This window comes from uncultured Oceanisphaera sp., from assembly GCF_947495715.1.
GTDB classification, from domain to species: domain Bacteria; phylum Pseudomonadota; class Gammaproteobacteria; order Enterobacterales; family Aeromonadaceae; genus Oceanimonas; species Oceanimonas sediminis.
On record NZ_CANLZU010000013.1, the window covers coordinates 56,779 to 113,370 of the forward strand.

At 57.2% G+C, this 56,592-nt stretch carries 56 protein-coding genes (2 of these 56 cut by a window edge); 23 read left to right on the plus strand and 33 right to left on the minus strand.

The features are described 5' to 3' along the window. From dctP to Q0753_RS09660, 3 genes are all read left to right on the plus strand, one after another. Nucleotides 1-423, plus strand: the end of a protein-coding gene (gene dctP, locus Q0753_RS09650) for a TRAP transporter substrate-binding protein DctP (RefSeq protein ID WP_298719892.1). It extends 597 nt beyond the left edge of the window; only the last 423 of its 1,020 coding nucleotides appear in the window; its start codon lies off the left edge, out of view; its stop codon occupies nt 421-423. Nucleotides 424-525: 102 nt separating this feature from the next. Then, the gene (locus tag Q0753_RS09655; RefSeq protein WP_298719893.1) at nt 526-1,143 is read left to right on the plus strand and encodes a TRAP transporter small permease; all 618 of its coding nucleotides are present in this window, start codon (nt 526-528) and stop codon (nt 1,141-1,143) included. 53 nt (nt 1,144-1,196) lie between these two features. After that, nucleotides 1,197-2,483, plus strand: coding sequence for a TRAP transporter large permease (locus Q0753_RS09660; RefSeq protein WP_298719895.1), 1,287 nt, complete (start codon nt 1,197-1,199; stop codon nt 2,481-2,483). Between the two features lie 547 nt (nt 2,484-3,030). Here the strand turns inward: Q0753_RS09660 and Q0753_RS09665 are convergent. Both Q0753_RS09665 and norR read right to left on the minus strand, forming a co-directional pair. Continuing rightward, on the minus strand, nt 3,031-3,612 hold the full coding sequence (locus Q0753_RS09665; RefSeq protein WP_298719897.1) for a porin family protein: 582 nt from the start codon (nt 3,610-3,612) through the stop codon (nt 3,031-3,033). 88 nt (nt 3,613-3,700) lie between these two features. After that, a complete protein-coding gene (gene norR, locus Q0753_RS09670; protein WP_298719899.1) occupies nt 3,701-5,257 on the minus strand; it encodes a nitric oxide reductase transcriptional regulator NorR in 1,557 nt (518 codons plus the stop codon). Nucleotides 5,258-5,411: 154 nt separating this feature from the next. On the opposite strand from norR, the gene ytfE reads away from it, so the two are divergent. Together ytfE and Q0753_RS09680 are read left to right on the plus strand one after the other, a co-directional pair. Next, complete coding sequence (gene ytfE / locus Q0753_RS09675; protein ID WP_298719901.1) at nt 5,412-6,107, plus strand: iron-sulfur cluster repair protein YtfE; 696 nt, start codon at nt 5,412-5,414, stop codon at nt 6,105-6,107. Further along, nucleotides 6,100-8,376: a nitric-oxide reductase large subunit gene (locus Q0753_RS09680; protein ID WP_298719903.1), complete on the plus strand. Its 2,277-nt coding sequence runs from the start codon at nt 6,100-6,102 to the stop codon at nt 8,374-8,376. Before ytfE ends, Q0753_RS09680 begins: the two co-directional genes overlap by 8 nt. A gap of 110 nt (nt 8,377-8,486) precedes the next feature. On the opposite strand, the gene Q0753_RS09685 is transcribed toward Q0753_RS09680, so the two are convergent. Continuing rightward, nucleotides 8,487-9,257 (minus strand): EAL domain-containing protein, encoded by a 771-nt coding sequence (locus Q0753_RS09685; protein ID WP_298719905.1) that lies wholly within the window; start codon nt 9,255-9,257, stop codon nt 8,487-8,489. A gap of 324 nt (nt 9,258-9,581) precedes the next feature. On the opposite strand from Q0753_RS09685, the gene Q0753_RS09690 reads away from it, so the two are divergent. The 4 genes from Q0753_RS09690 (at nt 9,582) to Q0753_RS09705 (ending at nt 11,822) form a co-directional block, all read left to right on the plus strand. Further along, nucleotides 9,582-9,947: a thiol-disulfide oxidoreductase DCC family protein gene (locus Q0753_RS09690; RefSeq protein WP_298719908.1), complete on the plus strand. Its 366-nt coding sequence runs from the start codon at nt 9,582-9,584 to the stop codon at nt 9,945-9,947. Nucleotides 9,948-9,958: 11 nt separating this feature from the next. Further along, the gene (locus tag Q0753_RS09695) at nt 9,959-10,945 is read left to right on the plus strand and encodes an FAD-dependent oxidoreductase (RefSeq protein WP_298719910.1); all 987 of its coding nucleotides are present in this window, start codon (nt 9,959-9,961) and stop codon (nt 10,943-10,945) included. A gap of 113 nt (nt 10,946-11,058) precedes the next feature. Next, the gene (locus tag Q0753_RS09700; RefSeq protein WP_298719912.1) at nt 11,059-11,472 is read left to right on the plus strand and encodes an ArsR family transcriptional regulator; all 414 of its coding nucleotides are present in this window, start codon (nt 11,059-11,061) and stop codon (nt 11,470-11,472) included. Then, nucleotides 11,466-11,822 (plus strand): metalloregulator ArsR/SmtB family transcription factor, encoded by a 357-nt coding sequence (locus Q0753_RS09705; protein WP_298719914.1) that lies wholly within the window; start codon nt 11,466-11,468, stop codon nt 11,820-11,822. Before Q0753_RS09700 ends, Q0753_RS09705 begins: the two co-directional genes overlap by 7 nt. A gap of 2 nt (nt 11,823-11,824) precedes the next feature. Here the strand turns inward: Q0753_RS09705 and Q0753_RS09710 are convergent, their stop codons facing one another. The 10 genes from Q0753_RS09710 to Q0753_RS09755 all read right to left on the minus strand — a co-directional run bounded on the left by Q0753_RS09710 (nt 11,825) and on the right by Q0753_RS09755 (nt 19,050). Continuing rightward, nucleotides 11,825-12,724: a LysR family transcriptional regulator gene (locus Q0753_RS09710; protein ID WP_298719916.1), complete on the minus strand. Its 900-nt coding sequence runs from the start codon at nt 12,722-12,724 to the stop codon at nt 11,825-11,827. A gap of 381 nt (nt 12,725-13,105) precedes the next feature. After that, entirely contained in the window at nt 13,106-13,906 is an 801-nt protein-coding gene (locus Q0753_RS09715; RefSeq protein WP_298719918.1) for a hypothetical protein, read from the minus strand. Next, a complete protein-coding gene (locus Q0753_RS09720; RefSeq protein ID WP_367179499.1) occupies nt 13,903-14,781 on the minus strand; it encodes a metal ABC transporter permease in 879 nt (292 codons plus the stop codon). Before Q0753_RS09720 ends, Q0753_RS09715 begins: the two co-directional genes overlap by 4 nt. Next, nucleotides 14,781-15,476 (minus strand): metal ABC transporter ATP-binding protein, encoded by a 696-nt coding sequence (locus Q0753_RS09725; protein WP_298719920.1) that lies wholly within the window; start codon nt 15,474-15,476, stop codon nt 14,781-14,783. Before Q0753_RS09725 ends, Q0753_RS09720 begins: the two co-directional genes overlap by 1 nt. Continuing rightward, complete coding sequence (locus Q0753_RS09730) at nt 15,476-16,357, minus strand: zinc ABC transporter substrate-binding protein (RefSeq protein WP_298719921.1); 882 nt, start codon at nt 16,355-16,357, stop codon at nt 15,476-15,478. Before Q0753_RS09730 ends, Q0753_RS09725 begins: the two co-directional genes overlap by 1 nt. Next, nucleotides 16,354-16,824 carry a hypothetical protein gene (locus tag Q0753_RS09735; protein WP_298719923.1) on the minus strand — a complete coding sequence of 157 codons (471 nt, stop codon included), beginning with the start codon at nt 16,822-16,824 and terminating at the stop codon, nt 16,354-16,356. The genes Q0753_RS09730 and Q0753_RS09735 overlap by 4 nt, the downstream gene beginning before the upstream one ends. Then, entirely contained in the window at nt 16,811-17,110 is a 300-nt protein-coding gene (locus Q0753_RS09740) for a hypothetical protein (RefSeq protein ID WP_298719925.1), read from the minus strand. Before Q0753_RS09740 ends, Q0753_RS09735 begins: the two co-directional genes overlap by 14 nt. Before the next feature lie 11 nt (nt 17,111-17,121). Continuing rightward, entirely contained in the window at nt 17,122-17,931 is an 810-nt protein-coding gene (locus Q0753_RS09745) for a DUF4198 domain-containing protein (RefSeq protein WP_298719927.1), read from the minus strand. A gap of 1 nt (nt 17,932) precedes the next feature. Beyond that, a complete protein-coding gene (locus Q0753_RS09750; RefSeq protein ID WP_298719928.1) occupies nt 17,933-18,412 on the minus strand; it encodes a DUF2271 domain-containing protein in 480 nt (159 codons plus the stop codon). Nucleotides 18,413-18,429: 17 nt separating this feature from the next. After that, entirely contained in the window at nt 18,430-19,050 is a 621-nt protein-coding gene (locus Q0753_RS09755; RefSeq protein ID WP_298719930.1) for a PepSY-associated TM helix domain-containing protein, read from the minus strand. Between the two features lie 378 nt (nt 19,051-19,428). Between Q0753_RS09755 and Q0753_RS09760 the strand changes: the two genes are divergently transcribed. The 6 genes from Q0753_RS09760 (at nt 19,429) to Q0753_RS09785 (ending at nt 25,355) form a co-directional block, all read left to right on the plus strand. Continuing rightward, nucleotides 19,429-21,555: a TonB-dependent receptor gene (locus tag Q0753_RS09760; RefSeq protein WP_298719932.1), complete on the plus strand. Its 2,127-nt coding sequence runs from the start codon at nt 19,429-19,431 to the stop codon at nt 21,553-21,555. A 203-nt stretch (nt 21,556-21,758) separates the two neighbouring features. Then, nucleotides 21,759-22,046 carry a flagellar biosynthesis protein FlgE gene (locus tag Q0753_RS09765; RefSeq protein ID WP_298719934.1) on the plus strand — a complete coding sequence of 96 codons (288 nt, stop codon included), beginning with the start codon at nt 21,759-21,761 and terminating at the stop codon, nt 22,044-22,046. A gap of 1 nt (nt 22,047) precedes the next feature. Further along, a complete protein-coding gene (locus Q0753_RS09770; RefSeq protein ID WP_298719936.1) occupies nt 22,048-22,956 on the plus strand; it encodes a putative metalloprotease CJM1_0395 family protein in 909 nt (302 codons plus the stop codon). A 104-nt stretch (nt 22,957-23,060) separates the two neighbouring features. Beyond that, nucleotides 23,061-23,561 (plus strand): M48 family metallopeptidase, encoded by a 501-nt coding sequence (locus Q0753_RS09775; protein ID WP_298720018.1) that lies wholly within the window; start codon nt 23,061-23,063, stop codon nt 23,559-23,561. 109 nt (nt 23,562-23,670) lie between these two features. Further along, nucleotides 23,671-24,282: a c-type cytochrome gene (locus tag Q0753_RS09780; RefSeq protein WP_298719937.1), complete on the plus strand. Its 612-nt coding sequence runs from the start codon at nt 23,671-23,673 to the stop codon at nt 24,280-24,282. Continuing rightward, nucleotides 24,282-25,355: a c-type cytochrome gene (locus Q0753_RS09785; protein ID WP_298719938.1), complete on the plus strand. Its 1,074-nt coding sequence runs from the start codon at nt 24,282-24,284 to the stop codon at nt 25,353-25,355. Before Q0753_RS09780 ends, Q0753_RS09785 begins: the two co-directional genes overlap by 1 nt. 70 nt (nt 25,356-25,425) lie before the next feature. Here the strand turns inward: Q0753_RS09785 and Q0753_RS09790 are convergent, their stop codons facing one another. The 8 genes from Q0753_RS09790 to Q0753_RS09825 form a co-directional block, all read right to left on the minus strand. Continuing rightward, the gene (locus tag Q0753_RS09790) at nt 25,426-26,418 is read right to left on the minus strand and encodes a hypothetical protein (RefSeq protein ID WP_298719939.1); all 993 of its coding nucleotides are present in this window, start codon (nt 26,416-26,418) and stop codon (nt 25,426-25,428) included. 2 nt (nt 26,419-26,420) lie between these two features. Then, on the minus strand, nt 26,421-27,659 hold the full coding sequence (locus Q0753_RS09795) for a VpsR-related response regulator (RefSeq protein ID WP_298719940.1): 1,239 nt from the start codon (nt 27,657-27,659) through the stop codon (nt 26,421-26,423). Between the two features lie 164 nt (nt 27,660-27,823). Beyond that, complete coding sequence (locus tag Q0753_RS09800; RefSeq protein ID WP_298719941.1) at nt 27,824-28,279, minus strand: hypothetical protein; 456 nt, start codon at nt 28,277-28,279, stop codon at nt 27,824-27,826. A gap of 26 nt (nt 28,280-28,305) precedes the next feature. Further along, nucleotides 28,306-28,980 carry a C39 family peptidase gene (locus Q0753_RS09805; protein ID WP_298719942.1) on the minus strand — a complete coding sequence of 225 codons (675 nt, stop codon included), beginning with the start codon at nt 28,978-28,980 and terminating at the stop codon, nt 28,306-28,308. A 1-nt stretch (nt 28,981) separates the two neighbouring features. Next, entirely contained in the window at nt 28,982-29,305 is a 324-nt protein-coding gene (locus Q0753_RS09810; protein ID WP_298719943.1) for a hypothetical protein, read from the minus strand. Nucleotides 29,306-29,349: 44 nt separating this feature from the next. Beyond that, nucleotides 29,350-30,213 (minus strand): hypothetical protein, encoded by an 864-nt coding sequence (locus tag Q0753_RS09815; RefSeq protein WP_298719944.1) that lies wholly within the window; start codon nt 30,211-30,213, stop codon nt 29,350-29,352. Between the two features lie 492 nt (nt 30,214-30,705). Then, a complete protein-coding gene (locus Q0753_RS09820) occupies nt 30,706-32,007 on the minus strand; it encodes a mechanosensitive ion channel domain-containing protein (RefSeq protein WP_298719946.1) in 1,302 nt (433 codons plus the stop codon). A 58-nt stretch (nt 32,008-32,065) separates the two neighbouring features. Further along, nucleotides 32,066-32,749 carry a glutathione S-transferase gene (locus tag Q0753_RS09825; RefSeq protein ID WP_298719948.1) on the minus strand — a complete coding sequence of 228 codons (684 nt, stop codon included), beginning with the start codon at nt 32,747-32,749 and terminating at the stop codon, nt 32,066-32,068. Nucleotides 32,750-33,019: 270 nt separating this feature from the next. Between Q0753_RS09825 and Q0753_RS09830 the strand changes: the two genes are divergently transcribed. Next, nucleotides 33,020-34,483, plus strand: coding sequence for a DUF3360 family protein (locus Q0753_RS09830; RefSeq protein ID WP_298719950.1), 1,464 nt, complete (start codon nt 33,020-33,022; stop codon nt 34,481-34,483). A gap of 95 nt (nt 34,484-34,578) precedes the next feature. Here Q0753_RS09830 and sbcC read toward each other — a convergent pair whose 3' ends face one another. After that, a complete protein-coding gene (gene sbcC / locus Q0753_RS09835; RefSeq protein ID WP_298719952.1) occupies nt 34,579-37,989 on the minus strand; it encodes an exonuclease subunit SbcC in 3,411 nt (1,136 codons plus the stop codon). Further along, nucleotides 37,986-39,197, minus strand: coding sequence for an exonuclease subunit SbcD (sbcD, locus tag Q0753_RS09840; RefSeq protein WP_298719953.1), 1,212 nt, complete (start codon nt 39,195-39,197; stop codon nt 37,986-37,988). The genes sbcC and sbcD overlap by 4 nt, the downstream gene beginning before the upstream one ends. Nucleotides 39,198-39,322: 125 nt before the next feature. On the opposite strand from sbcD, the gene Q0753_RS09845 reads away from it, so the two are divergent. Next, a complete protein-coding gene (locus Q0753_RS09845) occupies nt 39,323-40,231 on the plus strand; it encodes a DMT family transporter (RefSeq protein WP_298719955.1) in 909 nt (302 codons plus the stop codon). Nucleotides 40,232-40,262: 31 nt separating this feature from the next. Here the strand turns inward: Q0753_RS09845 and Q0753_RS09850 are convergent, their stop codons facing one another. Further along, nucleotides 40,263-40,883, minus strand: a complete 621-nt coding sequence (locus Q0753_RS09850; RefSeq protein WP_298719957.1) for a glutathione binding-like protein — start codon at nt 40,881-40,883, stop codon at nt 40,263-40,265. A 184-nt stretch (nt 40,884-41,067) separates the two neighbouring features. Then, nucleotides 41,068-41,604 (minus strand): MarR family winged helix-turn-helix transcriptional regulator, encoded by a 537-nt coding sequence (locus Q0753_RS09855; RefSeq protein WP_298719959.1) that lies wholly within the window; start codon nt 41,602-41,604, stop codon nt 41,068-41,070. A 234-nt stretch (nt 41,605-41,838) separates the two neighbouring features. Between Q0753_RS09855 and Q0753_RS09860 the strand changes: the two genes are divergently transcribed. Next, nucleotides 41,839-42,273, plus strand: coding sequence for a c-type cytochrome (locus tag Q0753_RS09860; protein WP_298719961.1), 435 nt, complete (start codon nt 41,839-41,841; stop codon nt 42,271-42,273). Nucleotides 42,274-42,413: 140 nt separating this feature from the next. On the opposite strand, the gene rep is transcribed toward Q0753_RS09860, so the two are convergent. Then, nucleotides 42,414-44,432, minus strand: coding sequence for a DNA helicase Rep (gene rep, locus Q0753_RS09865; RefSeq protein WP_298719963.1), 2,019 nt, complete (start codon nt 44,430-44,432; stop codon nt 42,414-42,416). A gap of 144 nt (nt 44,433-44,576) precedes the next feature. On the opposite strand from rep, the gene Q0753_RS09870 reads away from it, so the two are divergent. Next, nucleotides 44,577-45,791 carry an aminotransferase class V-fold PLP-dependent enzyme gene (locus tag Q0753_RS09870; RefSeq protein ID WP_298719965.1) on the plus strand — a complete coding sequence of 405 codons (1,215 nt, stop codon included), beginning with the start codon at nt 44,577-44,579 and terminating at the stop codon, nt 45,789-45,791. Further along, complete coding sequence (locus tag Q0753_RS09875) at nt 45,791-46,210, plus strand: SufE family protein (protein ID WP_298719967.1); 420 nt, start codon at nt 45,791-45,793, stop codon at nt 46,208-46,210. Before Q0753_RS09870 ends, Q0753_RS09875 begins: the two co-directional genes overlap by 1 nt. A gap of 359 nt (nt 46,211-46,569) precedes the next feature. On the opposite strand, the gene tcdA is transcribed toward Q0753_RS09875, so the two are convergent. Further along, nucleotides 46,570-47,367, minus strand: a complete 798-nt coding sequence (tcdA, locus tag Q0753_RS09880; protein ID WP_298719969.1) for a tRNA cyclic N6-threonylcarbamoyladenosine(37) synthase TcdA — start codon at nt 47,365-47,367, stop codon at nt 46,570-46,572. A gap of 168 nt (nt 47,368-47,535) precedes the next feature. After that, nucleotides 47,536-49,023 (minus strand): ketol-acid reductoisomerase, encoded by a 1,488-nt coding sequence (ilvC, locus tag Q0753_RS09885; RefSeq protein ID WP_298719971.1) that lies wholly within the window; start codon nt 49,021-49,023, stop codon nt 47,536-47,538. Nucleotides 49,024-49,176: 153 nt separating this feature from the next. On the opposite strand from ilvC, the gene ilvY reads away from it, so the two are divergent. Beyond that, the gene (ilvY, locus tag Q0753_RS09890) at nt 49,177-50,061 is read left to right on the plus strand and encodes an HTH-type transcriptional activator IlvY (protein WP_298719973.1); all 885 of its coding nucleotides are present in this window, start codon (nt 49,177-49,179) and stop codon (nt 50,059-50,061) included. A 375-nt stretch (nt 50,062-50,436) separates the two neighbouring features. Here the strand turns inward: ilvY and Q0753_RS09895 are convergent, their stop codons facing one another. Beyond that, nucleotides 50,437-51,483, minus strand: coding sequence for a potassium channel family protein (locus Q0753_RS09895; protein ID WP_298719975.1), 1,047 nt, complete (start codon nt 51,481-51,483; stop codon nt 50,437-50,439). 119 nt (nt 51,484-51,602) lie between these two features. Here Q0753_RS09895 and Q0753_RS09900 point away from each other — a divergent pair, with 119 nt between their 5' ends. Next, nucleotides 51,603-51,869 carry an accessory factor UbiK family protein gene (locus tag Q0753_RS09900; RefSeq protein ID WP_298719976.1) on the plus strand — a complete coding sequence of 89 codons (267 nt, stop codon included), beginning with the start codon at nt 51,603-51,605 and terminating at the stop codon, nt 51,867-51,869. Nucleotides 51,870-51,938: 69 nt separating this feature from the next. On the opposite strand, the gene fre is transcribed toward Q0753_RS09900, so the two are convergent. From fre to trxA, 4 genes are all read right to left on the minus strand, one after another. Continuing rightward, a complete protein-coding gene (gene fre / locus Q0753_RS09905) occupies nt 51,939-52,637 on the minus strand; it encodes an NAD(P)H-flavin reductase (RefSeq protein ID WP_298719978.1) in 699 nt (232 codons plus the stop codon). 2 nt (nt 52,638-52,639) lie between these two features. Next, nucleotides 52,640-54,139: a 4-hydroxy-3-polyprenylbenzoate decarboxylase gene (ubiD, locus tag Q0753_RS09910; protein ID WP_298719980.1), complete on the minus strand. Its 1,500-nt coding sequence runs from the start codon at nt 54,137-54,139 to the stop codon at nt 52,640-52,642. Between the two features lie 112 nt (nt 54,140-54,251). Then, nucleotides 54,252-55,517 carry a transcription termination factor Rho gene (gene rho / locus Q0753_RS09915; RefSeq protein WP_298719982.1) on the minus strand — a complete coding sequence of 422 codons (1,266 nt, stop codon included), beginning with the start codon at nt 55,515-55,517 and terminating at the stop codon, nt 54,252-54,254. A gap of 186 nt (nt 55,518-55,703) precedes the next feature. Next, nucleotides 55,704-56,030, minus strand: coding sequence for a thioredoxin TrxA (gene trxA, locus Q0753_RS09920; protein ID WP_298719984.1), 327 nt, complete (start codon nt 56,028-56,030; stop codon nt 55,704-55,706). Between the two features lie 116 nt (nt 56,031-56,146). Between trxA and rhlB the strand changes: the two genes are divergently transcribed. Beyond that, a protein-coding gene (gene rhlB, locus Q0753_RS09925; RefSeq protein ID WP_298719986.1) for an ATP-dependent RNA helicase RhlB crosses the window boundary here: on the plus strand, nt 56,147-56,592 show its start. 853 nt of this gene lie beyond the right edge of the window; 446 of the gene's 1,299 nt are visible here — the first part of the coding sequence; it begins with the start codon at nt 56,147-56,149; the stop codon falls past the right edge of the window.

Sequence of the window (56,592 nt, forward strand, 5' to 3'; positions counted from 1 at the left end):
CTGCAAACCAACATGATTCAGGGGCAGGAAAACCCGATTTTCTGGATCGAGTCCGGCGGCCTCTATGAAGTGTCTCCCAACCTGATTTTCACCGGTCACGGCTGGTTTACCACCGCCATGATGGCCAATCAGGACTTCTACAACGGCCTGGCCGATGAGGACAAGGCACTGGTGCAGAAAGCGGCCGATCACGCCTTCGAGGAAATTATCGAGCACATCGATGGCCTCGCCGACCGCTCGCTGGAGAAAATTACCAGCAACAGTAAAAAGGTCACGGTAACTCGTCTGGATGACACCCAGATTGCGGCCTTCAAGGAGCGAGCTCCTCAGGTGGAAGACAAGTTTATCGATATGACCGGAGACAGCGGCAAGGCGCTGCTGAACCAGTTCAAACAGGATCTTGAAAACCTGCAAGCCAACTGACATTTGGCCACAGCCCCACTGCACCACGCCAGTGGGGCCTGACTTTAACCCCTACCCCCGACGTTTTGGCCAAGGGGGGCGAGACTGCTCCGGAGCATCATCATGTCTGAGCACACCCCTGAACTAGAAGATGACACCGCTTCCTATGACTCCGGTCTGCCCGGTGTTCTCGGCGTGATCGACGAGTGGATTGCCCGATTCGAGGCCGTCATGCTGGCATCCGGCGTACTGCTGATGGCCATCAACACCTGCGCCAATGTCATCGCCCGCTTCGTCTTTGGCGAGGGTTTCTTTTTTTCCGGCGAGATTAACCGGATTCTGATTATCTTCATCACCTTTGCCGGCCTCGGCTACGCCGCCCGTCACGGCCGTCATATTCGCATGTCGGCGCTGTACGACGCGCTGCCCGCCCGGGCGCGGAAGGTACTGATGATCTTCATCGCCATCGTGACCGCCCTGATCATGTTTTTTCTCAGCTATCACGCCTACGGTTACATCGAAACGCTACACAGCCGCGGCCGTATTCTGCCGGCCCTGGGCATCGAGATCTGGTGGATTTATCTGTGGGCTCCGGTGGGCTTCGCCGTTACCGGCATTCAATACCTGCTGACCGCCGTCAAGAACCTGACCAGCCCCCATGTCTACCTCTCCACCGGGGTGGTGGATGGCTACGGTGATAGCGAAACCCATACCGAAAACCATACCGAAACCAAAGTTTAATTCCGGGCGACAATCGAGCGCCTGGCGTCAATAACCATAAAAAGGCATAACGCATGGCAACGCTGTTAATGGCCATCATGATTGGGCTGCTGCTGTTGGGTTTTCCCATGATGATTCCGCTGATCACCGCCTCCGTAGTCGGCTTTGTGATGATGTTCGACGGCTTCGGCCAGATGGGTACCTTTATTCAGCAGATGATGGGCGGCATTCGTCCGGCCTCGCTGATTGCGGTGCCGATGTTTATTCTTGCCGCCGATATCATGACCCGCGGCCACTCTGCCGACCGACTGGTTAACATGGTCATGGCCTTTATCGGCCACATCAAGGGGGGCCTGGCCATCAGCACCGCCACCTCCTGCACCCTGTTCGGCGCCGTGTCCGGCTCCACCCAGGCCACTGTGGTGGCAATAGGCTCGCCGCTACGGCCGAAAATGCTCAAGGCCGGTTATTCCGACTCCTTTACCCTGGCGCTGATTATCAATGCCAGTGATATCGCCTTTTTGATCCCCCCCAGCATCGGCATGATCATCTACGGTGTTATTTCCGAAACTTCCATCGCCGAGCTGTTTATCGCGGGCATCGGACCCGGCCTGCTGATCCTGGTGATGTTTTCGTTCTATTGTCTGTATTACGCCCACAAGCACCAGGTACCCACAGAGCCGAAAGCCGGCTGGTCGGAACGTATGGTTGCGGTACGAGAAGCACTGTGGCCGCTGTTTTTTCCGGTGATTATCGTCGGCGGTATCTACGGCGGTATCTTCAGCCCTACCGAGGCGGCCGCGGTCTGCGTGCTTTATGCCTTTCTGCTGGAGTTTGTGGTGTTTCGCGCGCTCAAGCTCAAGGAAATCTATCGCATCGCCAAGTCCACCGGCCTGATCACCGCCGTGGTCTTTATTCTGGTGGCGGTTGGCAATGGCTTCTCCTGGATACTGTCGTTCGCCCAGATACCACAAGCCATTCTGGAGTCGGTGGGGGTTAACGAGGCTGGCCCGGTCGGGGTATTGATTGCCATCTGTGTGGCTTTCTTCATCGCCTGCATGTTTGTCGACCCCATCGTCGTCATTCTGGTGCTGACCCCCATCTTCGCCCCGGCGATTCAAGCCACCGGGCTGGATCCGGTTCTGGTGGGGGTACTCATTACCCTGCAGGTGGCCATCGGCTCGGCCACGCCGCCGTTCGGCTGCGATATCTTTACCGCCATCGCCATTTTCAAACGGCCCTATATGGAGGTGATCCGCGGCACGCCGCCCTTTATTTTCATGCTGGTGGCCGCCGCCGGGCTGATTATCGCCTTTCCGGATATCGCCCTGTTTTTACGAGATATGGCTTTTTCCGATTGATGGCAACCCCATGGAGTCTCTAATCAGATATTCGTTCGGAGCACCAGAGGCAACACAGTCGCCTCCCTCGACACGCCATGAACCCATCCATGGGGGCTCGGAAATTCCATCCCTGGCATTTCACGGTCGCGGGAGCCGCTCTCTGTTGCCTCTCTATTTAGCACCGAGTTGTCTGCAGGTCGATCCACAGGCGACTCCGCAGCATTAGGGAGGATGAAGGGTTCTACTCCAGCGACCATCACATGACAGGTCACCAAAGGCTCCTGCAATGCTGACACTCCCGCCATCCTTGGCGGTCGGACGTCATGTGCTGAGCGTCGCTGGGATGCGGTTCAGCGTGTCGGTGGAGTGAACCCTTCGTTCGACCTTTACCGTAAATCCAAGCAGATCAGTTGGTTTTCCAGATTGTTATGATATGACAGTCAAAAAGATCGAATGTAATCCAATGGTATGATGCACCAACCAGAGACTCGAGAAGATCAGCTGCCCGATGCAGGGGGATCAAAAAAGGGCCCTTGAGGCCCCTTGAGAGTAACGCGGTTATGGTTCAGAAATGCCAGCTCAGGCCCAGCATAAGACCGTTGATGTCATAGTCGCTGCGGTTGATCAGCTGAGCGTATTCCGCGAAGAAGGCCACACCACCGGGGCGACTCTTGTCCCGAAAACGTACCCCGACGCCATAGCTGAAGTCGTCTTCAGACTCGGAACCTTTCCATCGCGCCGAAGATACACTCGCTTCTGCCTTGGCTTTGGTCCAGCCCAGCAGGCCATAGACCGACATGAAGTCCTGAATGGGTATCTGCGGCAGCGCATAGACACCAAAATAGTGTTTCAGCTTGGTTTCTACCAGACCGTCAAAATGTTCATCGTTTCCTATGCCTTTACCATAACGGCCTTCAAACGCCAGATAGGGAGAAGGTTGAACCCCCAGATTGATACCCACCGTATTCCAATCAGCCGACTCTTCAAAGAAGTCGTCTTCGGCATCAAGACTGATCTGCGCGTAATTCAACCCCACGTAAAACTCGGGCTGTGCATAGACAAGAGGGGTACCCGAGGAATACTGCTGGGCCTGGGCGCCCGCCGTGGCCAGAAGACATGCTCCCGCAAGACATGCGTTCAGTTTCATATAGACCGTCCTTGTGATTATTATTGGTTGTTGTTGCACCACCGTGCCTGGAAAGCGTAGAACAACAACCCAACTAGCTCCATATGAATTACTTCAATCCCAGCCGTTTCGCCAGCTTGTGCAGGTTGCTGGCGTCGATGTCCAGCAACCGGGCGGCGGCGGCCCAGTTGTTTTGGCTGTGCGCGAGCGCCTGCTCGATGGCCCGGCGCTGGGCCTGGTGGATAACCAGTTGCAAGCTGGCCGGGGGTGGGCCGCCAGCCGTGGTTGTGCCGGTGGCCGCATCGGGGACGGCGCCGGTGTCGGCGGCTGCGCCTGCCGAGTCATGGGGAGCGCCGACCAGATCCAGCAGCTCCGGCTCCAGAGTGATAATGTCTTCCCGTGCCGCGCCGCGACTGAGGGCTTTTATTGCCGCCCGACTGATCACATGCTCCAGTTCGCGCACATTGCCGGGCCAGTCATACTGGCACAGGGCCTGTTCCGAAGCCGGCGACAAACGCAGGCTGCGCACCCCCAACCGTGTCCGGTTCAGCTCCAGAAAATGACCGGCCAGCACCAGCACGTCACCGCCCCGCTCGCGCAGGGGCGGTATCGGCACCGGATACACCGACAGCCGATGATAGAGATCGGCACGAAAATGACCATCACGCACGCTGTCGTGCAGTTGGCGGTTGGTGGCGGCAATCACCCGCACATTGACCTTGCGCGGCTGGTCTTCCCCCAATCGCTGGATTTCACCGTTCTGCAATGTCCGCAGCAACTTGGCCTGAATACCGAGCGGTAACTCGCCCACCTCGTCCAGAAACAGGGTGCCGCCGTCGGCGGCTTCGAAGCGCCCGGGCCGGGCGCTGTCGGCACCGGAAAAGGCCCCCTTTACATGACCGAACAGCTCGCTCTCGGCCAGGGATTCGGGCAGGGCGGCGCAGTTGACCTGCACCAGGGACTGGTTGCGGCGGGGAGAGCACTGGTGCAGGCGACGGGCGAACAGATCCTTGCCCACGCCGGTTTCTCCGGTCAGCAGCACCGGCAGCTCCGAGTCGGCCACCACATCCAGCTCGTGCAGCAGCCGCTTGAGCTGGGGGCTCTGACCCAGTATTTCGCCTTCCAGCCGTTCGCCGAGCGGCGCCGGCGCTCCCTGCCGGGCCAGCCGAAGCGCCCGCATATCCTGCTCCAGCCGGGTCATGCGCACCGCGGCGGCGGCGGTAAGGGCCAGGCGCTGCAACTGCTCCCGGGCATCCCGATCAAAAGTACCCGCCGTCAGCGCGTCCAGCGTCAGCGCCCCCCACAGCTCACCGTCCAGATACAGGCTGATCCCCATGCAGTCATGCACCGGCAACGCCTCGCCAACGTGGTGCTCGAGCAGGCCATCGTAAGGGTCGGGCAGCGGTGAGTCGGGAGCAAAGGCAACGGTGCTGCGGCTGGCCAGAATGGCCGCCAGCCGGGGATGCTGAGTCACCACGAAGCGGCGGCCCAGGGCTTCTCGCACCAGGCCGTCTACCGCCACCGGGCTCAGCACCTCACCATGCAGCCTGAGCAAACAGACGGCCCCGCAACGAAAGTGCTCGCGCAACAGGCGCACCAGACTTTGCAGCCGCACCGCACTGGGCAGCTCGGTAGCCAGATCCGCCAGCAGAATCTCATAAAGCATAGGGTATTAATCACCATCAAAGGGTTTTAAATACCCTACACGGACAGGGTGAAAATAACCACAAAAACAAAAATGCTATTTATATCAATAATTTAAAAAGTGGCATACTGATTGCAATTTATCAGATAGATTACCACCGCCAAGGAGCAACATCATGAGCCTGCTTAATCACTCCCTCGGCTCGCTGGCCAGGGACATTCCGGGCGCCACCCGATTATTTCATCATTATCAGCTGAATTATTGCTGCGGCGGCAAGGCCTTGCTGAGCGAAGCACTGGCCGAGCGCGGCCTGGACACCGCCGAGGTCATTGCCCGGCTGGAGTTGCTGGCGGCTCGCCATCAGGACGACACCAACTGGGCCGAGGTCGGTATCGACCCGCTTATCGACCATATTCTTGAGCGATATCATGCGGTTCATCGGGAGCAGTTGCCGGTGTTGCTGCAATTGGCCCGCCGGGTGGAGACGGTACACGAAGCGCATTCTCTTTGCCCGTCCGGTCTTGCGGATCATCTCGACGCCATGCGCCAGGAGCTGGAAAGTCATATGCAAAAGGAGGAACAGATCCTGTTTCCCATGCTGCGCCGAGGCCTGTTCACACCGGCCCGGGCGCCCATCGAGGTGATGCGCATGGAACATGACGACCACGGTCAGGCGCTGAACCGGCTGCTGGAACTGACCCACCAACTCGCCCTGCCCGGCGATGCCTGCACCAGTTGGCAGACGCTGTATGCCGGTATTACCGAGCTGAAAAACGATTTAATGCAACACATTCACCTGGAAAACAACCTGCTGTTCCAGGCGGACTCTCTTAACCCTTCCTCTCGGCACCAGGAGGTGCACCATGGCTAATTATCGTCGCCTGTGGACGATACTACTCGTCGTTCTCGGCCTTACCTTTTCCGTACTCGGCTATTTTGGCCGGGAAGTCTATCGCGAGGCGCCGCCCATACCCGCTCAAGTCGTGACCGAAAGCGGCACCCTGCTCACCACCAAAGACGGCATTCTCGACGGTCAGACCGCCTGGCAGTCGGTTGGCGGCATGCAGCTGGGCTCGGTGTGGGGCCATGGCGCCTATCAGGCGCCGGACTGGACCGCCGACTGGCTGCATCGGGAACTGATGGCCTGGCTGGATCTGGCTGCCGTTGATGACTTCGGCACCCACTACGCCGAGCTGAACGACGAACAGCAGGCCCTGCTGCAACATCGGCTGAAAAAAGAGTATCGTACCAATGGCTATAACGCCGCCGACGATGTGCTGGTGATCTCAGAACGCCGCGCCCGGGCCATGGCCGATACCGCCGACTATTACAGCCGCCTGTTCGGTAACGACGCGGACTATCAGGCTACGCGCCAGAGCTATGCCATGAAGGAGAACACGCTGCCGAGCGCCGAACGTCGCGCGGATCTGACCCACTTCTTCTTCTGGACCGCCTGGGCCGCGGGCACCGAACGTACCGCCGGTGAGGCCACCTACACCAACAACTGGCCGCATGAGCCGCTGATCGACAACCAACCCACCGCCGAGAATATCGTCTGGTCCATCGTCAGTGTGGTGCTGCTGATTGCCGGTGTCGGCGGCCTGATCTGGGCCTGGGCCTTCCTGCGCAAGGAAGACGAGAAAGAGCCGCAGGCCCCGGCCAAAGATCCGCTGACCAGCTTCAAGCTGACCCCCTCGCAAAAGGCGCTGGGCAAGTACCTGTTTCTGGTGGTCGCCCTGTTTACCTTCCAGGTGATGATGGGCGGCGTGACGGCTCACTACACGGTGGAAGGGCAGCATTTTTACGGCATTGAACTGTCCAAGTGGCTCCCCTACACCCTGACGCGAACCTGGCACCTGCAAAGCGCGCTGTTCTGGATCGCCACCGGTTTCCTGGCCGCCGGCCTGTTCCTCGCTCCCATGATCAACGGTGGCAAGGATCCCAGGTTCCAGAAACTGGGCGTGGATGTGTTGTTCTGGGCCCTGGTCGCCGTGGTGGTCGGCAGCTTCGCCGGCAACTACCTGGCCATTGCGCAGATCATGCCTGCCAACCTCAACTTCTGGCTGGGCCATCAGGGCTATGAATATGTCGACCTGGGCCGCCTGTGGCAGATTGGCAAGTTCACCGGCATAGTGCTGTGGCTGGTGTTGATGCTGCGCGGCATAGTGCCGGCCCTGCGTCAGCCCGGCGACAAACATCTGCTGGCCCTGCTGACCGCCTCCTGTGCCGCCATCGGCCTGTTCTACGGTGCCGGTTTCTTCTACGGCGAGCGCACCCATATCTCGGTAATGGAATACTGGCGCTGGTGGATAGTGCACCTGTGGGTAGAAGGCTTCTTCGAGGTGTTCGCCGCCACCGCCCTGGCCTTTATCTTCTGCAGCATGGGCCTGGTGTCCAAGCGCATGGCCACCACCGCCAGCCTGGCCTCCGCCTCGCTGTTCATGCTGGGCGGCATTCCGGGCACCTTCCACCATCTGTACTTTTCCGGCACCACCACGCCGGTGATGGCGGTGGGTGCCACCTTCAGCGCGCTGGAAGTGGTGCCGCTGGTGGTACTGGGTTATGAAGCCTGGGAAAACTGGCGCCTGAAACACCGCGCTCCCTGGATGGAAAGCGTGAGATGGCCGCTGATGTTCTTCGTGGCCGTGGCCTTCTGGAACATGCTGGGCGCCGGGGTGCTGGGCTTCATGATCAATCCGCCGGTCGCGCTCTACTATATTCAGGGGCTGAACACCACGGCCACCCATGCGCACGCGGCCCTGTTCGGTGTTTATGGCTTCCTTGCGTTGGGCTTCACCCTGCTGGTGCTGCGCTACATTCGCCCCAATCTGGTGTTTAACGAGTCATTGATGAAAACCGCCTTCTGGTGGCTCAACGGTGGCCTGGTGCTGATGCTGTTCACCAGCGTGCTGCCGGTGGGGGTTATCCAGTTTGTGGCCAGCGCCAGCGAAGGTCTCTGGTATGCCCGCAGCGAGAGTTTCATGCAGCAAGGGCTGCTGCAAACCCTGCGCTGGGTGCGCACCTTCGGTGACGTGGTATTTATCATCGGCGCCCTGGCCGTGACCTGGCAGGTGGTGATTGGCCTCTGGCCTCGCGGCCGCCAGGCAGAAGAAGGGGTAGCCGAGCTGGCGTCCAAATAACGAATAAACCGGCCGGCTTCACCGTGAAGCCCCGGCTCACCGATAAGATAAAGAGGACCGCCGTGGCGGTCCTTTTTATCTTCGCTTACTGGATTGCATGCCTGGGCCGGTTACGCCCAGCCCTGAATCTGTTCGACGGTCAGCAGCTGCTCCAGCGCCGGTTTGGCAAACAGGTAGCCCTGCAGATAACGCACCCCGGCATTGACCAGAAAGTCCCGCTCTTCCACCGTTTCAATGCCTTCGGCCAGTATCACCACCCCCAACTCGGCACAGGCCCGCTGAATGTCGGCCAGACGCTGTTGAGATGCTGGCACCTGGTGAATATTGCGGATCAGGCTCATGTCCAGCTTCAGAATATTGGGCCGCAGGCTGTGCAGCCAGTCCAGGCTGGCAAAGCCGGCGCCAAAGTCATCGATGGCGGTACGAAAGCCATGACGGGCATAAGATTCGAAAATACGTTTGAGCTTGTTTTGACTCACAATCTGCTCACCCTCGATCACCTCGAAGATGATTTTTTCAAGATCAAACTGATACAGGGTCGCCGCCTCTATGGTGGCCCGAATACAGGTGTCCGGGTTATAAATGGCGTTGGGCATAAAATTGATACTGAGCAGGGTGTCACACCCCAGCCGGGCCGCCGTTTCTATCGCCTTCACCCGGCAGGACTGATCGAAGTAATATTTATTGTCATCGTTGATACGCTCGAAGACCCAACCCGCCCCCTGCCCTTCGGCGCCGCGTACCAGCGCCTCGTAGGCAAATATTTCCTGTTGCTGCCAGTCGATGATTGGCTGAAAGGCCATCTTGATTTCAAACCCCAGCGACTGACCACTCAGGCAATCCATGCAACTGTGTTGCTTTATCTGTGTCGGAATATCCATTGCCCTGCCTTTTGCGTCGATAAGCTATTCATTTGTAGCCGATTTTTTCGGCGTGGAACAAGGAACTACGCCGCCATCTGACAACATGGCGGCGACAGATCACGAAAATCACGGTCTCGCGTAATTCCAAAATAAAATTATCTTTTTAATGAAAGGCTTGCGTAACAAGCTCGGTCTAACCGCAAGCCCGCTGATGATTTCCGCCGTCTGGTGACCCAGGTATCGCGGTCAATGGCCATCAAGGCCTCGCAGAGCCTGGACAAATGAAACCACAGACTGCCTTACTCCCGCCACCATCTTTGGGGCGGGTAACGGAGAAAATCGATGTTGACCGTATTTTATGATGGCCGCTGCGGCCTGTGCGACCGGGAAATTGCCTTTTATCGTCGCCACAGCCGCCCCGGATCGGTTCGCTGGCTGGATATCTGGCAGCACGAGCAGGCGCTGGCAACGGCTAACCTGACTCCCGCCCAGTGCCTGCAACAACTGCACCTGCTGGATGAACATCAACGGCTGCATACCGGAGTAGCGGCTTTTGTCCTGATGTGGCGCGCCGTGCCCCGACTGAACTGGCTGGCGACACTGGCACGGCTGGCCCCGGTACGCTGGCTGCTGAGCCTGGGCTATCGGATTTTTCTGTACTGGTATCGACGCCAGCCTCATGTACAGCAATGCAAACTCGGAAAATGACAAGGAACAAGATGAAACCAAACATTGCCATTATCGGTGCCGGCCTGGCCGGTTTGACCCTGGCCCGCGAGCTGGCCGAACACGCACACATCACCCTGTTCGAAAAGGCCCGCGGCCTGGGCGGACGCATGTCGACCCGCCGTAACGACAGCCACCAGTGGGATCATGGTGCCCAGTTTTTTACCGCGCGCACCCCCGCGTTTCAGGCCATGCTGGCGCCCTTTATCGATAACGGCACCGTGGTCGAGTGGCAGCCCAACATCACCACCCTGAGCCCGGATAAGGCGCCGTTCAAGCGCCCCTGGTTCGAACCCCACTATGTCGCCAGCCCGGCCATGAACCGACTGCTCAAGGGCATGGCCGAAGGTCTGGATGTTCGCCTGCAAACCCGGGTGGCGGCCCTGGTGCAACAGCAGGAACAATGGCAACTGCTGGATGAAAATGAACAACTGCTGGGTGAATATGACTGGGTAATAAGCTCGGCTCCTCTGCCCCAGACCCGGGAACTGCTGCCCGCCGAATTACTGGGTAACTGCCTCGACGCTTACCGGATGCTGCCTTGTTATGCCCTGTTGCTGGCGGTGGACGATGCCGCGCTGCCGGTGTGGGATGCAGCCAGTGTCAACGACTCGCCGGTTCGCTGGATTGCCTTCAACCACCGCTTGCCGGGTCGTAACCGTCAGGCCGGAGCCGTGGTGGTACACACCACACCGGAGTGGTCCACCACCCACCTGGAAGACGATCAGGAACAGGTAACGCAGCGGTTGATCGACACCTTCTGTACCTTAACCGGAGTCAGTGCCGACGCCATTACCCAGGCCCAGCTGCACCGCTGGCGTTATGCACTCAGTGCCGAAGTGGAAGCGCCGGAGGCCGGTTTTGTGCTTAACCCTCACCACCGACTGGCCGCCTGCGGTGACTGGTGCCTGGGGGGCCGGGTAGAAGCGGCCTTTACCAGCGCCAGACAACTGGCCGATGCGCTGCAACGCCAGCTGTAACCGTTCGACTAACGCAACAAGATGACAACATGATGACGTGGTGACGCTGATGTCGTTGACATACGAAGGTCCATATATATGATGTGCCCATCATTCAGGATTCAGATTCCGTCATGACTCGTGTGCTTTTTGTCTGCCACAGCAACGCCGTCTGCTCTCCTATTGCCGAGGCGCTGCTGAAACATCTTGCCGCCGACCGCTATCAGGTAATGAGCGCCGGCATTCAGCCAACCGAGATCGAGCCCAGGGCCCTGGACGCCTTGCAACGTCTCGGTGTTGGTACCGAGGGGCTGTTCAGCAAGGGGCTGGATGCCGTTGAAGAGCAGTATTTCGACATCGTGATCAGCCTGTGCGAACAGGCTGAACAGGTTGCCAGAACCATACCCGCCAGCCAGTTGATGGCCTGGCACTTCGACGGCGCCTGTTGCGACTCTCCCCAACTGGCGGCCAAGGTGGTGCACGAAATCTTCGAGCGCATCAAGCTGCTGGTACTGGTACAGGACCGCCAGGTCAAATCGCTGTGGTAACCGACAGCCACCCGCTCGGCCTGTTCAAGGCCCTGTCCGACGACACCCGGCTGCAGCTGATGCTGCTGATCATGGCCGAGCAGGAAATGTGTGTCTGCGAAATGACCCATGCCCTGAATGAGAGCCAGCCCAAAATATCCCGCCACCTGGCCTTGTTGCGCCAACACGAACTGCTGCTCGACCGCCGCGAGGGCCAGTGGGTCTATTACCGGCTGTCTACCACTCTGGATGCCGGCGTACAGGCGATTCTGCAACATACCCTGCGTCATTATCGCCACTATATTCAGTCCGCTCAGGAACGACTGACCACCATGGGCAATCGCCCCGAGCGCCAGCGACTGTGCTGTTGAAGCTAGCGCCAGTCCTCGGGCAACGAGCTACGAATGTGCGCTAGCAAAGCCGTCACTTTTTTAGGCTGGCGACCAAAAGAATAAAGCAGCCCCACCGGCCTGGAGGCCAGCTGCCAGTCGGACAGAACGCTCTGCAATCGTCCCGGGTGCGCCTGCTGATAACCTTCGGCAAAACGCACCGGTAACATTCCGATGCCCACGCCGCGGGTAATGGCATCCAGCTGCAGCGTCTGATTGTCGACCATAAACCGTGATGGCGGAGGTTGAAAACTGTATTCGCCTTCGGTCGCATAACGCAGTACCACACCTTCACCTGCCTCGCATAGCCAGTCTACCCAGTCATGAGCCAGCAAGTCCTCTGGATGCTCGGGGGCTTCCTGCCGGGACAGATAGTCCGGGCTGGCATAGAGCCCGCAGGGCCAGTGACAAAGCACCTCGTGGCGCAGCCCGCACTCCGGATCTCGCCCCTGCCACAGCCAGATTTCGCCCTGACCCTCGCCAGGAGCGGGAGGCCTGGTTTCGGTATGAAAGCGAATACGCAGTCCCGGATAAGCATCGAGAAAACTTTCCAGCGCACGGGGAAACCAGCCCCGCGCACAACTGTTGTGTGCCCGAACCACCAGTTCGCCGCTCACTTCTCCCCGCAGATCATCCATTGCCTGCCGGCTCTGCTCGGCCAGCCGCAGTATCTGCCTGCCATAGCGCTCAAGCAGCAGCCCGGCTTCGGTTGCCTGCAACCGGTTCCCCTGACGATGCAATAACGGCTGGCCCAGCCGGGCCTCCAACTGGCTCAACCGCCGGCTCAGGGTCGATTTGGGCAAGCCCAGACAACGTGCAGCCCCGGTCAGACTGCCACAGCGTATGACGGTGGCAAAGCCTTCCAGCTCCAGTAAATCCTGCATCAAGACACCATGAAACGGAATAGTAAGTGGGATATATAAATAATAATAACAATCACAACTAAAAATATTTATTTTATACATCAAGGGTAGCGAGATAGTTCCCAAATTCGGACATCAACATGGCTCCTTGATAAATAATGAATTTCCATTTAACGGTTGAAACAGCCTTGCTGACTCATCAACTGCGAAAAAAACAAGTAATAATGATTATCATTAATTTATAAAATCCAATTGCAGGGATATGTCGTTGCAAAAAACGGAACAGATTGAAGAAAGAAAAACGGGGTTTTGATACAGATAAAAACACGTCAGCGACGCGATGTAGAGCAACCGGTCATGGCTCCCGCACGGGAGCCATGAAAGCAGAGATAAGGTTGTTGCTTACCGCCTTGCCAGCGCCTGCTTCAGCCCCCTGCTCTGGGCATTCAGCCAGGCGACGAGATCCCCCTGAGCCGGGCGGGCAAGCGGGTTAAGTTGCCAGACTCGGCCCTGCCCCTTGTCGGCACTGAGCAGCAAATCCGCCTCGTCGGCATGCACCAGCGGTAGCGCCAGTCCCATGGCCAACGGCATCAGTCGCTCATCGTCCGTGGCCAGGGTACCGATATCGGCGTTCAGCAGCAGCTCGTCGATATCGATGGCATGCTGCTGAATCTGCCGCTGCAATAACCGCCGGTTGTCCTCTATCCGTTCGGCCTGATCCGGCCACAACCGACTCACATCCCGGGCCGCCACATTGGTCATCAGCAGCAGGTTGTTGAAGTCGAGCCAGAAGTAACCGGGCGTATCCAGATCCGGTCTCAGAGTGACCTGGGCTCCGCCCGGTGCCAACTCTCGGGCCACATCCACCGGCACCACCCGAATATCGGCCTTGCGCAGCAACGGATACAGGCCGAGATCCGGCCATACCGACTCAATGGTCAGCAACGCAGCCGCCGATGGCAGCTTGCCGGCATCGGCCTTGCTCAACCAGCCGGGAATGCGGTTTACCGGCAGTCGCCGGGGCGGCAGATACACAGCTTCGATACCGGTGCCTTTCAACAGTGACAGGCCGAGAGCATGCAGCACGGGCACGGCACTGACCAGCCTGACAGCAGCGGATGCCTGCGGCCGCTCAAGCGCATGGTCGGCGGCCTGAGCGACCGGTGGCAGACACAACAGCAGCAGAATAAAGAGTCGTTTCATTCCATTTTTCTCCAGCGGCGCACTCCCAGTGCCAGCACAAAGCCGGCGGAGGCGATAATGACGATGGCCGCACCAGAGGGTATCGGCAGAGTCCCGGCCATCGGCAGCAGAATACCGAACAGACAGCTCAGGGTAGAAAACAGCACCGACAGCCAGAAGAACTGGCGTCCGTTACGGCTGATCATGCGGGCAGTAGTGGCGGGAATAAGCAGCAGCGCGCCGACCAGGATGGCCCCCACCACCTTCACCGAGGCCACCGTTACCAGTGTGATCAGCATAATGAACAGGTAGTCGTACAGCCGCACCCTTATACCCCGGGTGCGCGCCAGTTCCGGCGATAAACTGGCCAGCAGCGCCCGGTTGGCGCCTCTTGCCAGCAGTACCAGCGCCAGCACGGTAATGATCGCCAGTATCAGAATATCGACGTCTTTCACCGTCAGAATCGAGCCGAACAACACATTTTCCAGAATGTGTACATTCACCCGCTTGGCCACATACAGCAGCAGTGCGGCGCCCAGCGCGATGGCGAAAGAGAGAAACACCCCAACCAATGCGTCATAGGGCACCTGGGTACGACTCTTTACCCAATGCAGCAACAGGGCAAAAATCATGCAGAAGCAGAACAGTCCCACCAGTGGCTGCGTGGCCGGTTCACCCAGCAGAATGCCGATGGCCACACCGGTGAGCGCACCGTGCCCCACCGCCTCGGAGAAAAAGGCCAGTCGCTTGACCACCACCAGCGGCCCCAGCGCCCCCAGCAGCGGCCCTATCAGCAGCGCCGCCACCAGGGCGTTGGTGAGAAAGGCATACTGAAACATCTCGGGCAGCCAGCCATCCTGATAGAGCGCAAATACGCCCTGGCGCAGAGTTTCCATCAGGCACAGGCCTCCAGTTTGGGTGGCGCGTATTCCTGCAGCAACTGGTCCGGCCGACCGTGAGCCTTGAGGCCGCCATCGATCAGCCAGACTTCATCGGCAAAGCGACGCACCCAGTTCATGTCGTGGTGGATCACCAGCAGGGTGGTGCCGAGGCCTTTCAAGCGGGCGATTTCGCCGTTGATCAGCGACTCGGCATCATGATCCAGTCCGGTCATCGGTTCATCCAGAAACCAGAGACTGCTTTCCCGCTCCAGCGCCTGTGCAAACAGCAGACGCTGACGCTCGCCCCCCGACAGCTGGCCCAGCCGCAGTTGCAGTTTGTCTTCCAGCCCGACCCGCGCCAGCAACTGCACAATACGCTCTCGGCAACGCCGACGACTGAAACCGAACAAGGGCCGCCGACTCAGGGTCGAGAGCATGAATTCTTCGATGGTAATCGGCAGTGACGGCTCAAACTGGGCCTGCTGGGGCACATAGGCCACGGGGCCGGCCCGCTCCGGCCAGTTGCGCACTATGTCTCCCTGGTGCGGTAACAGCCCCAGCAGGCATTTCATCAGTGACGACTTGCCGGCGCCGTTGGGCCCGATAATGGCATGCAGTCGCCCGCCGTCCATGTTGGCCGACAGCGGTGCCAGTATGTCGATTCGGTTCAGGCTCAGCGCCAGCCGGTTCAGGGTGATGCCGGGTCCCATCAGGCTGCTCCGCTGGCAAAGCGCAATGCCTGTACCAGCGTCTGCAGGTTGTGTTCCATCTCGCGACTGACCAGTTGCGGGTCATAGTCGCCAAAGGTCATGTGCGAAAAGTGGTAAATGCGAATGCCGGTGGCCTGCTCTATGGTCTCGACGTAGCGGTTGGCCATGTCCAGCTCGGTGAACAGCACATGAATGTTGGCATCCCTGATGCGCTCTATGGTCTTTTGCAGCTGACTGGCACTGGGCTCAACCCCGTGGGCCGGCTCGATCACCGTATCGATACCGATGCCGAATTCCTGCAACAGATATCCGTAGGCGTTGTGGGTGCTGGCAATACGGATACCGGACAAGTCCAGCTCCAGCAGCTGGCGCCGATAGCGGTTCTTGAGTGCTCTCAGCTCCCGGCCATAGGCCAGCGCATTGGCCTGAAAATAATCGGCGTTGTCCGGATCCAGCTTGCCCAGCTCGCGGGCGATGGTATACAGCTGTCGAATGGCGGCATCGATCGAGACAAAGGTATGCGGGTTGTAGTTGTTGTCGCCATGGCCGCTGGTCAACAACGGCAGATCCTGGTTGGCCGGGATCAGGGTGAGATTGGGCAGCTCGAGTCCCTGCAGAGCATGCATGGCAAACTCGTCATGGCCGATGCCGTTCAGCACCAGCGCATCCATTTCCAGCAGCCGCTGCAGATCGGACGGCTGCAGTTCATAGCTGTGCGGGTTGAAACCGCTTTCAATCAGCGGCAGCACTTCGCCCCTGTCGCCCAGCACCTTGCTGACATAACTGTAGTAAGGATGCAGGGTAATACCCACCATCAGCGGTTTGGCCGAGGCATTAAAGGCCAACAGCAGGCCGGTACAGAGCAGTAGCCAGTTTTTCATCGGGATTTATCCATTCGTGTCCAGTGAGCCAGGTCGTGACAGTGGTGCGGCGGTTTGCCGTCGGGGTGATAAAACAGCCCTCCTTCCGGCGCCAGCCAGAGCGCAAAAGCCGCCCCGGTGGTGGGCTCGGTGGTGGCATAACAGGCCGCCTCCGGCTGTTGCCAGCGCAACCCGGCGCGGTCGAAAGGCGGCACACCGGCACCGGTCAGCTGTGCCGGTGTGGGCCAGGGCTTTCCATCGGGAGTCATGAAGCGGATCTCCTCGCCGGCGATGGCCAGCTCGGTAAGCAGCCGACTGTCTTGTGTATTAAGGCCGGTGTGAGGCGGGGCCGCCGGTGCGGCCTGCTGGCGCCAGAGCAGGCCGAAGACGCCGGTCAGCAACACCAGCACCAGAGTCAGCATGACCCAGCGGGTTTCTTCCCGACCGTTGTCGGGCAATACCCGTTCACAGGATTCAGAGCTCGACATAATCGAATTCCGCCGGTTGCTCATGGCCGACGTCGAACTGAATGTAGAACTCCAGCTCGCTCCAGGGGAAGCGCACTTCGGAGCGGGCGTCGGCCTTGGCCCGGGCGATTTCCTCATCGTCGTAGCTGTACATCACCACCTCGGCGCCGGTGCCCAGGGTGCCGTCGCTGTAGCCGACCCGGCAGTCCACACTCTCGCCGTCACGACTGCAGTCCATTACCGGGTAGTGCGCCAACGCCGGGGCTGACAGCCCCAGCCCCGCACACAACAGCAGAGCTCGCAACATGGGTTTTCTCCTTATTCGGGCATGGCTTCAAAGGTAAGCAGATAGCTGACCCTGGCCTGATCGGCCAGCGGGCTGTCGATGGGCCGGCTCAGGCTGGTGCTCAGCAGATGTGGTCCGCCCTCTGCGGGGGTAAAGTGCACTTCACCGTTTTCGTCGGTCACCAGCTCGGTCTGCTGGCGGGAGTCACGATATGCGGTGCCACTGGGAACGACCTCTACCTTGAGATCCGCCACCGGCTTACCGTCGAAGGTGAAACGAAACGCGGCTTCTTCTCCGGCAACGATGTCACTGGGATGAGTCAGGGCATCCAGCTCGAAGCCTTTGCCGGTCGCGGTCAGCACCTCGCGGGTGGGTGCCTGCTTGGTCACGTAAAAGGCGCTGATGCGCTGCGTGGCGTAGGTGGTCACCTCACGGGCAGCCGCAGGCAGTTGATCCTGCACTTCGCTCTTGCTGCCGAAGATGCGCCGCTGAGTGTTGCGCTTACCCACCACATAGTGGGTGACATAGCGCTCGGGGGTACGCAGCTCCACCTTGTAGGTGCCGCTGCCGGTCAGCTCCAGATCGAACACGCTGCGGCGGTGCCCCTTGAAGTAGGCACCAAGGCGTCCGGGTTCGTTGGCCGGGTTGTAAATGGTGACTTCATCGAGTCCTACGGGCTTGTCGAAGCTGAACACGCCATGGGAGGCGGTGGCATCCACGGTGATCCACTTGGCGTCTTCGGTAGACAGGCTGAATTCGCTGGGCAACATCCACAACGGATGGGCAACGGCGTTACCGGCCAGCATGGCCAGCCCGGCAAGAGAGGAAGTCCAGATTTTCACGTTATGGTGCTCCTGTGCTGATAATGATGTCGCCCAGTTCTTCGGTGGGCTTGAGGTGATAGCGGGCGGCTTTCGCCCCCAGCTGAATACGCTGACGAACCAGACTGCGGCTGCCGTGCTCGCGAGACGCTTCCACATTAATGATGTATATGCCCGGCGCCACCGGCTGTCCGCTCTGATCGGTACCATCCCAGCTCAGCTGATATTGTCCCGGTTTGCGGGTGGCCGAGGTCACTGCATCCAGCTCGCCGCCGTCATAACGGCCGGCTTTGCGCCACCAGCGACGCATGTCTTTCAGCCAGTCGTCTTCCTTACTCCACACCGCCAGGGTGTTAACGGACTTTTGTCGGGCGTCTTCCACCCACACCGCCACATAGGGACGGTATTGGGTACCGCCGGGCAGCGTGAGCGTGATGTCGACTTCCCGGGCTTGCGCCTGGGTGCAACCCAGCAGCAACAATGCCAGCAATGATTTTTTCATCCGTGCTTCTCCTGCACTTAAAACACCATCCAGACATAGATACCGGCCATCAGCACGGCTCCCAGTCCGGTTAACGACAGCATGCGACCCCGTCGGCGCCGCATGGGCAGTACCAGCCAGAAGCCGGTCAGGGTAAACAGCAGCATCACGACCGCCGAAGCATCGATAAACCAGCTCCATCCCGCGCCGCTATTACGCCCCATATGCAAATCGTTGAGCGCCGCCATCCAGCCGTAATGCTGCTCTTCGATAAGCACCGTTTCATCTTCCAGACTAACCTCCACCAGGCTGTAGCCCCCCGGACGCTTGATATCAATCAGCAGCAGCGCCTCGTCGGCAGACCAGTCGAAACGCACTTCCCCACCGGCCAGCTGTTGTTCTTGCTGCAACCACTGCCAGACCTGGGCGGCGGCGAGTAGCGAGTCCTGCTGCCACAGTGCTGTGGTGGCGAGTGGCTCGGGCAAAATCACTTCAATGCTCTTTTCCGGTGTCGGTACCGGCAGCCACTGCCGGTTATTCAGCGTCAGTCCGGTCAGGGTGAAAAACAGCATGATGGCCAGCATCAGCATAGAGCTGTAGGTATGCACCGGGCGCACCCAGCGCGGCACCGGCCCGGGCCGAGAAGATTTGATCGACATAAAACAGGGCAGCTCCGTACCGCTGGCAAGATAAAAACGCCGAGATAGTGATGAAAATGATAATCGTTGTCAACTGCATTTAAGTGTCCATATCTTGTTCTTCATCCCGATCGCAATGCGGCTGAAAATCAAAAAAAGCACACACAAATAGACTAAAAAACTGATTAATAATGTTTTTTTGGATTTGTTTTTCATGAAAGCTGCTGCTTCCCGCCTTCCGGATCGGCATTCCGACCCACTGTTCCACTTTATGGAACAGTGGGTTCCATAAACTTCTCTCCCGATTTGATACAGATAGCCTTAGAATATCGCCCCTCATGATAATGGATGTCATTTGTCTTTGTATTATCAGCCTATATCCCTACTCGGAGAGTTGAAATGTCCCTGCCCAAGACCACCCACCTTGCCAGCGCCATATCCATGGTCTTGTTGAATGCCGCTCTGGTGGCGCCGGCACAGTCACAAACACATGCACTCGATACCGTGGTGGTCAGTGCCGCCGGTTTTGAGCAAGACATGAAAGATGCACCGGCCAGCATTACGGTGGTGACGCGAAAGCAGCTGGAAAGCAAGCGGGTATCCAATATCGCCGAGGCGCTGAAGGATGTTGAAGGCGTTGATGTGGGCGGTCAGGTTGGTAAAACAGGCGGCATGAATATCAGCATGCGTGGCATGCCCAGTACCTACACCCTGATTCTGATTGATGGTCGTCGTCAAAATACTGCGGGTAACGTTACTCCTAACGGCTTTGGCGACACCGCCACTAGTTTCATTCCACCGGTGTCGGCCATCGAGCGCATCGAGGTCATCCGTGGCCCCATGTCTACCCTGTACGGTTCGGACGCCATGGGCGGAGTCATCAACATCATTACCCGCAAGGTAGGCCAGGAGTGGAACGGCTCCCTGACTCTGGAAAGTACACTGCAGCAAGATGATGAATTTGGTAACAGCAATGCCACCAGCCTGTATGCGAGCGGCCCCTTGATTGAAGACCGGCTCGGCCTGCAGGTACGCGGCAAGCTGTTTAACCGCAACGCCTCCGACCTCACCTTCAAGGACACCAACGGCGATACCATGGAAGTCAGCAAGCGAGGTCCAAGCCCGGTTGAAGGCGAAAACTATAATATCGGTTCTCGACTTACCCTGACCCCGAATGATGACCACGAACTCTGGCTGGATGGAGAGATAAGCCGCCAGCGTTACAACAATGACGAGGCCCAGTTGGGCACCCTTGATATTCCAGGCGGCACGGCGCGGGGTTATTCCGATGAACTGCGCTTTGAACGGGAGCAAATTGCGCTCGGTCACAAGGGACGCTTCAACATCGGCACCCTGGAATCCAGCCTGATGCAGAACTCCACCGAAACGCTGGGCCGTACCATCCCCGGTAATCAGGCGGGGCAGTCTTTTCCCGGCTTTCCCGACATGATTGTCGGCAGCGCCCGCGAACTGAACACCACCAACTGGGTACTGGACAGCAAACTGGTCTCGGAATTGGGTGACAGCCATATAGTGACCCTGGGCGGTCAGTATTGGGATGCGGAAATGACCGACGGACTGGCCGGCGAAACCTTCGAGCAAACCACCTGGGCATTGTTCACCGAAGACGAGTGGATGTTACGAGACGACCTGTTTCTCACCCTGGGCGCACGCTACGACCGGCACGATGCCTTCGGCGGTCATGTCAGCCCGCGGGCCTACCTGGTGTGGAACACGACCGATAACTGGACTCTAAAGGGCGGCATCAGCCGTGGCTATAAAACCCCCGAGCTCAACCAGTTACATGACGGCATCAATGGTATTACCGGCCAGGGAACCGTGATCACCATCGGCAACCCCGATCTGCAGCCGGAGACCAGTACCAGCACCGAAATTGCGGCCCACTACGACAACCTGGCCGGCTTTACTGCGGGCATTACCCTGTTTTATAACCAGTTTGAAGACAAACTCGCGGACGGACCGGATATAGCCGTTAGCGGCCATGACAGTATTCCCGATGGCATCTACGCCCAGACCGTCAATATCGACGAAGCCATCACCCGGGGGGTGGAGCTGGCTGCCCGGCTGCCCCTGGCCACCGACTGGAATCTGAAAACCAGCTATACCTTTACCGACAGCGAACAAAAAAGCGGTAGCGAGCAGGGGCAACCGCTTACCGACACGCCAAAACACATGCTCAATGCCACCCTTAACTGGCAGGCAACGGAACAGTTCAATGCCTGGTTGTCCGGCGAATACCGCAGCGAACGTTTTCGCGCCCGTGAACGCTCGCGGGGGGAGGCTTCTTTCGATGATTTAGGCGACTTCAAGGCATATACCTTGTTCAACCTCGGCGGCAACTATCAGGTATCGGACAGGGTTGCGCTCAACGCCACTATCTATAACCTGCTCGACAAGGATTTTATCGATTACCGCCCCTTCGATAACGGCAGCAGCTACGGTAATACCTACGCCAACATAGAAGAAGGTCGTCGGCTCTGGTTATCAACCAACATCAGTTTCTGATTATTATCTTTTCCGGCGGCCTGCTCAGGCCGCCTTTTGGTTTATGCGGAGGTATGCCGCCGCTCTCGCCGACCTTTCTTCCGCATCGCCGACCCCGTTAGCTGAAGGCCGGGTCAACAGTCTAAACGGCCAAGGTCGCTTTCAATTATGGTCGTTATGGTGAATAATTAAACGTCCTGAATGAAGCCTATCCGCGAGGTTCGATGAACATTCAATCTGCCTACTCTACCGGTTTGCAAGGCTATCAGCGCGCCGCCGACAGCGTGACCGAAGCCTCGGTCAATATCAGCCGGCAAAATATCAATCAGCTGAACAATGCATCCCGGGTTAATCCCGAGGTCAATCCGGATCAGTTCGTGGATGCCAGCAAGCCGTCCGGCACCGACCATCTCGTTCAGCTACAGCAGGCCGAGCTTCACGCCCAGGCCAACGTCAACAGCATCAAGAGTGCCGATGAAATGCTCGGCACCCTGATCGATATTCGGGTGTAACATGCAGCTTGGTACTTCACTCCCCGAGTTTTCGGCCTTTGCCGCGCCGCCTCTCCTGCGCCAGGTTGAACAGGCTAACGACCGGCGCGCGCCCATTGCTCCCGCCGAAGCCACGGATAGCTTTACCTCATCGGATCGTCGGCAGCAGGATACCTCGCCCGAACTGTACGATCGCTTTGGCCGTTCCCGCAGTGATGACGCGGCACAAGCCGGTCAAGAGCCGAAAATGACCACTGGCGAGCAGCCCGCCAATGGCGAAACCCAGGCCTTGGCCGGAGCAGAGGCACAGGCCGAAGCCGACACCACCAAGGAAACGGCGGAAGAACAGGCCGAGAAGGCCGCCGCCGAACAAGACGATGAGGGGCTGTCGCCCGAGCAGGAAGAACAATTGCGCGCGCTGCAGCTGAGGGATCGGGAAGTACGGTTGCACGAGCAGCAGCACGCCGGAGTCGGTGGCCAGCATGCGGGCGCGCCCAGCTATGAATACGAAACCGGCCCGGATGGCAAACAATATGCCGTAGAGGGCGAGGTGCAGATAGACCTGTCCCCCGTCGCCGACGATCCGCGTGCCACCATCGACAAGATGCAACAGATAAAGGCGGCAGCACTGGCGCCCGCCGAGCCCTCGCAAGCCGACAAGAACGCCGCCGCCCGTGCCGATCAGTACATCCGCGAAGCTCAGGCCGAATTGCAGCAGCCAGCATCAACAGAGGCCAAAACCAATGCCGCCGGTCGCCATACCGAAGCGTCCAGGCACGCTCAGAGTGCCGACTCGGCATCGGCAACAGCCTTGCCACCGGCGCAAGTCACGGCAACGGCAGATCCGATGGTGGTCAGAAATCAGGTGATTGCCGGCGTGTACGGCAAGGCCGCACAAGCCGAATCCCGCAGCCTGCTCAACCTGGCCTGAAGCTTGTTGAACTCCCCTTGATCGCTTTACCGCCTCGGGAGGGGCGGACAAACCGCCACCGGCATTTTATAATGAGCCTCGATTTATACGACGCGAGGCTCGGCGTGCACTCCCTGAAATACCTGACCGGTTACCCGGAATCCATTCAACGCCAGGCTGGTGAGCTGGTCGACAGCGGTCGGCTCGGAGCTTATCTTGAACGCAAGTATCCCTCCCGGCATGCCATTCAGAATGACAAGACGCTGTATGGCTATATCAATGAACTGAAAAATCAGTATCTACGCAAAAGCCCGCCACTCAGCCAGGTGCGCTACGACAGCAAGCTAAATGTACTCAAACAAGCCCTTGGCATGCACAGCTACCAATCACGGGTACAGGGCAGCAAGCTCAAGGCGCATAACAGCATCACGGTGGCTGCACTATTCAAGGAGGCACCGCCGGAGTTTCTGCGCATGATAGTGGTACATGAGCTGGCGCACTTTAAGGAAAAAGAGCACAACAAGGCGTTCTACCAACTATGCTGCCATATGGAACCTGACTATCACCAGCTGGAGCTGGATACCCGGCTGTGGTTGCAGTGGCGGGAGCAGCAGCGAGAACCTTAAGTTCTTCTGTTAAAAGATAAATCCATCATGGTTATGTGGAATATACGTATATCTCCCCACGCGGCTCACTCCTAGAATATGTATCAAGCATAACCTCGGGATTACCACCATGAAAAAATCGCTATTGCTGGCCAGCGCACTGGCCATGAATATGTTACCCGCCGTCGCCGACATGCCGCCTCAGGCGGCGGTATGTGTCAGCTGTCACCAGGCCAGCGGGCTCGGCATGCCGAACCTCGCCCCCTCCATTGCCGGCATGCCGGCGCCCTATCTGGCTGCGCAGTTGCAGCATTTCAAAGCCGGTGAGCGCCAGAATCCACTGATGCAACCGATGGCCATGATGCTGGACGATGCCGGTATCAAAGCCACCAGCGAATGGTTTGCCAGCCTGCCGCTTGAATTGCCCGAGGAGCCCGCTTTTCGCGGCCAGAAGTCACCTCAAGACATGACCGGCGGAGAGAAGCTGGCTTATCAGGGTGACTGGCAGCGCGATTTACCCAGCTGTGTGGCTTGCCACGGCCCGGAAGGCGTTGGCGTGGGTGACAGCTTTCCCCGTCTGGCCGGTCAGCATGCCGATTATATCGAGAGCCAGCTCAAGGCCTGGCAGACCGGTACTCGCAGTGGCGACACCCACGGCCTGATGGGGTCGGTGGCCAATAAACTGACGACGGAAGAAATTACCGCCGTTGCCAGCTATTTCGCCGGCGTGGGAGCAAAATAATGATGAAACTCTCTTCTTCCCTGTTACTCGGCCTGTCGCTGGCATCCATCGGCTCGGCTCAGGCAGTCGGCTCTGCCCAGGCCGCCCACCCCGGCAAACTGGCCGTTCAGGATGAACTGCCGGTCGGCAAGGCCGCCAGCGAGCACCCGCTTCCTCCCGACTGGGACAAGCTGCCGGCCGGTGAATTGGGTGAAAAAATCATTCGCGGCTATCGGTATTTCGTCGATAGCCAATCTCTGAGCCCCCGGTTCGTGGGCAACGGCCTCAACTGCATCAACTGCCATATGGATGCCGGTAAAAAAGAGAACGCCGCTCCTCTGTGGGCCGCCTATATGAGCTATCCGGCGTTCCGCAAGAAAAACAACAAGATCAACGACTATCAGGAACGGCTCCAGGGCTGCTTCATGTATTCCATGAACGGCACCCCGCCCGCACTCGGCGACTCGGTCTTGGTAGACTTGTCCGCCTACGCCTATTGGCTGGCGCAGGGCACTCTGACCGGTGAAAGCTTCGATCCGTCCGCCATGGTCATTCCGAACGATGCGGACCTGCTCAAGGGCGGCAAACGCGACGATTTTCCCTTCATGCAGTCCTACCTCGACGCCGGTGGCAGCAAAGAGCCGGCGTTGCCCGGTCGCGGTTATCCCAAGATAGATGAACCGGAGCAGGCTCCGGACATCGCCCGCGGCAAGGCGGTTTATGAGCAGGAATGTTCTGTGTGCCACGGCGCCAATGGCGAAGGCCAGCAGGTAAACGATCGTTATGTGTTCCCGCCGCTGTGGGGCCCGCACACCTATAACTGGGGTGCCGGCATGCAGCGCGTTAACACCGCCGCCTACTTCATCAAGCGCAACATGCCGCTGGGCCAGCCCGGCAAACTGACCGATCAGCAGGCCTGGGACGTGGCCATGTATCTGGATACCCGGGAACGTCCGCAGGACCCTCGTAATCACGGCGATCTGGAAAAGACCCGCGAACAATACCACGGTGGCAACAGCTACTACGGCACCGAAGTGGAAGGACGGATACTGGGTACCGAAAGTTACCCCAACCATCCGAACAAGCCCCGGTAATACGAGCAGCTAAATGAAAAGGGCCGACGGCCCTTTTCTTATTTGTTCACTATTCTTTTTAAGATTCATATCAAAACATAATAGGCATACCAAAATTCAGCTGCACATCTGGTGCATCTTCCGTTAGGCCGGCCTGTAAACTCATGTTCACTGATGTCTTATCATTGATCGCCAAAGAAAAACCAGTAGTCAAACTATCCAGCTGCAGTACCTCACCCGACTTGTTGCCGTTTACCGATGATTCAAAAACGGTTCTGTGGTTAAAGCCAAGGCTGAAGGAGAGGCGATTATTGACGGCAAAGCCCATCCCCATCCCCAGGAAGAAGCTGTCACCTAGATCATACTTATCATTACCACCTTCACCATTACTGGAATCAATATCCACGCCCGCATCCGCTTCCATATTCCAGGTATATCCCCCCGTAGCAAACAGTACGGCCGGATCAAGCGGATATATCATGGTAAGACTGGGCTCAAGCGCCCATGCCCCTGAACCAGTCGCCGGCTCTTCATAAATACCATTCGCATCGAGCGTTTGATCAAATGGCGACTCACCAGTATCAGACTTGATTCTTAGACCACCAATCCAGAAAGGGGCTGATTCCAGGTTAAATTGATACCGTATGGCCGCTTCAATATCTCCTAAACCGCCGCCATCAGGGGTGAAAGTTCTGGTTTCATCTCCATTATTTCCAGCCCCAGGGATTCGCTTGGTAATAGAGTCATGACGATAAACGAAAGGCGCTCTTAGCTCCAGCTCGATTCGATTGGTCAGTCCATAACGTGCAGCCAGAGCCCAGGTAAAGGTCGTCAGGTCCGCATCTTCAGCCTCTATAATACCTACAAGAAGAGCAGGTACTTGAGTGAAGCCTAGAATAGAAATTCGATTAGATGTATTTTGTGAGTAACTAAAAGAGGGTTCAATTTCAAAACTGCCTTTAGGCGTCATCAATCCCTGAGTTTCAAGGGCGCTGGCCACGGTATCAACAACCTGTCTGTCCTGCGCCTCAGCTGTAACCGCCATGGAAAGCAGCAAGCCGGCAGATAGTATCCTTTTTTTCATTTTTATCTCCTGATTCCATATCTTGCTATCAATCGATGCAATGACGCCCTGGAAATACAGAGCAGCTCGGCAGCTCTTCCTGGTCTACCCGACACCAGATTAAGCACCCTCTTTATAGCCAGTGACTCCGCTTCCTCCCTTGCCTGCTTCAGGCTAAAATTGCTATGATCTTCAAGAGAAACATCTCTTTTCAAATCCATCATTTCTGAATTTAGGTAACCCTCCTCACAACGCGACACTCCTGCGGCTACTTTTTCCATCAATTCAGTAACATTACCAGGCCAGTCATAGTCAAATATAGCCATTTCAGCATCACTGGAAAAACCTAAAATTCTTTTCCCCTGTTCCCTGCTGAACTTATAAAGATAATGTTTTGCCAACAAAACCTTGTCATGCCCTCTACTTCTTAAGGGTGGTACATTTATCCATTTATTTTTTAACAGCAGAGAAAAATCGGAAACAAACAACTCGGCATCGACCACTTCATCACGACTCAACCCGCAACCGAAAATAATTTCGCTACTACTCACCTCATTTTTTAGAAAACTGCAGACTTTAAGTTGAAGGTGTTGTGGCAACTCTTCGATATGACCAACATATAGACACACAGTTTTCAACTCACATATTGAAGCAAGGCTATCAAACATTGACATATAATCATTGTGTTCGGTACGACTTTTATCCAGCTCTACAAATTGTAGCCCTTTCAACTGTGCCCACCTTTCAGCAATCAGTCGCTTTCCTGTACCCTCTTCACCGGAAAGTGTTATATCACCACTTGCACAACCATGCATTTCTTGTAAGGCATGTTGAAAACTATCATGGCGCCCTATAATTTCCCCCCGTTGAAATGACAGGCTCAAATTACTTTTAAGCTTTGTCATTCCATAAGCTCGCCCGATGGTAATAAATAATTTCTCTTCAGATATAGGAGTCGTGTGATAGTCATAACAGTGAGCAGCCACAAAAAGCTGCCATTCCTTTCTAAACAACTGTTTTTTTGAAATTACTGCTATCCAGGACACCCCCTTGTAGCTATTCAACCAACATTCCAACTTGTAATCGGGTTTCTCTGCACCATTACAGTCGATAATTCCAATTGGTACTTCAGAGCTTTCAAGATACAAGCCTGCCGCTTCCAGATTTTTATATCTTATTAAAGACCAGTCAGAGTGCTGATTACCCAACACTCTTAAGCCAGAAGAATACTGAAGAACCAAGATCTCCCTTTCTGAGGTCATCTTGCACCACCACCTTCATCATCCAATGATGCTTATAACTGTAGAACAGAATCCGGCATCGACAACAAAGACAACAATGAATAATTATAAGTACATGAAAAATATAAAAAATAAAAACGACGAGTAGTATAACCTTCTCGTCGTTTTTACATGATGTTTTAACGTCAATACCCTGCCTGCCTTACGGCATCACGAACTCGGCTTGATATTCTCTGACTTTCTCTATATGTATTGATATTTACAGGCGTGACGACATCTATACGTAAATTAACATCAGTTCTGATAGAATCACCTGCGTTTTCCACTATGTAACCCAACTTACCATTTCCGAGCAAAGGTGTAATCTTCAAACCATCAGCACCAGGAATATTACTTATTACGGAAGGATACAAACTATTTCTATCCATGTTAAACATGTTACTAAAAAAAACATGTTTACCATTCACCAATGCCTCCATCTTCAACCCTATTGAATAGTTTGCACCAGGTAAGGAAAAGCCACCCCGCTGTTGCTCTAACACGCTTTCCGACAAGACTGGCGTATTATCAAGAGAAACGTCATAACTTTTCGAAAAGGCTATAGCAGGAAAGATCAACACGGTTACTATCAGCCATTTCATAACACTACCTCGCTAGAGAATAAAATTCAGTAATCATACTCAGACGGCAACATTAAATCCGTCAAATGTGGAAGCCTCTGTATCAGTGCCATTCTCGATGGTGCACTTGGTGCTGAATGCTCCCAATCTTCTCTTTGATTAAAGCTGGCCTTTGCAAGTTCAGTCTTATCCCTGATGAAAAGAAAGATACCATTACTGCTTTTATCGAAGTCCTTTCCTTCCATTATATGTAACCCCATAGAAGGATCACCTACAAGAACCTTATTATCCTTCATACCTTTAACCACTACAAAGTGGTTATATCCATTGTAATTAACCAAAGCTATAGAGGGTATCCCCAACTTTGCTATATCATCTCTTTTTAATCTATACCCGTCGGCCTTCACTCCTCGTCTGGCTAGAAAATTTTTCATATCCAGCATGGAAAAGCCTTTTGTTTCTATTTTTTCCTCATCCCCAAACTTGAACATCTCCTCGAAAATAGCAGCTTCAGTATACGGCATATTATAATGATGAGTAAGTAAAGAAGCCAAGGCTGCAGAACCGCAGCTAAAATCATATTTCTGCTTAACAACCTCACCAAATTTAATTTCACCAAAACTCTTGACCGGCACCCTAAGGTGCCCCCCTCCCGCTCCAGGCAAGTTCAATGCAAAACTTATCACTGGAAAGAACAATAAAAGTAATAATGATTTTTTCATATCATTTAGCCGACATTATGTTAACGGATGTACTCATATTGGTAATGTTATTATTACCTGACGACAGGTTAATCATAATAATACCATTGGAACCAGACAAGGCTCCGGTTGATACATTATTAGCGCCTGTCAGTACTATAGCCCCAGACATATCATTCCCTGCGATAAGTCCTCCCTGTCCCGTTATATTGTCTTGATCAACCAGATTAGCCATACCTCTGCTATCATCCAGCAGTGCATTGTCGGCAACAGGTAGCATATCCAAGTCTTGACCGGCAAAGATAGAAACACTAAAAAAAGCCGATAACAATATCACCCTTTTCATATTCCCTCCTGGAAATAAGCCAGCCCGAAGGCTGGCATAAAAGGTTAGAACTGCATGCTAGCATTTACGTTAACACTCTGCTGTCCCATGGCACTATGACCGGAAATACCCTGGTATGTAGTAATACCATGGGTTGCCGCACTATTACCCACAGTATTATTACCGGACCTGATTTGAGAAACAGAGTAAACAGCCACATTCGCATTAGCCGTAGCTGCCTGATCCAAATCCTGGTCTGGCATCAAACCTGCCATACCAAGACCTGAGCCGGCACCAGCACCAGCACCAGCACCCTGGCCAACACCCAAGCCATCGCCATCGTTAGAGCCATGACCAAAACTCAGGCCCAACCAGCTCAGTCCCAGCCCATTGCCACCATCACCGCCTTCACCATTACCAAAACCTACACCAACACCCAAACCTAAGCCCAAGCCTAAGCCCGCACCAAGGTTGGCACTTTTCTGGCCTGCATGGGCCATATTGTCATTGTAGGCATCAGCATAGGCAGATACATATGATTTGGACTTGGTGTCACCGGTATAACCCATTTGATAAGTTGTATTGTATTGCTTGTTTATTTTATACTCTTTATTTATTTTATAATAATTTGTATATGTTTTGGTGTAATCCAAATCATAAGTCATGGTACTGGAATAGCTATCGTAATCCAGTACAGTACTACGATCGTTTGCCTGATTTCCTTTACCGTTGCTGTTGTGACTACCATCGTCAGTGTGTGTAGTTACGGTACTGGGATCACTGCCATAACCGTCATCATAACCACCGCCATGACCACCGCCATAACCGCCGCCATAACCGCCGCCACCCCAGCCATTAGCCGCTGCACCAAACGAAGCACCTACCGACAGAGCCACCAATACCGCCAATGTTTTCTTTTGCATAGACATAATAAATTCCCTCTTCTTTCATCTTTGTGCATTTAATTATTCCGCCATCCATATAATAAATCCTGGGCGGGTTCAGGGTTTCGTCTTAACCCTGAGTTAAAGGTTAGCCGAGGCAAACAGATGAGATGTATCAAAAATAAATTATGACAAACCTCTTTGATATATATCTCATTTAAAAAACAAAAATAATGAATATCATGTCTCAAATTTAAGACGCGACACCAAAATTTAGAGGGAGTGGATTCATAGGAAACTATTTAAGTATAGAGACATTAAAAGGACAAAATTAAAATATTGATAAATATAACTTTTTCAACTTTCAAGGTACTTACGTTACATCATAAGGAATCAATCGAACCTTATACGGCTAGCGTCAGCTGTCGAATTTTATGACTAATTTGAAATAAAGAAAGGCGAAATACTTTATCTTGTTTATACTCAGGATGACATAAAAAAAGGGCTAATTGGCCCTTTTTTATTTGTTGCCAAGTTTCATCCTGCCTGGCGAATACCTTTCTGCTCGGCTTCTACTGCTGGTTCACGCCCCAAGGATCGCATGTCGTACCCTGTGGGTACCTGGTGCGCCCGCAAATCGAATTCCTGCAACACTGCAAAGACATGATCGAAGATATCACTTTGAATACCCTCGTATTTAACCCAGCTGGTGGTGTTGGTAAAGGCGTAGATTTCCATCGGTATGCCGTTAGCCGTTGGTTCGAGCTGGCGCACCATCAGCGTCATCTGCTGATGGATGTCGGGGTGATGTTTCAGAAACACATCGAGGTAGGCACGAAAGGTACCCAGGTTGGTCAGCCGCCGGCCATTGACCGGTGACGACAGATCCAGTTGCTGCTCGCTGTTATAGCGACTGACTTCCTGTATCTTCAGATCCAGATAAGGAGCCAGCAAATGCGCGCGTTGCAGACGGCGTACATCTTCTTCATCCAGAAAACGCACACTGCTGCTGTCTATAAGCAGGCTGCGCTTGATACGCCGTCCGCCCGACTCACTCATGCCACGCCAGTTCTTGAAAGAGTCGGAGATCAACGCATAGGTAGGAATGGTGGTAATGGTGTTGTCCCAGTTTTGTACCTTGACCGTGGTCAGCCCAATGTCGATCACTGCGCCATCGGCGCCATATTTGGACATCTCCAGCCAGTCCCCCACCGACAGCATGTCGTTGGCCGACAGCTGAATACCGGCCACCAGGCCCAGAATCGGGTCCTTGAACACCAGCATCAATACCGCCGTCATGGCGCCCAGCCCACTGAGCAGGATCAGCGGTGACTTGCCGATCATAGTCGAGATGATCAGCAGGCCGATAAAGATACTGGCGATCAGCTTCACGCTCTGAAAAATCCCCCGAAACGGAAAGTTCCGCATGGCCGGTTTCTGCTTGAATATGTCCAGCAGTGCATCGAGCAACGAAAACAGCGACAGCAGGCCGTAGAGCAGGATCCACAGATTGGTCATCGTCTGCAGAACCGGTAACAGTACCGAACTGCTGCTCAGCCAGAGTCCGGCCTGAATATAAATGATGATCCCCTGCAGGGTCAGCGCCAGCCGGTTGAACAGCTTGCGCTCAAAAAACGCCTGCCGCCAAACCTGGCGGGCAATTCTGGCCCGGCTGCCCACCCAGGTCAGTACAACCCGATGCAGAATGAAATGAATCGCTACCGATATAATACCAATCAACAACAGCACGGCCGCGGTATAGGCCAGCGCCGAGTATTCCGGAATATAGGCTTTAAGCCAGGGCATGATCAGCCCCTTCAGATCCTTTACCTCATCCATCCTGGTTTCCCGTTCACTAACAGTCAGGCCGACATGCTAAAGGCTAATAGCAGCACTATCAAACCTCCGCTTTGGGCCCGTAAAGATAGGGCCCACCCGCCTCGAGCGCCTTCAGGTAGGCAGGCCGGGCCTGCAAGGCAGAGACATAAGCCCGTAGTCGGGGATAGCTGTCGGCCAGTTCGCTCCGGTGCATGGCGGCTTCCAGCGGAAAGCTCATCTGAATATCGGCCGCACCGAAAGCATCACCGGCAAACCAGTCATGACAGGCCAGGTGATCGGCCACAAAGTTCAGGTGGGTTTTTATTTGCTTGTGCAGAAACGCCTTGTCCACTCCCGCCACAATTTTATTGACGATGGGCCGAACAAAAAACGGCACCGGCGCCTGCTGCACCTTGTCGAACACATGACGCATCAGCAGCGGCGGCATCAAGGATCCTTCCGCGTAGTGCAGCCAGTACACATAATCCCACCAGTCGGGAGTATTCATGGCCGGTAACAGGGTCTGCCGGCCATAGGTCTGCGCCAGATAATCGATAATGGCGCCGGACTCGGCCAGGGTAATGTCGCCGTCGGTCAGTACCGGCGCCTTGCCGAGCGGATGCACCCGCCGCAGGCTGTCGGGTGCCAGCTGCGAGTCGGCGTCGCGCTGGTAATGCTTGATCTCGTAGTCCTGGCCCAGCTCTTCCAGCATCCAGAGGATGCGCTGGGAACGGGAATTGTTCAGATGATGCAGCTGTATCACGTCATGTCTCCCTTGAAATAATTCATTCTCGCAGAGCCGCAGAACGAATGAGCAAAACGATAACACAGGGGGATGTCGGCTGGCTTTTCCGCATTCTTGACCGGTCTGGCATAGCGACTACCCGCGATGAATCACACGGCGTCATGCTCCTGACCACTCTCATCCGGCACGGGATATTAAGACTTATGTCGAATATAACAAAGTGATAACAAGTCATATGATGAACCCCGCAATGACACCATTGAGATGGTTACCATCAAGGAGACGCCCGTGTCACAACCCAACAACCCGAGTTATCGCGATCAGCGCAAGCCGCGTCGCGACTTTGACAGCCGTGCCGCCTATCTGGAGCACGAACTAACGATCATGGCGCCCAAGCGCTGGCGTATCAACCTGCCGTTTAAAGACTACAGCTTCGAGCTGGAAGATCTGGTGCCGGCCCTCGCCGCCACCATCGGTAAAATCGTGATGGTCGCCGCCGTGGTGGCCGCCTTCGCCGGTCCCCTGGGGCTGTCCGATGCCTTCGTGGTGGAAAACGTCCGCTTCGAAATGCTGATTGCCGCCATTTTGTTCGTTATTCTGTTTTCCGGATTTATCAACCCGACCGCCAACCTGGCCGGCACACACGGCCCCATGATTCCGCTTATCCCGCTGATCGTTGCCTCCGGTGGTCACCCGCTGGCGCTGGGGCTCCTGGTCGGGCTGTTCGGTTTGCTGCTCAGTATTACCAAAGGCGGCAGTAAGCTGATGGCACTGACCAGTGACGGGGTGCGTGGTGGCCTGCTGATTTATCTCGGCGCCGTGGGGCTTCTCAGCCAGATCAAGGCACTCACCGCCTGGGCCAATGGTATCGATATGGGCTATGTGGCGTTTGTGGTCATCCTCAGCACCATTATCATGTATGCGCTGCTGGCCCGACTGGAAATGCGCTGGCTGTCCATTCCACTCGGCTCCGGCATCGCCTTTATCATTGCCATCGCCCTGGGTGCGCCGTTCGAGTTTGTGACCGAGCCCGGCATGCCGCACCTGAGCCCTTCTTACTGGTGGGGTGAAAATACCGGCTGGCAGATGGGTTGGCCCGAGTTTCATCACTTCATCAGCGTGGCTCCCTTCGCCGTACTGGCTGTCGCCATGTGGTCACCCGATTTCATGGGTCACCGGGTATTTCAGGAACTGAACTACCCGAAAAAGGCCACCAAGGTACTGATGAACGTGGATGACACCATGGGTATCGCCTCGGTTCGTCAGGCCGTCGGTAGCGTACTTGGTGGGGGTAATCTGGCGTCTTCTTGGGGTACTTACATGATTCCCGCCGCCATCGCCAAGCGCCCCATTCCGGCCGGTGCCGTGCTGACCGGTATCATGTGTATCATCGCCGCCCTCTGGGGTTACCCGATGGATCTGGCGGTATGGGCACCGGTACTGCGCGTGGCACTGATTGTGGGTGTATTCATGCCGCTGCTGGAAGCCGGCATGCAGATGACCCGCAACACCACCAGCAGCCAGTCTGCCGGTATCGTGGTGTTCGCCTCTGCCTTCGTTAACCCGGTGTTCGGCTGGTCCATGACCATGCTGCTCGACAACCTGGGCCTGATTGGTGACAAGGAACGCGGCAAGACACTGCGCCGCACCGATCGCTGGGTGATCCCCGGTATCACCTTCGTCATTCTGCTGGGCATCATGGCCGCGGTAGGCATGCTGCCGGGGATTCCGGCGCTGATCACCGCAGAATAACTCCCTGTAAGGGGTGAAGGGTAAGGCGTGAGGAGACGCCTCACTCTTTACTCCTCACCCCTCACCCCTTACCCCTTCCCCCTTATCCTTACTCTTTACCCCTCACTGTTAAAAGCAAATTCCGGCGCCAGCCGGCTCAGCCCCAGGCCCTGGCTCTTGCTCAGCTTGATCTGCACCGGCACCCGTTCCTTCAGCGCCTCGATATGACTGATGATCCCGATCATCTTGCCACTGGCATTGAGCGCATCCAGCGCATCCAGCGCCACCTCCAGCGTCTCGGCATCCAGGGTGCCGAAGCCCTCGTCCAGAAACAGCGAGTCGATGCGGGTCTTGCTGCTGACCAGATCCGATAGCGCCAACGCCAGCGCCAGACTGACCAGAAAGCTCTCGCCGCCGGACAGGGTCTGGGTATCGCGCGCCACGTCGGCCTGCCAGGTGTCGATCACCGACAGCTCGAGCTCCCCCCCAGTCTTGCGCCCCAGCCGGTAGCGACCGTGCAGTCGCACCAGCCGCTGATTGGCCAGCTGCACCAGATGGTCCAGGGTCAAGCCCTGGGCGAAACGGCGATACTTGGCGCCGTCCGCCGAGCCGATCAGGCTGTTAAGCTGTTCCCAAAGCTGCAGTTGCTGCCGTTGTGCCGCTATATCGGCAAACAGCGCCCGCTGCTGCTCCCTTTGCTGTCGATCCCGGTCCAGCCGCTCTCCGAGTCCGCCCAAACGTTGCAGCAAATCGCTCTCTGCCTGCTGCAGCTCGGTAACCCGGCTGGACAGCACGGCCAGGGCGTCGGGCCGGGGTTCGCCCAACCCTTGCCATTCCAACTCTGCCCGCTCCAGCAGGGTGCCGGCCCGTTCGAACCGCTGCCGCAGCTGTGCGATCTGCATTTCCAGTCGCTCCCGCTCGGCATCACTCAGCAGCGCTGCCATAAAGGCCGCTTCGTCGGCAAAGTCGCTTTGCGCCAACGCCTGCAGCCATTGACGCTGTCGTTCGCCGAGCTCGGCTTCCTGCTCCGCCAACTGATGTTGCAGTAACGCCAGTGTCGAGCTCTCTTTATGACACCCGGCCTCCAGCGTCGGCAGCCGGGCTTCCAGCTTGGCGACCGCCTCCTGTGGCTCGACCGTGGTAACGCCTTCCCGTTCCGCCAGTCCCAGCGTCTGCCAGCGTCGTTGCCACTGCTGCACCAGTATGTCGGCTTGTCGCTGATCCGCCGTCCGCCGCTGCCGTTGTTCCGCCAGTTGCTGCCAGTGCTGTTGCTGACGCTGCCAGTCTTGCCATTGCCGCTCGGTTTGCTGCAGCCAGCCGGACCAGTCGGCAGGCGCCTCCCAACCGTGAGCGGCCAGCTCGGCGGCAAGCCGCTGTTGCGCATCGGCACTCTGTTGCCGACATTTCTGCAGTTCATCCTCAAGTTGCTGCAGCTGCTGCATCAGGCTCTGATCCTGTTGCTCCAGCAACTGCTGCCGGTGTGCGAGATCATTCACCTGCTGGCGAGCATTCCGCTGGTCCAGCTCGGCCCGGGCCAGCGCCTGTTTTGCGGCATCAAGCCGTTCTGCCAGTTGTTCCTGCTGCTGTAATTGCTGCCGACGTTGTGCCAGTTGTTCGGACCAGTCCACAGCAGTCATGGCCAGTTCCGTCAGCTGCTGCCGATGCCGAGCCCTCAACTCCTGATGCTGTTGGCTCAACTCGACCAGACGCTGCTCACCCTGCTCCAGTTTTAGCTTCTGCGCCAGCTGCCGGTGACCCAGCTCCTGACCCTGCTGCTCCAGCTCCTCACGCTGTTGTCGCTTCTCTGCCAGCTCGTTGGCGGTGCTGTCATCCAGCGCCTGGTAGGCCTCGATGGCCGGATGTGACTCACTGCCGCACAGGGGGCAGGCTTCTCCCGGCTGCAGCCGGACCCGGTGCTGCTCCAGATCCCGAATGCGTTGCTCCTGCGCCAGCAGCCTTTCCTTGTCGCGGATCAGCTCCTTGAGCTGGGCGTATTGCTGGCGAAACTGCTTGAGCTGCAGCTCGCCCTGCTGCCAGCGAGGCGTGAGCTCCGTCAGCTCTTCGGTCAACGATTGCTGTTCAGTCTGCAGTTGCTGCAGTAATTCCGCTCCCTGCTCCAGCGCCGACCACAACGGCTGCTGGCGATACAGGCTCTGCAGCCGACTGTGGAACGCGGCTTCTTCTTCACCATCCAGCAGTTGCGTTTGCGCCTGCTGCCGAGCCTGATGACGCTGCTGTGCCTGTACCAATGCCTCTGCAGCGTCTTTCTGCTCCCGGGCGAGCTGTTGCAACCGTGCTTCGGCCTGTTGCCGCTGCCGTTGGCTGTCTTGCCGTTTGGCTTGCAGGTTACCCAGCCGTTGCTGCGTGTCGGCCTGTTGCCCAATGCTTCCGCGCCAGCCCGCCAGCAGCTCTCCCAGCCGGGCACCGGCCGGGTTATTGGCCATGGCCTGTTCCAGCTGTTGCTGAGCGGCCTCCAGCTCTGTCTGTTGCCGCGCCAGCTCACCCTGATACTGGCGGCTGAACGCCAGTCCCTGCCAGCAAGTATCATTACGCTCATCCTCCAGCGCCGTCAGCCTTGTCTGCTGAGACGCCAGCTCCCCCACCAGGCTCTGCTTACGCTTGAGTCCCTGTTGAGCCTGCAGCCAGAGGGGATGCAGACGGGCCGCCGGCCCCGCCGCGTTCAGCCGGGCCTGCTCGGGGGCGGCCTGCTCCAACGCCATGTCCGCCTGTTGCCGCTCCTGCCGAGCGCTGACCAGTTGCTGTTCGCATCGGTCCCACTCCTCCCGGTGCTGCAGTGCCGTACGGGCCAGCTTTAACTCGCCCTGCCGCGCCTTCAGCTCCTGCCCGAGCCCGGTTTGTTGTTCGCTGATTTGCCGTCGATCTTCTTCAGTCAGCAACGCCATGCCTTCAGCCCTGGCCTCTCGCTGCGCCAGGGTGTTTTGCTGCTCGCGGGTCTGCTCGAACACCCGCCTGGAGATCTGGGCATAGATATCGGTGCCGGTCAGCTCTTCGAGCAGTTCGGCCCGCTCGTTGGCATTGGCGTGCAGAAAGGCGGCAAAGCCACCCTGGGCCAGCAGCATGGATTTGGTAAAACGGCCAAAATCCAGCCCACTCAGTTGTTCGGTCAGATTCAGCTTGTCGTTGATTTTGTTGGTGATAATCGTGCCATCGAGTCGGGCCAGCTCCACCTTGGGATTCTGCAGCTTGCCGTCCAGCTTGTCCCGGGAGCGCCGCTGGCTCCAGAAGGCGCGATAACCTTCCCCTTTGATCTCGAATTCCACCTCCGCCAGACAGTCGGCGGTATGGCGGGTCATCAGCTCGTTGCCACCGGCGGAAATGTTCTTCATGCGCGGCGTCTGGTGATAAAGCGCCAGACAGATGGCATCGAGCAGGGTGGTCTTGCCGGCGCCGGTAGGCCCGGTGATGGCAAACAGGCCGCTGTCACTGAACGGCGACCGGGTGAAGTCGATTTTCCACTCCCCTTTCAGGGAGTTCAGGTTTTTCAGGCGCAGGCTGAGGATCTTCATGCGGGTTCCTCCATCTGCAGCAACAGCTCACGGTACAGGCTACTCAACGCCTGCTGCCGCTCATCCTCTATTGGCTCCGGTGCCAGCCGTCGCTCGAACACCTCCGCCGGTGTCAGCTCGCTCAGGGTCACCCCCTGCTCGGCGGTCAGGCCGTCACGGCGCTGGGTGCGCTGCCGGCGCACCAGCAATATCTCCAGCGGCAGTCCTTCCGCCAGCTGCTCCACCCGCGGTTGCAGGTCGCTCAGGTAATCATCTTCACTTACCGTCACTTCCAGCCAGACCGGTACCTCATGGTCGGCGGCGAGCTGCTGCATCGCCTCCGCCAGTTGCTCCAGGTTACCGCTGACTCTGGCCAGAGGCTGAAATATCGGCACCGGCAGCGGGGTCACCGCCTGCAGGCCCTCACCACTCATCTCGACCAGCAAGACTTCCTTCTGCTGGCCGACTTCGTCGAAGCTGAGCGCGATGGGCGAGCCGCAATAGCGAATGTGCTCGTGGCCGCCCACCTTCTGTGGCCGGTGAATATGCCCCAGGGCAAGGTAGTCGACCGGCGGAAAGGCGCTGGCGGGAAAGGCGTCCAGGGTGCCGATGTAGATCTCCCGTACCGAGTCGCTGCTGCTGGCGCCCACCGTGGTGAGGTGGCCGGTGGCCACAATCGGCAATGGCGGCTCCGCCAGCCCGGCCTGCTGTTGCGCCAGTTCAAACAGTTGCCGGTAATGGTCGGCAATGGCCTGTTGCAGGGCCTGCTGCTTGTCGGCGGCACTCTGTCCGGCCTCGCTGGCCATCACCTCGCGGGCCCGAATGAAGGGCACGGCACACAGCACGGCACCGGGCCGGCCATCCCGCTCCGACAAGGTCAGTACCTGATGCTCAACGTCGTCCAGCATGCCGGGAATCACCTGCACGTTCAGGCAGCCCAACAAGGTGCGAGACTCGTTCAGCATGGCCACCGAGTCGTGATTACCGCCCAGAATCACCAGTTGGGCACCGGTGTGCTGCAGTTCGACAATAAAGCCGTTGTACAGCTCACGGGCATAGCTGGGCGGGGTGCCGGTGTCGAACACATCCCCCGCCACGACCACCGCCGCCACTTCATGTTCCTTTACCTGCTCGATCAGCCAGCGCAAAAAGGCCTGGTGTTCATCGAGGCGGGTTTTACCCATAAAATGCTGGCCAAGGTGCCAGTCGGAGGTGTGCAGTAGGCGCATAATGACTCTTGTGATTGACGGCGGTGACCGCTATTAGACCCGCTAAGCCGATGGCTGGCAAATCTCCCTTGGCGGCGGGGTAAAACTTGCTAGACTGGGCCTTTCCCGCTGATTTGTACTCATTAATGTCTTTTTCTTATGATTACCTCGCCCTGGCGGCGGCGGCCTGCTGGGCCACGGCTAGTTTGCTGTCGGCCAATGCCGCCCGCCATCTGGGCGCCTTTGCCTTTTCTCGCTGGCGCATGTTCTGCGTCAGTCTGATGTTGTGGTCGGTGGCCTTGCTGACCGGAGGCTGGAGCAGCCTGAACGGTCACAGCCTGAGCATCATGGCGCTGTCCGGCCTGATCGGTATTTTTATCGGCGATACCGCCCTTTTTGCCGCCATGAACCGACTCGGCCCCCGCCGGGCGGGCGTACTGTTTGCCACCCATGCACTGTTCTCTGCCGTACTGGCCTACCTGGTGTTCGGTGAAACCATCACCGGTCTGACGCTGGTGGGTTGCCTGTTGCTGCTAGGTGGGGTCATGACCGCCATTTTCATGGGCAGGCGCAGCAATGAAACCCACGCCTGGGAGCAGGATAATGGCAGTCCCTGGCCGGGCATTGCCCTCGGCCTGCTGGCGGCTTTATGTCAGTCGGTGGCCACGCTGATGGTGAAGCCGGTGATGATGAGTACGCAGGATCCGCTCGATCCTGTGGCTGCTTCGGCGGTACGCATGAGTATCGCTTTTTTCGCGCACCTGGCACTGCTGTGGTGTGGCTTGTCGGTTGCCAGGCCGTTGCAGCGCATCAACTGGCCAATTTTCGGCATGGTGGCGCTGAACGCCTTTCTGGCGATGGGGGTGGGCATGACCCTGATTTTGCTGGCCTTGCGCCATGGCGAGGTGGGCATGGTGGCCATGCTGAGTTCGGTGAGTCCGGTGCTGGTGCTGCCGTTGCTGTGGCTGATCATGAAGCGCCGCCCGGCCAATGGAGCCTGGCTGGGCGCGCTGGCAACGGTAATAGGTACTCTGCTGATTGTGGCGCGTCATTAACGACGTCGACATTTGTGTTACAGGATGGAACTTAAAGCGGGAGTCCTTCCTTATCGAGTACCTGGCGCACCGCCGGGTCCTCTTTCATGTCCTGAAAATGTCGTGCCACATGCGGATAGGCATTGAGTCCGTCGGGCATCACTCGTACGGCCCAGTAGGTAAAGGCAAAGGCGCAGGCGTCTACAATGCTGAGGTGTTCGTCCATATACCAGGTTCGGCTGGCCAGGTGGTTATCCATTCGCTGCAGCAAGGGCGCCGCCTGGGCCGGTACCGCCGCCTTGATGGCATTCAGGGCGGCGTCACTGGTATCTGTGGTGTATTTACCGGGGGCAAAGTAGGGCACGAAGGCGCGATATACGTCGGTGTTGAAAAAACTCAGCCAGTAATCGCACTGATATAACAGCACCGGATCGGTACCCGGTCCCAGATGCTCGCCCTGTGGCAAACGCGACAAATAACGCAGAATGGCGCTGTTCTGGTACAGAGCCCCCATTTCTTCGGTAAACAGCACCGGCACCGCGGCCAGATAGTTAATCTTGAGGAACGCCGGATCCCGGGTATCCGCCCGTTCCAGCTCATAGGGGACGTCAAGCCAGGACAACACGATATGAGGGGCGAGTGAACAAGCGCCAGGCCTGTAATATAACTTCATTCAATAACCTCCTTGATGGCCATTAGGCCGCTCGGCCTGTCTGAATTCATAGGGTCTGTTGACCTAGTATGAAGCCGGCCCGAGCCTCCGGCTTCACCTTGCTTGAGTATCAGCAGGAAAACGGAAATTCGCGACGTCATGCCGTCAAATCTTCCGGTAAATGACCAGAAAGTTGAAGCAGGCCTCAGTCTTCCACCGCCAGCAGCATTTTCTTTAACAGAACGGCAAACTGTTGCTGCTCATCGTTCGACAAGGTACCGGCCAGCTCGGCCTCGGCGGCCAGGTGATGCCCGACCGCTTCTTCTACCACCCTGAACCCTTCTTCGGTCAGCGTGACAATGACACCGCGCCGGTCGTGATCCGCCTGGGCCCGACTGACCAGACCCCGGCTTTCCAGGCGATTGATGCGGTTGGTCAGGGCACCGGACGAAATCAGCACCATGGTCTGTAACTGGTTGGGGGACAACTGGAAAGAAGGCGGATGACGACGCAATGCTGCCAATACATCGAATTCACCCACATTCAGTCCGTAATGCGCCAAATCCTGCAACACACGACGGGTAATGAAATATTCGAGCCGTACGATACGGCCGATGACCTCGGTACTGTCAAAGTCCAGTTCGGGGCGGACCCGGTTCCAGAGGGTAACGATGCGGTCGATTTGATCCATCACCTGATCGCCGGTGCCGGAAGGGGTATTCTGCGTGTGATTATCATTCATTGGTATCGGATGCTCCGTTATGCTCGCAGCCATTTTCATATCAAGAGATATTGATAATAACATAAAGAATTCCGTCGCTGCGCGGCCGTCATGCATACCGGGTCGACTCAAACGTGGTTTTTCAGGCCGTTCCGGGTTTCACCAGATCGTTTAATGACCGCCACACTTGGGGTATACTCGACGGGTTTAATGAAATTCAATGGAAATAAATAAGCCAACTGGGAGAATAAAAAGGTGAGCCTGTTAAGAAACCTGTTGCTTGCCGGCGTTGCCGCTGCCTCTTTGAGTGGTATGGCCTACGCCGCCAATGATATGTCGCCCGAAGCGGTTGCCGAGCGCACCAAGCCGGTAGGCAGCGTCTACACTGCCGCCGATCTGGAAGGCATTGTCGATACCGCCGCCGCCGGTAGCAGCGATGAAGCCGCCGGGCCGCGCAGTGGTGATGCCGTATTCACCGCCGCCTGCTCTGCCTGTCACTCCACCGGTGCCGCCGGCGCGCCCATCAAGGGTGATGCCGCCGCCTGGGAACCTCGTGTCGCCAAGGGCCGTGACACTCTGCTGAACCACGCGCTGAATGGCTTCAATGCCATGCCGCCTCGCGGTGCCTGCGGTGCCTGCTCGGATGAAGAGATTGCCAACGCCGTTGATTACATGCTCGACGCCATCTGAGTAAAACGACGCCTTGAAGGCATCATTGATACAAAAGCCGCAGAAATGCGGCTTTTTTGTTTGTTATCGGTGAGGTGTAAAGTGTGAGGGGTAAAGTGTGAGGGGTAAGGAAAAATCCCTCACTCCTCACCCCTCACCCCTCACGATTTTTTACCGAACATGGCTCTCAGGTTGGCGATGCTGGCCTGGCCCTTTTCCATGCGCTCACCTTCGCTCGGCGGTTTGCGGTTGTGCTCCCAGTCCAGATCCTGCTGCGGCAACTCCAGCAAAAAACGACTGGGTTCGGGCCGTATCTGCTCGCCAAACTGACGGCGCTCCCGGCACAGGGTAAAGGTCAGCGCCTGCTGGGCCCGGGTGATGCCCACATAGGCCAGCCGCCGCTCTTCCTCTATGTTGTCTTCATCGATGCTGCTCTGGTGCGGCAGCAAGCCTTCTTCCATGCCCACCATGAACACATAGGGGTATTCCAGCCCCTTGGAAGAATGCAATGTCATCAGCTGCACCTGCTCGCCGTCGTCTTCGTCTTCACCCCGCTCCATCATGTCGCGCAGGGTCAGCCGAATCACCACCTGCGGCAGGGTCATGGCCTCGTCCAGCTCCGAGCCTTCCAGCATCTGGCTGACCCACTTGAACAGGGTAGACACGTTCTGCATGCGCATCTCGGCGGCCCGCGGGCTGGGCGAGCTCTCGTAGAGCCATTCTTCGTAGTTGATGTCCTTGATCATGTCGCGCACCGCCTCGACCGCATTGCCGCGCGCCGCCTCATCCCCCCGGCGCACCAGCCAGTCGCTGAAGGCGCGTATCGATACCAGGCCACGGCCGGTCAGGGTCTGCTCAAGCCCCAGCTCGAAACTGGCGGCAAACAGGCTCTTGCCCCGGTTATTGGCGTAGGTACCCAGCTTTTCCAGACTGGTGGGGCCGATTTCCCGCCGCGGGGTATTCACCACCCGCAGAAAGGCGTTGTCGTCATCCGGATTCACCAGCAGCCGCAGGTAGGCCATGATGTCCTTGATTTCGGCCCGCGAGAAAAACGAGGTGCCGCCGCTGATCTTGTAGGGAATGCGGTTGGTCATCAGCGTTTTTTCCAGCGTACGCGACTGATGATTACCCCGGTAGAGAATGGCGTAATCGCCGAATTTGCTGCCGTTCATGAACTTGTGGCCCATGATCTCGGCCACCACCCGTTCGGCCTCGTGCTCCTCGTTCTTGGCGAACAACACCCGCACCGGCGCCTCGTAGGCCATCTCGGAAAACAGCTGCTTCTCGAACACGTGAGGGTTGTTGGCGATCAGAATATTGGCGCACTGCAGTATCTGCCCGCGGGAGCGATAATTCTGCTCCAGCTTGATCACCCGCAGGTTGGGGTAGTCTTCTTGCAGCAGCACCAGATTCTGCGGCCGGGCGCCCCGCCAGGAATAGATGGACTGATCGTCGTCCCCCACCACGGTAAAGCGGGCCCGCTCGCCGGCGATCAGCTTGACCAGCTCGTACTGGCTGGTGTTGGTATCCTGATATTCGTCCACCAGCAGGTAGCGGATCTTGTTTTGCCAGAAGGCCCGCACCTCGCTGTTGGTTTTGAGCAACAGGGTCGGCATCAGGATAAGATCGTCGAAGTCCAGCGCGTTGTAGGCCTTCATCTGCCGCTGATAGCGCTCGTAGCACTGGGCAAACAGCACCAGCTCCGGATCGTTCGCCAACCGGGCCGCCCGGGCCGGCAGCACCAGATCGTTTTTCCAGTTGGAAATGGTGCTGATCAAGCGGGCGATCTTTTCCTTGTCACCGTCCAGCTCCTGCTCGGTGAGATCCTTGATCAGCGCCAGCTGATCCTGATCGTCGAACAGCGAAAAACCGGCCTTCAGACCCAGCGTCTTGTGTTCGCGACGGATGATATCCAGCCCCAGAGTATGAAAGGTGGACACCATCAGTCCCCGGGCTTCACCCTTGCCCAGGGTCTGGGCCACCCGCTCCTTCATCTCCCGCGCCGCCTTGTTGGTAAAGGTGACGGCGGCGATGTTGCGCGCCTTGTAGTCACACTGGCGTACCAGATAGGCAATTTTATTGGTAATGACCCGGGTCTTGCCGCTGCCGGCGCCGGCCAGTACCAGGCAGGGTCCGCCAATGTAGCGTACGGCATCGTCTTGGGCTGGATTGAGTTTCATGGCATTTCCGACGGCTGAACAGGGGCGCTCATTCTACCGGCTGCAGCCAAAGGGTGAAAGGACGGGGATTGGGGATTAGGCATCTTGTCATCGCGCAGGCTTTGGCTCATGATCCCGGTCAGCGCTCATTCACCAGACAGGCACATGGCACCGGACATCCCTACCCTCAGACGCGACTTCCCCACCCTGGCCCAAATCGTCAACGGCCATCCGCTGGTGTATCTGGACAACGCCGCTACCACCCAGAAGCCGCAGCCGGTGCTGGACGCCCTCAATCACTATTACCGGGACACCAACGCCAATGTGCACCGCGCCTCTCACGCCCTGAGCGGCCAGGCCACCCGCGCCTTCGAGGCGGCCCGTGGCAAGGTGGCCCGCTTTATCAATGCCCCGGCGCCCGAGCAGGTGATCTGGACCCGCGGCACCACCGAAGCCATCAATCTGGTGGCCCACAGCTTTGGCATGCACCATTTGCAAGCGGGTGACGAGATACTGCTCTCTACCCTCGAGCATCACGCCAATATCGTGCCCTGGCAGCAGGTGGCGGCGGCCACCGGTGCCGTCATCAAGGTGATACCGCTTACCGCGGGCGCCGAGCTGGATCTGGAGGCCGCCGCCCGGCTGATATCGCCCCGCACCCGGCTACTGGCCGTGGGCCAGGTGTCCAATGCGCTGGGGGTGATCAACCCGGTCAGAGAGCTGATTGCCATGGCCAAGTCCGTGGGCGCGGTCACGCTGATAGATGGCGCTCAGGCGGTGGGGCATCTGCCGGTGGATGTGCAGAGCCTGGACTGTGATTTTTATGTATTCTCCGGCCACAAGATGTTCGCCCCCACCGGCATCGGCGTGCTCTACGGCAAGCGGGAGTGGCTGGAGAAAATGCCGCCCTGGCAGACCGGCGGCGAGATGATCAAGAGCGTCAGCTTCGAGCGCACCACTTTCGGTGAGCTGCCGTTCAAATTCGAGGCCGGCACCCCCAACATTGCCGGTGCCATCGCCCTGGGCGCGGCGGTGGATTATCTGTCCGGCCTCGACCGGGCTGGCCTGGCTCGGCATGAACACAAGCTGTTGCAGCAACTGATGATCGGCCTGAACGCCATGCCGGACGTACACATCATCGGCCGGCCCCAGGCGGGATCCGTGTCGTTCACCATCGACGAGGTACACCCTCAGGATCTGGCCACCCTGCTGGACATGCAGGGCATCGCCGTGCGTACCGGCCATCACTGCGCCATGCCGCTGATGCAGGCACTGGGGCTGGATCAGGGCACCATTCGTGCCTCGGTGGCGTTCTACAACACAGAACAAGATATAGCGGCCCTGCTGGCCGGCATTCACAAAGCCCGGGAGTTTTTCTGATGCATCCGTTTGGCACCACGCTTACCGATACCGATATTCGCACCCTGTTTGAGGCCGCCCACGGCTGGGAAGCCCGCTACAAGGAGCTGATCAAACTGGCGAAGCAGCTACCGTCGCTGGCGGCCGAACACCGCATCGAGGCCAACGCCATTCACGGCTGCGAAAGCCAGGCCTGGCTGGTAAGCGAGCAGGATGAAGAGGGTGTCTGGCAGTTTCACTGCGACGCGGACGCCCGCATCGTCAAGGGGCTGATGGCCGTGGTACTGGCGGCACTCAGCAACAAGACCTCCGAGCAGATCCAGACCTTCGATATGGACGCCTATTTTGCCGAACTGCAGTTGTTGTCACACCTGAGCCCGTCCCGGGGTAACGGCTTAAGGGCGGTGGTCACAGCCATCAAAACCAGGGCAGAAAGCTGAATCGATCGCAATGCGAAGCTGCAGCGAGGTTGCGCTCCGCCGACACGCTTCAAGCCCATCCATGGGGCGCTCGGCACATGCCGTCCATGGCATGTGACGGTCGGCTCCGGCAATCCCCGCTGCAGCTTCATGAAGCTCCGGCGCTACCTGTTGGATACTGACCGTCAACTCCGGGCCCAACCAAGGAGGGGAAAGGGTGTGTCTGCTTCGCCGGCCCTCTGCGCCATGGATGGCGCAGCGGAGCTCCCATGGATGGGTCCACGGCGTGCCGGAGAAGCAGTGCGCTTTGGCCGACGAAAGTGCACGATACGGCAAGCGACAAGAACTTGTGACTAAGAGACAGGCTTAAAGCTGACAGCTTACGGCTTGCAGCTGCTTTCCCCTGTTTGCGAAGCAAGCTTTGAAAGCACCCGGCTGACCATGAAGAAGCCGAAGGTGGCGGTGATGTGGGTGATGGCACCGAAGCCGGAGGCGCAGTCCATCTTCATGGTGCCATCCGATTCCTTTTTGGTGCTGCAAATGCCACCGGCGCCGTCCGGGTAGCGCGGCTGCTCGGTAGAGAAGACGCAATCCACGCCAAACTTGCGCTTGGGATTCTTGCTGAAATTGTGGAATCGACGCAAATCGCCGCGCACCTTACCGGCCAACGGATCCTGGATCGTTTTACTGAGATCGCGGATCATGATCTGGGTTGGATCCGTTTGTCCGCCGGCGCCACCTGCGGTGATCACCGGGATCTTGTTGCGCTTGCAGTAGGCGATCAGCGCCACCTTGGATTTGACCGAGTCGATGGCATCCACCACATAGTCGAAATCACCCAACAGATGCTCAGCCAGGTTGTCCGGGCTGATGAAATCGTCCACCACAGTCACCTTGCAATCGGGGTTGATCAAGGAGATCCGCTCGGCCATGGCCTGGGTCTTTTCCTGACCAATCTGGTTGTTCAGCGCGTGGATCTGACGGTTGGTGTTGGTGATGCAGATATCGTCCATGTCGATCAGGGTGATGGCGCCGATCCCGGAGCGGGCCAGGGCTTCCGCCGCCCAGGATCCGACGCCACCGATACCGATCACACACACATGGGCCGCCGCAAACCGGGCCAGAGCATCGGCCCCGTACAGCCGGGCAATACCACCAAAACGCTCGTCAAAACTCATCTGTCACTCCCCTTGATTGGACGGGCATTATATCAGACTGGCGGGGAACAGGGATTGGGGACTCGGGACTGGAACAAACTCAATCCCCAGTCCCTAATCCCGAGTCCCGGCTATAAAAAAGGGAGGCTTTCGCCTCCCTGTCTTTGTAGCTCTGTTTATTTTTATCTATCAACCGCCAACGGCGATGTTTTTCATATCGGTCATGTAAGAACGCAGGGTCTTGCCGATGGTCTCAACCGGGTGGTTGCGAATGGCTTCGTTCACGTCAATCAGGCGACGGTTGTCAACGGAGTTGGACTCGACCTTGATGGTCTTGCCAATAACATCGGTACCTACTTTCGGCATGAAGTGCTCACGCAGCAGCGGCACGGCAGCGTGTGCGAACAGGTAGTTACCGTACTCGGCGGTATCGGAGATAACCACGTTCATTTCGTACAGGCGCTTACGGGCAACGGTGTTGGCGATCAGCGGCAGCTCGTGCAGAGACTCGTAGTAAGCAGACTCGTCGATGATGCCGGAGGCGGTCATGGCTTCGAAGGCCAGCTCAACACCGGCTTTTACCATGGCAACCAGCAGAATGCCGTTGTCGAAGTATTCCTGCTCGTCGATCACTTCATCGGAAGCCGGGTACTGCTCGAAACTGGTTTCGGCAGTCTCTTCACGCCAGGTCAGCAGATCCTTGTCGTCCTTGGCCCAGTCGGCCATCATGCCGGCAGAGAAGTCGCCCTGAATGATGTCATCCATGTGCTTGTTGAACAGCGGACGCATCAGGCCTTTCAGCTCTTCGGCCAGGTCAAACGCCTTGATTTTGGCCGGGTTGGACAGACGATCCATCATGTTGGTGATGCCGCCCTGCTTCAGCGCTTCGGTGATGGTTTCCCAGCCGAACTGAATCAGTTTGCCCGCGTAACCGGCGTCGATACCGTCGGATACCATCTTCTCGTGAGCAACTATGGCACCAGCCTGCAGCATGCCGCACAGAATGGTCTGCTCACCCATCAGGTCGGATTTCACTTCGGCTACGAAGGAAGACTCCAGTACGCCGGCACGGTCGCCGCCGGTAGCGGAAGCCCAGGCCTTGGCGATGGCCAGGCCGTCACCCTTGGGATCGTTCTCGGGATGAACCGCGATCAGCGTCGGTACGCCGAAACCACGCTTGTATTCTTCACGCACTTCGGTGCCGGGGCACTTGGGCGCAACCATCACTACTGTGATGTCTTCACGGATCTGCATGCCTTCTTCAACGATGTTGAAGCCGTGGGAGTAACCCAGGGCGGCACCGTCTTTCATCAGCGGCATAACGGCGTTAACGGCAGAGGTGTGCTGCTTGTCCGGCGTCAGGTTCATCACCAGATCGGCGGTGGGGATCAGCTCTTCATAGCTGCCCACCTTGAAGCCGTTCTCGGTGGCCTGCAGGAAGGACTTGCGCTTTTCGGCAATGGCTTCTGCACGCAGGGCGTAGGCTACGTCCAGACCGGAGTCACGCATGTTCAGACCCTGGTTCAGGCCCTGGGCGCCACAACCGACGATAACGACCTTCTTTCCTTTCAGGTAGTTACAGCCATCGGCAAATTCGGCGCGATGCATGAAACGGCACTTGCCGAGCTGTTCGAGCTGCTGACGCAGATTCAGGGTGTTGAAATAGTTAGTAGCCATGACCTTTTGCTCCAATTAATCCGTTTAATTTGAATGCTTGCACCGTTTTCTCGGTGACGACCCGGACACTATACCCCAGGCTTTTCATTGCTTAAAATGATATATTCGAAATAGAGTATTTCATTTTATGCAACGTAACTTTTGGAATCGTTCATGGACTTTCGCCACCTCGAACTGTTCGTACACTTAAGCCAAAGTCTGCACTTCGGTCACACCGCCGATGCCATGGCGGTGAGCCCCTCCACCCTCAGCCGGGCCATTCAACGGCTGGAACAGGAAGCGGGCTGCGAGCTGCTGACCCGAGACAATCGCAGCGTCACCCTCACCCCGGCCGGCAGCCGGCTGCAACTATTTGCCCAGGGCTGGCTGGCGGACTGGCAAGCCCTTAAACAGGAACTCAAGCATGGCGACGACAGCCTGCAAGGGCGATTGCGGGTATTCTGTTCGGTGACCGCCAGCTACTTTCTGCTACCCGGCATTCTGGAGCGCTTTCGCAGCCGTTACCCCCGGCTGGAAATACGGCTGGAGACCGGCGATCCGGCGCGAGCCATCGACAAGATTCTGGACGAGGAATCGGATCTGGCCATCGCCGCCCGCCCCGACGCCCTGCCGGCCAAGGTGCACTTCGTCAATCTGCAAACGGTGCCCATGGTGTTTATCGCACCCACCACACCGGGTCCGGTCAGCGAGCTGCTGGAACAGCGGCCACTGGACTGGCAGCGGCTGCCGGTGATCGTGTCGGAGCAGGGCGTGGCCCGCAAACGCGCCAACCAGTGGTTCAAGGCCAAGGGCATCAGCCCCAATATCTATGCGGAGGTAGCCGGCAACGAGGCCATTATTGGCATGGTAGCGCTGGGCTTCGGCATCGGGGTGGTGCCGCGGGTGGTTATCGATCACAGCCCCATGGGCGACAAGGTGCGGGTGCTATCGCCCAGCCCGGCGCTCAAGTCGATAGAAGTGGGGGTCTGTCTGTTGAAGAAGCGGCTTGACGACCCGCTGATCCGCGCCTTCCAGCAAACCGCACTGGAGCCGTCGTAGTAGGGTTATACCTATCGGATGAAGTCCGCTTACAGGTCGGACAAAGGGCCCGCTCCGCCGACTCGCCGTAAATCCATCCGTGGAGGCTCAGCCGTGCCATCCGTGGCACGGATGGTCGGCTGAGCAGATCCCTTCATCCTCCTTGATGCACCGAAGCCGACTGTTGGCATAGTCTGCAACAACACTGTGCTCAAGAAGAGGCAACAGGGATTGCCTCCTCCGACCGTCACATGCCATGGATGGCATGTGCGAGCTTACAGGGACGTACTCGTAGCGTGTCGGAAGAGGCGGCCCTGTTGCCTCTTGGCAGCGAAATCAAACATTAACCAAATGTATCAGCCGATCGGCAGTGATCGGTTCTGAATGCTACCAGCATTACTCCCAGCTTATCTGCGTACTCTGCAGCCGTTCCGGGCAGATGTAATAGAGAAAAGTGCCGCCGCCAACCCGAGTATCGCCGGCAGGATTGAGCTCGATATTCTGGCCGCTGGCCTGACTGGAAATACCCAGCAGGGTGGCATTGTGCTGCTGCTTGAACCGGCTCAGCAGGCTGCTGTAAGCCAGGTCTCCTGCACTCTGCGGCACCTGAATGCGATACAGGGTCGGCCCCAGCAGGGTGGAGAAGATCTGCTCCTGGATCAGGCTGGCGCCCGGATCCTGCAGCGAGCGCACCAGGATCTCTGCCTCCTTCGAGCTGGACACCTCCACGTTGGGACAATGCAGCCGCAGCAGTTCCGCCTTGCTGGCTTCGGTAAACCAGGCACACAGGTGAGCATCCGGGGCCGCCTTGGCGGACAGCGCCAGCGAGGTGGTCAGGGTCTGATCGTCATCCTCGCCGTCTACCAGTACTCGGCTGGCGCGCGCTAACCCCACCCGCGCCAGCTCGTCGGGATGAGTGAAGGAATGCAGACGCGCAAATTTGACCGCCGGTTTGTCAGGAAAGGGATGCTCCATCTCCTGCGTGACGCACAGCAGGATTTCCTGAGCCTGACTGGCGCTGTCGGCCAGCAACAGATCGACGATGCGTTCGGTCTGAGCGCCGTTCCAGCCGAACAGCAGTGTATGACCGGATAAATGTGAATAATCCGCCTTGCCTGACATACCTCTCCTTACCCAGGCTACTAACGTCTGGGTCAATTTACCGATAAAACTGCCGAACACCAGCAGGCCGAAGGGGATCTGGAACAGGGCTACCGCCCAACGGCCCGCCTCGGTGACCGGTGAATAATCACCAAAACCGACGGTACTGATCACCACGGCGTTATAATAGAAAAATACCGACGGCTCGGTCAGCTCCTGCTCTCCCGCCAGACTGAGCAGCAACCAGCTGCCACCGGCCTGCAGCAACAGTAATACCAGCAAATTGTGCCAGCTGAGGCGGCGAGTCAGTCGATAGAGCAAACGCGTAAGCAGATGAAACATGTTTATCTCATTTGAAGCTTGGTCACCTAAAACTACGGGTTTCGTGCCAAAATGGAAAGTCTGACCTGACCGCCGTCGGCAATTAGGGGTAAAATGGCCCCATAGCCAAGGAGACAAGCATGCTAGATCCGAAGAAACTGGAAGAGATTGCCCAACAGATCCAGAACAACCTGCCAAGCGGGCTGAAGAACATGGGCGAAGAAGCGGAAAAGCGCATTCGTACCGTATTGCAGGCCCAACTGGGTAAACTGGATATGGTGACGCGAGAAGAATTCGATGTGCAGACCAAGGTACTGCTGCGCACCCGGGAAAAACTGAACGAGATGGAAACCAAGCTGGCGCTGCTGGAGCGCCACCTGGCCGACGGCCAGGATGAACGAGGCTGAATTCGGCGCGCAACCCGCCCGGCCAAAGAACAGGAACAGGGAGTCATGACTCCCTGTTCCTGAGTGTATTTAAATAAACTCGTACGCGTCACCAAACAGATGATCCGCTTCTACGCCTTTTTCCTTGAAGGCTTCCCGCGCCACACCGGCCATCTCGAAACGACCCGCGACGTAGATGTCGTAACCCGCCAGGCTGGGGAAATCGTCCATGATCACTTCATGTACCATGCCGGTACGACCTTGCCAATGCTCATCGCCATTCTGCACCACTGGCACATAGGTCAATTGCTGGTGCTCGGTAGCCAGGGCGGCCATTTCCCGATCCGCATACAGCTGCTGTTCGAAGCGCACACCCCAGTACAGGAACACCGGGCGGTGCAGGCCATCCGCCAGCATCTGCTGCAGAATGGAACGGGTGTAGGCAAAGCCGGTACCACCGGCCATCAGAATCACCGGATGACGAGATTCGTCCCGCAGATAGGCCTTGCCGGCCGGCAGCTGTACTTCAATCTGTCCTTGATCCTGCATGCGCTTGAGCACCTGCATGGCATAGGTATTATCCGGGCCGGCACCGATATGCAATTCCAGCACACCCTCTTCATTCACGGTATTGGCGATGGAGAAGGGGCGCTTGTCATCGTCCGCCATGACCACCAGCAGATACTGGCCGGGAAGAAAATCCACCGGCAGTTCCGGCTTCAACCGCACATACCACAGGGTTTCGGCCATTTCTTCGAGGGCTTCAACACTACATGTTACTTTCTGCATGACTATCCTTTGAGTTCACTCTGTTCGGCACTTGTTTCCAGGATCCCGAGTTGATCCCATAAGCTGTCGACCCGTTGTTTTACTTCGTCTGTCATCACAATGGGCTGTCCCCATTCCCTGTCGCTTTCTCCCGGCCACTTGTTGGTGGCATCAAGGCCCATTTTGGAGCCGAGCCCGGACACCGGCGAGGCGAAGTCCAGATAGTCGATGGGAGTGTGTTCGATCAGGGTCGTGTCTCGTGCCGGGTCCATTCGGGTCGTAATGGCCCAGATCACGTCGTTCCAGTCTCTGGCATTGATGTCGTCATCGCACACTATCACGAATTTGGTATACATGAATTGGCGTAAAAACGACCAAACGCCCAGCATGACACGTTTGGCATGGCCAGGGTAGCGCTTTTTAATGGTGACCACCGCCATCCGGTAAGAGCATCCTTCCGGTGGCAGATAGAAGTCGACGATCTCCGGAAACTGCTTTTGCAGTATGGGAACGAACACCTCGTTCAGTGCCACACCCAGTATCGCCGGCTCGTCGGGCGGCCGGCCGGTATAGGTGGAATGATAGATGGCATCATGACGGCGGGTAATGCGCTCCACGGTAAATACCGGGAACTCGTCAATTTCGTTGTAATAGCCGGTGTGATCGCCATAGGGACCTTCCGGCGCCATCTCGTCGGGATAGATGTAGCCTTCCAGCACGATTTCGGCGCTGGCCGGCACATCCAGATCGCTGCCGATACACTTGACCACTTCGGTACGACTGCCGCGCAACAAGCCGGCGAAGGCATATTCGGACAGGGTGTCCGGCACCGGCGTCACGGCGCCGAGAATGGTCGCCGGATCGGCCCCCAGTGCTACCGCCACCGGATAAGGCTGACCGGGGTTGGCTTCCTGCCACTCACGAAAGTCCAGGGCACCACCGCGATGACTGAGCCAGCGCATGATCAGCTTGTTCTTGCCCAGCAGCTGCTGGCGGTAGATACCCAGGTTCTGCCGTTTCTTGTAAGGCCCGCGGGTAATGGTCAGGCCCCAGGTGATCAGCGGCGCCGCATCACCCGGCCAACAGTGCTGAATGGGCAGTTGGGTCAAGTCGACATCGTCACCTTCCAGCACCAGCTCCTGACAAGGCGCCCTCTTCAGCCGCCTGGTCGGCATATTGAGCACCTGCTTGAAGATGGGCAGCTTTTCCATCAGCTCTTTCAGACCCTTCGGCGGCTCCGGCTCTTTCAGATAAGACAACCAGCGGCCCACTTCGCGCAGCGACTCTACATCCTGCTGGCCCATGCCCATGGCCACCCGTTTGGGGGTACCAAACAGGTTGCCCAGCACCGGCATATCGAAGCCCTTGGGATTCTCGAACAACAGCGCCGGACCGCCCGCTTTCAGCGTGCGGTCACAGATCTCGGTCATTTCCAGATAGGGGTCGATTTCATGCTGAATACGCTTGAGTTCGCCCTGAGCTTCGAGCTGCGCAATGAAGTCGCGCAAGTCCTTATATTTCATAGGTTTACTCCAAGGGTATCGAATAACGCCGAAGATTATACCCGGTTCAAGATAGCTTGTATCGGGCAATAAAAAACCGCGGGCGGGCCGCGGTTTTTTCAACTGCCGATGATTACTTCTGTTGGCGCTTCATGGCTTCAAAGAATTCATCGTTGGTCTTGGTCATCGCCAGCTTGTCGATCAAAAACTCGATGCCGTCACTCTCGCCCATGGGATGCACGATTTTGCGCAGTATCCACATTTTCTGCAACTCATCCGGAGTCGTGAGCAGCTCTTCGCGACGGGTGCCGGAGCGGGGAATGTCGATGGCCGGATAAACCCGCTTCTCGGCAATCTTGCGTGACAGGTGCAATTCCATGTTACCGGTGCCCTTGAACTCTTCGTAGATAACGTCATCCATCTTGGAGCCGGTTTCTACCAGAGCGGTGGCAATAATGCTCAGGCTGCCGCCCTCTTCTACATTACGGGCCGCGCCGAAGAAACGCTTGGGTCTGTGCAGGGCGTTGGCATCCACACCACCGGTCAGTACCTTGCCGGAAGACGGCACCACTGTGTTGTAGGCGCGGGCCAGACGGGTAATGGAGTCGAGCAGGATCACCACGTCTTTCTTGTGTTCGACCAGGCGCTTGGCCTTTTCGATCACCATGTCGGCCACCTGTACGTGGCGAGCGGCTGGCTCGTCGAAGGTAGAAGCAATCACCTCCCCCTTCACCATGCGCTGCATCTCGGTCACTTCTTCCGGGCGTTCGTCGATCAACAACACGATCAGCACACATTCCGGATGGTTGTAGGCGATGCTTTGCGCGATATTCTGCAGCAGCATGGTCTTACCGGCCTTGGGCGGCGCCACGATAAGGCCACGCTGGCCCTTGCCGATCGGCGATGCCAGATCCAGCACCCGGGCGGTAATGTCTTCGGTAGAGCCGTTGCCCCGTTCCATCCTCATCCGCTCGTTGGCGTGCAGCGGCGTCAGGTTTTCGAACAGTATCTTGTTACGGGCGTTTTCGGGTCTGTCGTAGTTGACCTCATTGATCTTCAACAGCGCAAAGTAACGCTCGCCTTCTTTCGGCGGGCGAATCTTGCCGGCGATGGTGTCACCGGTACGCAGGTTGAAACGACGAATCTGGCTGGGCGAGACATAGATGTCATCCGGGCCGGCCAGATAAGAGGAATCGGCACTGCGCAAGAAGCCAAAGCCATCCTGCAATATTTCCAGCACGCCATCGCCGAAAATATCCTCACCACTTTTGGCATGAGCTTTGAGGATAGCGAAGATGATGTCTTGCTTGCGCAAACGGGCGAGGTTTTCCAGGCCCATGGTTTCCCCAAGCTTTATCAGCTCAGATACGGGGGTATTCTTGAGTTCGGTAAGGTTCATAGTGGTGGGTTTCTGTCAACCAGGATGTGTTAAATAATCGGGAAAGTCTGCCGGATTGAGACTTGAAATCGGAGGGCCTCTGGGGCACAAAATAGGCTAGCAAACGAACAATAAACTAGCACCAAAAAGAAAGGCCGTCTAGCAAAAAACAATAAGGGGTGCATTGCGCACCCCTTATTTTCGCCATTACAGGTTGGCGTCCAGGAACTCTTTCAATTGAGTCTTGGACAGAGCGCCGACCTTGGTAGCCGCTACTTCGCCGTTTTTGAACAGCAGCAGGGTGGGAATACCACGAATACCGAACTTGGGCGGAGTATCTGCGTTCTGATCGATATTCAGCTTGGCCACGGTAACCTTGCCTTCATATTCACCAGCCACTTCATCCAGAATGGGGGCAATCATCTTGCAGGGACCACACCACTCAGCCCAGAAGTCTACCAGAACCGGGCCACTGGCCTTAACCACGTCAGCTTCGAAGCTGGCATCGGTCAGCTGAACAATTTTGTCACTCATCTCCAACTCCAATCAGTCATTTTATCCCGCAACACACAACGTCGAGGGCAATTTAGTTGGCCTATTTCAAATGATCCTGTTTATTATTGCAAGCCTAACCTGATATTCTGACCGCTATGAGCAAAACACACTTAACTGACGTAAAATTTGCCCAGTTGGGCCTGCAGCCGCAGGTTCTGGCCGGACTGGAAGCAAAAGGATTTCACAACTGCACGCCCATTCAGGCGTTGTCGTTACCTCATTTATTGGCAGGCAAGGATATCGCCGGACAAGCCCAGACCGGCACCGGTAAAACCATCGCCTTTCTCGCCGCCACCTTTGACCGCCTGCTGACCACGCCGGCACTCGAAAACCGCCGGCTGAACCAGCCCAGGGCCATTATCATGGCGCCGACCCGCGAGCTGGCCATCCAGATTTTCAACGACGCCGATACCATCAGTGCCAGCACCGGCCTCAAGCTGGGCCTGGCCTACGGTGGCGACGGCTACGAGAAACAGATTGAAGTGCTGGAAGCCGGTGTCGATATTCTGATCGGCACCACGGGTCGCATCATCGACTTCCT

What these genes read in the sequence shown, in the direction of transcription:
- Q0753_RS09655 (WP_298719893.1), top strand. Translation starts at nt 526, where the DNA reads ATGTCTGAGCACACCCCTGAACTAGAAGATGACACCGCTTCCTATGAC.
- Q0753_RS09660 (WP_298719895.1), top strand. Translation starts at nt 1,197, where the DNA reads ATGGCAACGCTGTTAATGGCCATCATGATTGGGCTGCTGCTGTTGGGT.
- Q0753_RS09665 (WP_298719897.1), bottom strand. Translation starts at nt 3,612, where the DNA reads ATGAAACTGAACGCATGTCTTGCGGGAGCATGTCTTCTGGCCACGGCG.
- norR (WP_298719899.1), bottom strand. Translation starts at nt 5,257, where the DNA reads ATGCTTTATGAGATTCTGCTGGCGGATCTGGCTACCGAGCTGCCCAGT.
- ytfE (WP_298719901.1), top strand. Translation starts at nt 5,412, where the DNA reads ATGAGCCTGCTTAATCACTCCCTCGGCTCGCTGGCCAGGGACATTCCG.
- Q0753_RS09680 (WP_298719903.1), top strand. Translation starts at nt 6,100, where the DNA reads ATGGCTAATTATCGTCGCCTGTGGACGATACTACTCGTCGTTCTCGGC.
- Q0753_RS09685 (WP_298719905.1), bottom strand. Translation starts at nt 9,257, where the DNA reads ATGGATATTCCGACACAGATAAAGCAACACAGTTGCATGGATTGCCTG.
- Q0753_RS09690 (WP_298719908.1), top strand. Translation starts at nt 9,582, where the DNA reads ATGTTGACCGTATTTTATGATGGCCGCTGCGGCCTGTGCGACCGGGAA.
- Q0753_RS09695 (WP_298719910.1), top strand. Translation starts at nt 9,959, where the DNA reads ATGAAACCAAACATTGCCATTATCGGTGCCGGCCTGGCCGGTTTGACC.
- Q0753_RS09700 (WP_298719912.1), top strand. Translation starts at nt 11,059, where the DNA reads ATGACTCGTGTGCTTTTTGTCTGCCACAGCAACGCCGTCTGCTCTCCT.
- Q0753_RS09710 (WP_298719916.1), bottom strand. Translation starts at nt 12,724, where the DNA reads ATGCAGGATTTACTGGAGCTGGAAGGCTTTGCCACCGTCATACGCTGT.
- Q0753_RS09715 (WP_298719918.1), bottom strand. Translation starts at nt 13,906, where the DNA reads ATGAAACGACTCTTTATTCTGCTGCTGTTGTGTCTGCCACCGGTCGCT.
- Q0753_RS09720 (WP_367179499.1), bottom strand. Translation starts at nt 14,781, where the DNA reads ATGGAAACTCTGCGCCAGGGCGTATTTGCGCTCTATCAGGATGGCTGG.
- Q0753_RS09725 (WP_298719920.1), bottom strand. Translation starts at nt 15,476, where the DNA reads ATGGGACCCGGCATCACCCTGAACCGGCTGGCGCTGAGCCTGAACCGA.
- Q0753_RS09730 (WP_298719921.1), bottom strand. Translation starts at nt 16,357, where the DNA reads ATGAAAAACTGGCTACTGCTCTGTACCGGCCTGCTGTTGGCCTTTAAT.
- Q0753_RS09735 (WP_298719923.1), bottom strand. Translation starts at nt 16,824, where the DNA reads ATGTCGAGCTCTGAATCCTGTGAACGGGTATTGCCCGACAACGGTCGG.
- Q0753_RS09740 (WP_298719925.1), bottom strand. Translation starts at nt 17,110, where the DNA reads ATGTTGCGAGCTCTGCTGTTGTGTGCGGGGCTGGGGCTGTCAGCCCCG.
- Q0753_RS09750 (WP_298719928.1), bottom strand. Translation starts at nt 18,412, where the DNA reads ATGAAAAAATCATTGCTGGCATTGTTGCTGCTGGGTTGCACCCAGGCG.
- Q0753_RS09755 (WP_298719930.1), bottom strand. Translation starts at nt 19,050, where the DNA reads ATGTCGATCAAATCTTCTCGGCCCGGGCCGGTGCCGCGCTGGGTGCGC.
- Q0753_RS09760 (WP_298719932.1), top strand. Translation starts at nt 19,429, where the DNA reads ATGTCCCTGCCCAAGACCACCCACCTTGCCAGCGCCATATCCATGGTC.
- Q0753_RS09765 (WP_298719934.1), top strand. Translation starts at nt 21,759, where the DNA reads ATGAACATTCAATCTGCCTACTCTACCGGTTTGCAAGGCTATCAGCGC.
- Q0753_RS09770 (WP_298719936.1), top strand. Translation starts at nt 22,048, where the DNA reads ATGCAGCTTGGTACTTCACTCCCCGAGTTTTCGGCCTTTGCCGCGCCG.
- Q0753_RS09780 (WP_298719937.1), top strand. Translation starts at nt 23,671, where the DNA reads ATGAAAAAATCGCTATTGCTGGCCAGCGCACTGGCCATGAATATGTTA.
- Q0753_RS09785 (WP_298719938.1), top strand. Translation starts at nt 24,282, where the DNA reads ATGATGAAACTCTCTTCTTCCCTGTTACTCGGCCTGTCGCTGGCATCC.
- Q0753_RS09790 (WP_298719939.1), bottom strand. Translation starts at nt 26,418, where the DNA reads ATGAAAAAAAGGATACTATCTGCCGGCTTGCTGCTTTCCATGGCGGTT.
- Q0753_RS09795 (WP_298719940.1), bottom strand. Translation starts at nt 27,659, where the DNA reads ATGACCTCAGAAAGGGAGATCTTGGTTCTTCAGTATTCTTCTGGCTTA.
- Q0753_RS09800 (WP_298719941.1), bottom strand. Translation starts at nt 28,279, where the DNA reads ATGAAATGGCTGATAGTAACCGTGTTGATCTTTCCTGCTATAGCCTTT.
- Q0753_RS09805 (WP_298719942.1), bottom strand. Translation starts at nt 28,980, where the DNA reads ATGAAAAAATCATTATTACTTTTATTGTTCTTTCCAGTGATAAGTTTT.
- Q0753_RS09810 (WP_298719943.1), bottom strand. Translation starts at nt 29,305, where the DNA reads ATGAAAAGGGTGATATTGTTATCGGCTTTTTTTAGTGTTTCTATCTTT.
- Q0753_RS09815 (WP_298719944.1), bottom strand. Translation starts at nt 30,213, where the DNA reads ATGTCTATGCAAAAGAAAACATTGGCGGTATTGGTGGCTCTGTCGGTA.
- Q0753_RS09820 (WP_298719946.1), bottom strand. Translation starts at nt 32,007, where the DNA reads ATGGATGAGGTAAAGGATCTGAAGGGGCTGATCATGCCCTGGCTTAAA.
- sbcC (WP_298719952.1), bottom strand. Translation starts at nt 37,989, where the DNA reads ATGAAGATCCTCAGCCTGCGCCTGAAAAACCTGAACTCCCTGAAAGGG.
- sbcD (WP_298719953.1), bottom strand. Translation starts at nt 39,197, where the DNA reads ATGCGCCTACTGCACACCTCCGACTGGCACCTTGGCCAGCATTTTATG.
- Q0753_RS09845 (WP_298719955.1), top strand. Translation starts at nt 39,323, where the DNA reads ATGTCTTTTTCTTATGATTACCTCGCCCTGGCGGCGGCGGCCTGCTGG.
- Q0753_RS09850 (WP_298719957.1), bottom strand. Translation starts at nt 40,883, where the DNA reads ATGAAGTTATATTACAGGCCTGGCGCTTGTTCACTCGCCCCTCATATC.
- Q0753_RS09855 (WP_298719959.1), bottom strand. Translation starts at nt 41,604, where the DNA reads ATGAATGATAATCACACGCAGAATACCCCTTCCGGCACCGGCGATCAG.
- rep (WP_298719963.1), bottom strand. Translation starts at nt 44,432, where the DNA reads ATGAAACTCAATCCAGCCCAAGACGATGCCGTACGCTACATTGGCGGA.
- Q0753_RS09870 (WP_298719965.1), top strand. Translation starts at nt 44,577, where the DNA reads ATGGCACCGGACATCCCTACCCTCAGACGCGACTTCCCCACCCTGGCC.
- Q0753_RS09875 (WP_298719967.1), top strand. Translation starts at nt 45,791, where the DNA reads ATGCATCCGTTTGGCACCACGCTTACCGATACCGATATTCGCACCCTG.
- tcdA (WP_298719969.1), bottom strand. Translation starts at nt 47,367, where the DNA reads ATGAGTTTTGACGAGCGTTTTGGTGGTATTGCCCGGCTGTACGGGGCC.
- ilvC (WP_298719971.1), bottom strand. Translation starts at nt 49,023, where the DNA reads ATGGCTACTAACTATTTCAACACCCTGAATCTGCGTCAGCAGCTCGAA.
- ilvY (WP_298719973.1), top strand. Translation starts at nt 49,177, where the DNA reads ATGGACTTTCGCCACCTCGAACTGTTCGTACACTTAAGCCAAAGTCTG.
- Q0753_RS09895 (WP_298719975.1), bottom strand. Translation starts at nt 51,483, where the DNA reads ATGTTTCATCTGCTTACGCGTTTGCTCTATCGACTGACTCGCCGCCTC.
- Q0753_RS09900 (WP_298719976.1), top strand. Translation starts at nt 51,603, where the DNA reads ATGCTAGATCCGAAGAAACTGGAAGAGATTGCCCAACAGATCCAGAAC.
- fre (WP_298719978.1), bottom strand. Translation starts at nt 52,637, where the DNA reads ATGCAGAAAGTAACATGTAGTGTTGAAGCCCTCGAAGAAATGGCCGAA.
- ubiD (WP_298719980.1), bottom strand. Translation starts at nt 54,139, where the DNA reads ATGAAATATAAGGACTTGCGCGACTTCATTGCGCAGCTCGAAGCTCAG.
- rho (WP_298719982.1), bottom strand. Translation starts at nt 55,517, where the DNA reads ATGAACCTTACCGAACTCAAGAATACCCCCGTATCTGAGCTGATAAAG.
- trxA (WP_298719984.1), bottom strand. Translation starts at nt 56,030, where the DNA reads ATGAGTGACAAAATTGTTCAGCTGACCGATGCCAGCTTCGAAGCTGAC.